This window comes from Paenibacillus sp. LHD-38 (assembly GCF_031157315.1).
Taxonomy (GTDB): Bacteria; Bacillota; Bacilli; order Paenibacillales; family Paenibacillaceae; genus Pristimantibacillus.
The window spans coordinates 1-57671 of record NZ_JAVIFU010000039.1; the positions used below are offsets into that span (position 1 = coordinate 1).

The following is a 57671-nucleotide window of genomic DNA, read 5'->3' on the forward strand; positions in this document are numbered from 1 at the left end:
GCAACAACCGCAAACAAAAAACTTTCAAAATTGATTAAAAGTCAACTCCAACAATGGATCGCCGGCTTACCTAGCTACCTCAAGGCTTACCTGTCGATTCCTAGCTGCGAAGTTTGAGTTAGTAAAACTAGTAAAAAAGAAGCAAATTCTGCTCAGGGGGACAACGAGTGAACGTGTACAATCGGCTAAAACGATTCGAATGGTTTCGCAACCGATTAATCCGCAACAAGATTACGCTTGTCTACGTTCCGCTTATTATCATTCCGTTATTCGTGCTCGGCTTTGCCTCTAACCGCATTTATACCAATGCTATCGTAGAGAAAACGGTAAAAAACGTATCGGATAACTCCTCCCTCATCATCACGCAAATCAACGGCATATTGACGAATGCGACAAGCACGGCCAATATGCTTACGCTTAATTTGAATAAGGTGCTGGTTGAGGATCAAGCCGGAGCAAGGGGAAGGATGTCGGAGCTTCAGCTCTACACTAAAATCACGAATCAGCTCAGCTTTGCGTTGGTCGTATTCCCTGATGTGGAATCCGCTGCATTCATTGATCAAGGTAATCGTATTTACGGCTCCAACTCGAGCATGGAAAGCCAACAGGAGCTTGCGGCTGGGAGCGAGCTGCTTAGCCGTCTGCAGCAATCAAACGGAGCGAATATTTGGTTTTCGATGCAGAAACGGAATTTTCTCGTGAATAACGAAGAAGAGCCGATCCTTACGCTTGGCAAGCGCATCGTGAACATTAATACGGGCGTGCCGCTCGGCTATCTAATTCTCAATATTAGGGAAAGCGCCTTATCGGCCGTGTATGAAAATATTGGCTCTATCAAGGAAGGCTCTTATTTTATAGCCGATGCCGCAGGACGCATTGTTTCGTCGCAAACCGCGGCCGAGGTGCTGCAGCCGATCAAAGAACCGGCTTTGCTGGAATGGATGCAGGGTAGTAAGGCGAGTGCAAGGGTCCGAACGTCCGAGAACGGCGAGATGCTGCTCGTCAGCAGCGAGCTTCCGAGCCTCGGCTGGAAGCTGATATCCCAGGTGCCTTATGATCTGCTGACGGAAGACACGAGAAAAATCACAAAGCTTATCCTGCTGATTGGTCTCGTTTGCTTTGTAATGGCCTTGTTTGTCGCACGGCTGCTGTCGAATGTCATCTCCAAGCCGATTGTCCATTTATCCCGTCACATGAAGAGGGTAAAGGAAGGGAACCTTGATCAGCAAATCGAGGTAACCTCGGGTGATGAAATCGGCTTACTGGCCTCCGGCTTCAACACGATGATGGGGAGGGTCAAGGAGCTCTTGGCGAACATTAGCGCGGAGCAGCGCAAGAAGCGGGAATATGAGCTGGCGCTTATGCAGGCGCAGATTAAACCGCATTTTCTGTATAACACGCTCGACGTCATTTATACGCTGTCCGAGATGGGACGTGCTAGAGATGTGCAGCGAACGACTAAGGCTTTAGCCGATTTCTACCGGGTGGCGCTCAGCCAAGGCAAGGATCAGATCAGGCTGGAGGAGGAAATGAGGAGCGTGATGGATTACTTGTCCATTCAGCGAATCCGTTACTCCGATGTGTTTGACTTCGAAATGGATATTGATCCTGGCATTTTGCATTGCATGATACCGAAGCTGACCGTGCAGCCGCTGGTGGAAAATGCGATTTACCACGGGCTGAAAAATAAATCGACGTTTGGCCGGCTGACGATTACGGCGAGGCGCGAGGAGCAAAGGATCTTCTTGACCGTCAAGGATGACGGCGCGGGCATAACGGAGGAACGGCTTCAAGCCATAAACGGGGGAATGAGGGATTCACAACAGCGGGTGGGCTACGGCCTGAACAGCGTGCACGAGCGAATCAAGCTCTACTTCGGCGAGGCATACGGCGTGCAAATCGAGAGCGTGAACGGACTGGGCACAACGGTGATCGCCCAGATTCCCTATCAAGCGGAATAGGAGCGGAAGAAGCGATGCAAAAAATAATGATCGTGGATGATGAAGTTATTTTTCGCGAATATTTGAAAACGGTGCTGGACTGGGAGACACTCGGCTTCACCATAAACCAGGAAGCGAAAAACGGATTAGAAGCGCTTGAACTGGCTGCAATTGATCGGCCGGATATTGCGCTTGTTGATATTACGATGCCGTTTATGGATGGGCTGCAGCTTGCAGAGAAACTGAAAGAGCATTATCCCGAGGTAAGCATCGTTCTGATTACGGGACATAATGAGTTCGAGTATGCGCGAAAGGCGCTCAAGCTCGGCGTTGAGGATTATATTCTGAAGCCCTTCTCCAAGGACGAGCTGCTCCTTACGCTGGTGAAGCTGCGGCAGCAGCATCAGAAGGCACAGGAGGAGAAGGTTACCCTGCGCGAAAATACGGAGCTGATGAAGGAAAGCTTTCTCGGTCAGCTGATTAGTCGTGAATACGCGCTATCGGATGAAGAAACGGTCAAGCGGCTGCAGCAGTTTGGCATACAGGCGGAAAGCGGCCATTATGTCGCTGCCTGTATCGAGATCGATCACATGGATCGGAAATGGAGCAAAGCGAGCGACCGGCTGCTGATGAAATACGCGGTAACGAATGTGCTGAACGAGGCGCTGGAGGAGAGCGGCGATTATTTGATCTTTAACGGGCCGGAGGGACGGACTGTAGGCCTTGCCCGGCATAACGGGGAAAGGGACGAGCTGCCCTCGCTGGAGGGGTATAAGAAGCTATGTTTCCTCATCAAAAAATATTTGAAATTCACCGTCACGGTCGGCGTCGGGCGAAGCAAAGATGGCTTCAAAGGGATTGCCGCCTCCTATGGCGAAGCGCTGGAGGCGCTGCAAAACAAGTATGTGCTGGGGCATGACCGGGTCATTGCCTACGGGGAGCAATTGCCAAGCAGCGGCAACCAGCCCTTCTACCCGCTGGAGGTAAATGAGGAGCTTCTCGTGCTGCTGAGGCTAAATAGCTGGGAGCCCATTGAGCGAAAGCTGGATGAAGTCTTCCAAACGATTCGCGAGCGGCGGCTGGCGATCGATTATATTTATGTCATCTGTATGGGACTTGTTTCGGTTAACCTCTCCTATTTTGAGGAATCCGGCCATCCCGTGGAGGATTGCTTCGGGGATCATTTTTTTCCATATAACGAAATTCGGAAGCTGGAATCGGCAGAGCTGACCTTCGACTGGCTCAAGGAGCTGTTCCGCAAAGCGGTGAGCTACAACAGCAAGCACCGCAATACCCGTTCCTCTAAAATCGCAAAGGCAGCCAAGACGTATATGGAGCAAAATTATGCGGATCCAGGGCTGCAGCTGGAACAGATTGCTTCGCATGTATATATTAACGCGAGCTATCTGCGCGCGGTATTCAAGAAGGAGATCGGAATTACGGTCAGCGATTATTTAACGCAATTTCGGATGCAGCAGGCGAAGGAAATGCTCGGTCGCAATCAGGCGCGGCTAACCGACATTGCAGAGAAGGTCGGCTATAATGATCCGGGTTATTTTAGCAAAAGCTTCAAAAAATTTTACGGGTATTCTCCCAGCGAATATGAAAAGAGCCGCCAATAGCGGCTCTTTATTGCGATATAACAATTTATAAGTTTTCAATGGTAAATCTGCGGATTTTACCAAAAGCACGCAGTTTCTTCATTATCAAGACGGAACGGATTGCTTATACTCAGAAATGTAAAGAGCACGAAGAGAGCGATTTCAATAGAACAAACTTTAGGGGGCCAAACAATGAGAAAGCTGGCAATTGCAGTGATGAGTCTTTGCTTGATATTCGTGGCAGCCTGCGGCTCCGCGGGCAATAATGAGGCTGCGAACAACAATGCGGCGAGTGAAGGCAACAAAGAGACGGCGACTAATGCCGTGCAGGAGGAGACGAAGACGGAAGAAGTGAAGCCGGTTAAGCTTCGGATCTACGCGCAGTATGCCGATGACGATACCAAGCTTCCTTATGATTATGCGATTGCGGAATTGAAGAAGGAAATGCCGAACGTCGAGCTGGAGCTGGAAGTACAGGCGCAGGATGACGGCCAAAAGCTGAAAACCTATGCGGCAACGGGCAACCTGCCGGATATTTTCCAAGCGGGGCTGGATATCATTACAACGTTCAAAAAATCCGGCAACATTCTCGAGCTGGATTCTTACGTTAGCGAGCTTGGCTTTAAAGACAAAATGTTTCCGAGCACGATGAACACGCTGGTAGCCGACGATGGACATACTTACGCGTTCCCGTATTCAGGCAATGAATTTGTACTCCTCTATTACAACAAAGAGCTGTTCGAGAAAAATGGCGTGAAAGTGCCGACCACCTACGATGAGCTGATGACGGCGGTTAAAGCATTTAATGCGGCTGGCATTACTCCGCTGTCGCTGTTTGCCAAAGAGAAATGGCCGACGGTTGCTTTGTTCGATATGTTCGTTACCCGCAATGAGCCGCAAGGCATTCTGAAGCTGGATAAAGGCCAAGCGAGCGCAAGTGATCCTGCTTACAAGGAAGCGGCTGAAAAAATTATCGAGCTTGTAAAAGCAGGCATGCTGCCTAAGGGCGCAACGAACCTGAATTACGATCAAGCTGCAGCTTTGTTCCATCAGGGCAAAGCAGCCATGTTCCTGAATGGGAATTGGGAAATTGCGGAATCGACGAAGCAGCTGGGAGACAAAGCAGGCTGGACGTACTTCCCAGGCAAAGACGCAGCAAACTACGAAGCAAGCAAATACGCGTTCAGCGGCGGCGGCGGTCCAGGCGGCTACGCTGTAAATCCGGATACGAAGGATAAAGATTTGGCAGCTAAGCTAGCCGCTTTCCTATCGCTTAAATTTGCAGAGTACAAATATACGGAGCGCGGCAATCCGATTGTAGCTACAAAGGTAGATAAAGCGATCATTACCGAATATCCTCCGATGATGAAGCAGCTCTCCGATGACATCGCCAAAATCACAAGCACGACTTCATTCGCATGGGGGCTGTCGGATGCTAAGTTTAAAGCAGCGTTAGAAGATGCGTCGCAAAGCTTGATGACCGGCGCATACAGCGCGGAGCAATTTATCGAGGACGTGAACAAAGCCGTTCCAGCCGCGAAGTAGCAGCTGCGGAGGCAAGCAATAGATAAAGGGTAAACGAGGCGGAACTCACTCCCATAGGCATGAACGGGGTGGGTTCTAGCTCTCTTTAGCCGAAACGCGGAAACGGTTGGATAGTCAGACTCGCAGAGGAAGTGATGAAATGAACAAATTTCTGGGGAACAAGACAGCGATACTTTTGTTTATATTGCCAGCTCTCCTTTTATATACCGTGATGGTATTTTACCCGATCGTCCAAACGTTTTTTCGCAGTATGTATGAGTGGGACGGCCTATCGGATGGCACTTTTATTTGGTTCGATAACTATACGAGACTGTTTCAAGACAGCTTGTTCTTTACCTCCCTTAAAAATGGACTTATCTTCGCGGTTATCATTACGGTAACCCAGATCGGGATCGGCTCCATTCTAGCCTTTGCGGTTGCCGACGCCAAGTTTAAGGGCCGCAAAATTTTGCGCATCAGCTTTTTTATACCGGTGGTTCTTTCGATTACGGTCGTTTGCCAGTTATGGCTGTCGATCTATAACGGCGAATACGGACTCATTAATAAAGTATTTGAATTACTTGGGCTTGAATACAAGCAGGATTGGCTTACGAGCAGCAAATCGGCGATTATCGCGATTGCATTCGTGAATGCCTGGCAGTACATGGGTTATCACTTCGCCCTGCTGCTCGCGGGAGTAAAGTCCGTTCCTGAACAATATATGGAGGCCGCCCGCATCGATGGCGCAACGAAGCTGCAAGCGATTCTGAAAATCAATATTCCGATGATGGCGGAAACGTATAAATTTTGCTTGGTATTCGCCATTACGGGTGGGCTGAACGCCTTTGCCAATATGTACATTATGACTAGCGGCGGCCCGGGAACCTCGACTTACACGCTTACCTATCTCATGTACCGTTCTGCATTCCGAGTAGGAGAGTTTGGTTACGGCAGTGCGGCAGCGGCCATTCTCGTCATTGAATGTCTCATTGCAACGCTGATTATCAACCGACTGATTGCTAGAGAACGCATATCATACTAGAGGAGGCGGGCGAAGATGGCCTGGATGATGAAGCTTAGAAAAAACAACCCGAGCATGCCGATCTTTTTGTGGCTGTATGCGCTCTTATCGGTATATCCGCTCGTATGGATGATCTTTTATTCTTTGAAAAGCAACGATGAAATTTTCGTAACGAACCCATTCGGTCCGCCTGTACATTTACGGTTTGAGAACTATGTAGAGGCATGGTCGAAATATAACGTTCCGGTTTATTTTATGAACAGCTTGCTGGTTGCGGCGGCTACGGTAGCGGGGGCTATTCTGCTCGCGGTCATGTTCTCGTATGCGGCGGCAAGGCTGCGCTGGCGTTTTAGCAAAATCGCTCATACGTATATCCTTGTGGGCATGTTCATCCCGATCCAAGTCATTATGATTCCGCTTGCGATTCTTGTGAGGGATCTGAATTTGGCTAATACTTACGGGGCATTGATCATTCCTTATATTGCTTTTAATATTTCATTTGCTTCCATGGTGTTCTATGGCTTCTTCCGCAGCATTCCTATTGAGATGGAAGAGTCGGCTTGCATTGACGGTGCGAGCATTTACCGGACATTCTTCAGTATTATGCTGCCGATCATTAAGCCTGCGCTCGCTACGATGGTTATTTTTATTTTTCTGAATTCATGGAATGAATTTACGATGGCCGTCATTCTGATTACCAAAGAAAGCTTGAAGACGCTGCCGCTTGGCTTGCTGTTTTTCCAAGGGCAATTTACGACGGATTGGGGCGCGATGGGAGCGGCGATGACGATTGCCAGCCTGCCGACGGTGCTGATCTACATCCTGTTCAGCGAACAGGTTGAGAACGCGCTTACCGTCGGCTCGGCTGTAAAAGGTTAAGCTTTATTCGTTCTTTTTATAGACGCGATCCTCGGAGTTGCTGCTCACGAGTTCGCATTGGCCCGCTGCGGCAAGCTTGTCCATGTAAGCGGCAACGGCGATATAAATGCCGGGCTTGCCCGTAGACATCCGCGTATCCTGTACGAGCTTTTGCTCGATGAGGAAGTTGGAAATGGCAAGGGTGCTGATGCGGCCGTATTTGATAGCATCATCAACAACGCGCTGAGCTGAGGGAGACAGGTAGAAGGGGCTTGAACGCTTCGCATCCGAGCTGCTTACCTCGCTGTCTCTTCGCGCAGCGGCGCCGAGCTTCCTGCCGGCCTCCTCGTATGCGGACGCATCTTGATTTGGATTCGCCGGAGGCTCATCAAACCGAAACGCGCCTTGGCTTTCTGCCTCCTCATCGAAGACGAAAGCGCCTTGGCTGTTGTCTGATTGATCGAACACGAAGGCCGCTTGGCCGTTATCCGTTTCTTCAAAGCTGAATGCCCCTTGGACAGCATCGTATTCCCCAAAATTAAAGGAGCCTTGATCAGCGCTCGGCATATCGCTGTCATGGGCAGGTTCACTGCTATCCTCGCTGCCGTAGCCGCTCGGAGTATTCTCCGCCCCCGAACCGATAGGCTCCTCGTCTTCGGATGCGGATGGATCGAAGTAAGTTAAAGCGGCTGCCAGCCGCTTTTTTCTGCTTGCGACATCAAGCTCATGCAGCCTTCTGCGGATACGGGCAAGCTGCCGATCGAGCAGCGGAAGCTTGACATCGATTTGAGCCTGGATATCAGGCGGTACGTCAAGCTCAGCCGGCAGCGGCAGAAAAAGATGCTGACCCAGCTGCCAGCCATCCCGGAACTTGCTAAGCACTTCGTGCATTTCACCGTCCAGCACATCGAAACCCTTCATGATATCGGCGACGGCTTTCGCATCGATACCCGTATGCAGCTGCAGGTGCTCGATGCCAAAATAGCGAATTGTGTTCGTCGGCAAATGAAGCACCTGATGCTGATAGCGCAGCGAACGCCCACACTCGCATTTCGTATGAGGTGAGACCTCGCCGCTGTCGGTAAATCCGATATAGTCCCATTCCTCGATAAATGATTCAATATCCTCAAACTGCGCATCCTCGGGGATGAACTGGCATTTTTTTCGCGCAAGCTGCCTTGCAAACAACGTTCTTCTGCCTCTGACAAGCTCATGATGCATGAAATGACGTTGCTCTTCGGACAGCTGCCCCATGATGTGATCGCGCTGCTCCAGCGTCATCTCATATTTCATAGCGCACCTCCATCGGTATAACTTAATCCTCTTATACGAGCTTGCAGCATCGCAGAGGTTAGCTTTTCTTTTGCGGCATTAATTTCTTCATTATAGATGGGGCTGGACAATAAGTCATTAGAGACCTGCTTTGAAGCAAAATAGGAAGCGAAGAAATGCTGTCGAATGAGCCGTCTTAATCGTATATAATGAAGGTTAGGTTCAGCGGCTTGCAAAGGAGCTGCCGCAGGGGGAGGTTGTTGCTGATGACCAGCAAGGAAAAAAAGCTTGATGCGCCCAAAATTCCGGATGCGCTCACGCCATTGACGGTGCCGGACTACGAGTGGGCGGATGAGTATGAGATTAGCGACAGGATCATTGAGGATTGCGGCATTCATAATCAATCAGCTTATAAGATTTGCATCGATAAAGCGGTGTTCCAAAATGTCGTGTTCCGGGCCGTGAGCTTACGGAAAGCAGAATTTACGGATGTTCGGTTCGTCAATTGCGACTTATCGAATATCGATTTGAGCGAAGTGATTTTGCACCGCGTATCCTTTCATAATTGTAAACTGCTCGGCATGGATATTACGGGCTCGACGCTGCGCAACGTTTGGTTCGAGCAATGTTACGCGGATTATGCCGTACTTCGATTCACCAACGCCAAGGGAGTCAAATTCGAGAAAACCTCGCTTGCCAAAGCGGATATGTCCAATATGACATTATCCAACTTTTACTTAAGGGAATCCAATATCGATCAAGCACAGTTTTCGCAGACGAAGCTCGGCGGCATCGATATCAGCAGCTGCGAGTTCAACAGCCTGGGTGCAGCGATTGAGGATTTGCGGCGCTGCATCATATCGCCCGCGCAGGCGATTACGTTTGCCACGATTTTTGGGCTGGTCGTGGATGACGGCTTGTAATTGCTAAAGCAATAGCCATTCTAGAAAATGAGTGAGAACGACACCAGCGTGCGAGCAGGTGTCGTCTTTTTTTGAAGTAAAATGGCTTGGACTTTATGGATTGGGATAATTAAGGCGGGTGAAAAAAACGAACCTTAGTGAACTTATCAGTGGTTAGATTAGTGAAATAAGACAGCCTGACTGGAGTTCATTGCTGTTTATATTGTTCAGTTGAACAGGGGGGGTATCTTCGATATCATTTGTGTTGACGTTCTGCCATCCTAGTTGTAAGCGCATTCAGAATGAGCGATCAACAAGCTTGAAGGAGGAATACGATTGTTTAAAAAGAAGAAATGGTTGTCTTTGGCACTGTGCTGCACGATGCTGGCGTCCTTTCTAACCTCATTGGCGCCAGCATATGCAGCGGGCGAAGGACAGGGGACAGCGGCAGCCGTATCAGACGAATTTACGGAGCAGGAGCTGAAGGATAACGACTACATTCTTTATTTCGTAAATGCAGGAGACGCAACGCCGGCTACCGCGGAGGGCTCGGATAAGCTTGGTCTCTATAGCTCTGTAACGGAGCAGGTGTATGGCGTTGATCCGGTAACGTCAAAAACATGGGGCTTGGTCACGACCACAAGTGCGACAAGTGTACGCGATGCCTCGACAAAATCAGGCTCGTTAAGATATTACAACGGAACCCAAGTGAGAGATAAAGCTCTTGCTTACAACTTTGAGCTTCCGGCCGGCGAATATGACGTAACGTTCGGCTTCAACAATCCGTGGAGCGGAAGAAGCGTCAATCTGCTGCTGGAAGGGAACAACGTATCGGGCGGTGATTTCGCGATCGGCGGTGACGGGGCCGAGAAGATCGTCACCTACCGAAAGGTCAGCGTAACCGACGGGCAGCTGAATGTGCGCATTCAAGGGCCGGCAGCCGCTGCGCTCACCAACCATAATGATCCGCTGTTGAATTATCTGATCATTAGGCAGAACATAACCGTTCCGCTAGCTGATTTAGACAATCAAATCGCCTCTGCGGAAGCAGAAGCGGCTAACACGGATTATACGCCTTACAGCCTTGCTGAGCTGAATCGTGTCATTCAGGAGAGCAAAGCGCTTAAACAGACGCTTGCGAGCGGCAGCGCTGAGATAACGGAGCCTGCGGTGCAGGAGCAAATTATCACGGCTATCGCTGCTTTAAAGAAGGCGATATCGGAGCTTGCGATTAACGAGCCGTACAGTTCGTTTACGCCCGGCGCGGTATGGCGGGATACGAACGGCGCAGTCATTCAGGCACATGGTGCAGGCATGATGTACGATGAGGAAACGCAGTCCTATTACTGGTACGGCGAGGATAAGACTAACGGTTATTTACCGGCCAGGGGTGTGCGGGTATATGTCTCGAAGGATTTGTACAATTGGGAGGACAAGGGGCTTGCGTTGACCGCGATTGAATCCGCGGACGATTTCGAGAACGATCCGCTCATTTCCGAGCTGTATGAAGGCAGAACGGATCAAGCGGATATTTTGAACGATATCGGCACGGACCGGATTATTGAGCGTCCGAAGGTCATTTATAACGATAAGACAAAAAAATACGTGATGTGGATGCATACGGACGGACCAAGCGCGACGTCTACAGCCAATTATGCGAAGGCTGAAGCGGGTTATGCGCTCAGCGATTCACCGCTCGGGCCATTCGTCTATCAGGAGAGCCATCGCATGGACCGCGCTCCAGCGGGCGCAACCGATGACGGTCAGCCCAATCAGCCGGGCATGGCCCGCGATATGACCTTGTTCAAGGATGATGACGGAACGGCATACTTGGTATATTCGAGCGAGGAAAACCTGACGATCTATATTTCCAAGCTCAATGATTCCTACACCGATGTCGTGGGCTGGCACAAAGACGGCAACGAAGAGCGCGATACGGAATACAAGGCGGTTCACGGCGTGGATTATGTTCGCGTATTTCCGCTTGCCCAGCGCGAAGCACCCGCTTTGTTCAAATATCAAGGCAAATACTACATGATTACATCCGGCGCGACCGGCTGGGCTCCGAACGTGGGCAAATATACGGTTGCGGACAATATTATGGGACCGTGGAAGGCGATGCGCGATGTTGCGCCGGGCAGCTCCACGACCTTTGGCTCGCAGAGCACGCAGGTTATTCCGGTCGATGCGGCTGCAGGAAAATTCATTTATATGGGCGATCGCTGGAACCAGAATGATTTGGCGAATTCCCGTTACATTTGGCTGCCGATCGAGTTTGGCCAAAATGACGAGATTGCGCTCCGCTGGCAGGATGAATGGTCGCTTGATGTATTAGACGGCATGGGGAAGGTAACGGTGAATACAACACTGCCTGCCAGCACGACCATCGGTACGGCGCCTGCGTTCCCAAGCACCGTGAATGTGACGTTGTCGGACGGAACGAGCAAGGATACACCGATTGCATGGAGCGTAAGCGAAGCCGCCTTCCAGAAGCCAGGCTCGGTGCGTGTCAGCGGCACGCTGACAGAGCTTTCGAACAAAAAAGTGGAGCATCAGATGTACGTTATTCCGGAAGGCAGCGCCTATTTCGTCCATGCCGGCGGTGCGGAGACAGCCGATTATAAGGACATCATTGCCTTGATGGGTGAGAAAAACGTACTTAATGGAGAAACAATCGATCAGAAATACGATCCTGCGAACAACCAAAGCTGGGGTTATGTCGGGGATAATACGCTGACATCGGGAACGAGCAGCGGCGATATTTTCACATCCCTGCGTTATTTGAAGAGCAATTCCGGCGATGATTTATCGTATCGCTTTGATATTGGAAACGGAAATTACGATGTGTATGTCGGTTTATATGATCCATGGTCCCAGTATTCCAACGGGCAGCGAATCGCCGATATTATTGTAAACGGTACGGTTAAGACAAATGGTTATGTCTTCACGGCAGCAAGTGACGTGATGAGCTATGGCAATGTAGCCGTTGATAAAGGGAAGCTGGAGCTGACGGTACATCGTTCGGCAAATGCGGGCGCATCCAGCTCCGATCCGCAAATTAGCTGGATTATGATTACAGAAAGCACAGGAGGCGTTGTAGAACCGCCGCCATCCTCCGAGTCGGAGTTAATCGTGCATTATGATATGAGCGATTTGGACGGCACGACGGTAAGGGACAAGGCAGGTCAGCATGACGGCAAGTGGATGAATCCGGATAACGCGGAGTGGCTTAAGACCGATACAGCGGGAGCGATCAGCTTCGCCGGAGGCAGCACAAGCTCCTACATCGAAATGCCGCAGGGCATTTTGGATGGCTTGACGGATGTAACCGTATCAGCGCTCGTTGATTGGAACGGCAAGAACGGAGCGGAATGGCTGTTTGCGCTTGGACAAAATGATACCCATTATTTGTACATGACGCCTAAATATAATGCCGACAGCACAGCGCGCTTCGGGATCGCTACCAATGGCTGGCGCAATGAAGTATCGACCAAAGCGCCGACGCTGCAGTCCGGCAATTGGAAGCTCATAACGGCGGTCATGTCCGGAACGGACGGCAAGCTGACGCTTTATATCGACGGTACCGTGGTATCATCCAGCACGGCAGGCGGGTTTACGCTCGATCAAATTAAACAAGCATCCGGCGCAAGCGGATTTATCGGAAAATCCTTTTATGCGGGCGATCCTTACTTTGGCGGAATGCTTGCGGATTTCCAAATCTATGACGGAGCATTGCTTGCTTCCGAAGTGAGCGAGCTGAAGGCAGAGGCGGATCTAAATGCTGCAAGCCTGGAAGGACTGCTCGTGCAGCATGCGGCCGACCAATTGGATGCGGTAAATTTCCTTGGCGGGAATGCAAGCAAAGACACCGTTCAGACTGACCTGATATTGCCGTTGAAGGGTGAGAGCGGTACGACGATTTCGTGGCAATCAGCGAACGAGACGGTGATCAACTCTGAAGGCAAGGTTACAAGACCTGCATCGGACGCGCAAAATGAAGCCGTTGTGCTGACAGCCGTCCTGACGGACGGGAAGTCAACAGCGACAAGAACCTTTTCCTTCACGGTGCTGAAGCGGCTGAATGATGGCGAAGCTGTTGCGAAGGATGCTGCTGCCTTAATGATTTATAACATTAATGATGTACGTGGCAATCTAACGCTGCCTGCAGCAGGCGAGAATGGTACGGCTATTTCATGGTTCTCGGAGAAGCCTTCTGTCGTCACTTCAACTGGCGAGGTGAAACGGCCGGCTCATGGCAGCGGAGACACAACGGTGAAGCTGACGGCTTCCGTTGTGAAAAACGGCGTTTCGCTAACGAAGGTTTTTGCGGCAAACGTAAAGGAGCTTCCGAAGGATGAGGCTTATGCAGGGTATATGTTCAGTTACTTTACGGGTGAAGGCACCGCGAATGGCGAACAGGTCTATTTCGCATTAAGCGAGGGCAATGATCCGCTCCACTGGCAGGAAATGAACGAAGGCAAGCCGGTCCTGAGCTCAGGCTTAGGCGACAAAGGCGTCCGCGATCCGTTCATCATTCGCTCCCCCGAGGGAGATAAGTTCTACTTAATCGCAACGGATTTGAAAATGAACGGAAGCAGCGACTGGAACGCGGCGCAGACCACCGGCAGCCGTTCGATCATGGTATGGGAGTCGCATGACCTTGTGAATTGGTCTGAGCAGCGCATGGCGGAGGTATCTCCTAAGGAGGCCGGCAATACATGGGCACCGGAAATCATCTATGATGATTCGACCGGAGAATATGTCGTATTCTGGGCTTCAAGGCTGTATGAGGATGAGAACCATACCGGCAGCAGCTATCAGCGCATCATGTATGCGAAGACAAGGGATTTTCACACCTTTACGGAGCCTGAAGTGTATATGGATTACGGTTATTCCATCATCGATACCACAATGCTTCAGCATGCGGGCAAGGTTTACCGCTTCACGAAGGATGAACGGAATAATACGGCGGAGACGCCAAACGGTAAATTTATATTGCAGGAGTCGGGCAGCTCTATTTTTGATCCGGCGTTTAACGTGATTAAAGAAGGCGTAGGCAAAGGCGCAATCAGCCGCGGCGAAGGACCAACCGTGTTCAAATCGAATACGGAAGAGAAATGGTTCATGTTCATCGATGAGTTCGGAGGCAGAGGTTATGTGCCGTTCGAGACGACGGATTTGGACTCGGGTGAATGGACGCTGTCCGCAAGCTACGAGCTGCCGGCAAGCCCGCGGCACGGTACTGTCATTCCTGTTACGCAGTCTGAATACGAGCAGCTGCTGGCTAACGTTCCTGCAGTGGAACAACCGAATACCGATATCCGCGTAACGGGCGTATCCCTGGATAAGCAAGCAATTACGCTGAAACAGGAGGAGCAAGCACAGCTAACGGCAGCCGTCGCTCCGCTTGATGCGGCCAACAAGGCGGTCCTTTGGTCGAGCACGCGGGAGGGGGTAGCTGCCGTGAACGAAGCTGGCGTCATAACAGGTGTCGCGGAAGGTACGGCTGTCATCACCGCAACGACGGCGGACGGCGGATTTATAGCTGTTGCTGCTGTGACCGTGGAGAAAAAGGCAGGCACTGGTGGAGAGACGACGCCAACACCAGCACCAACGCCAAGCCCGACACCAAGCCCAGGCACGGAGCCGCAGCCGAGTTTCTCGGATACTGCCGGGCACTGGGCAGCCGCCTCCATCAACAAGCTTGCGGAGCAAAGCATCTTGGGAGGCTTCCCGGATGGCAGCTTCAAGCCTGACAAACAGATGAGCAGAGCGGAATTCATGGCGGTCATGTACAGATTGCTCGATTTGGAAACCGAGGACGGAGATAGCGGCTTTAAGGATATCTCATCTGCGGCTTGGTATAGCAAATATGTGAAGGGCTTATATGAAGCGGGAATCGTAACGGGCTTCCAAGACGGAAGCTTCAAGCCGAGTCAAGAGATGACGAGAGAGGAAGCTTTCGTTATTTTGTACAGAGCGCTTAAGGAACAACTGGTAACGCCGGCTGACGCCAACAAGGCGGTCTTTACAGATGAAACGGGCGTATCGGGCTGGGCGAAGGAAGCTATTTCAGCTTTGGCGGAGTCTGGTATCATTAAAGGCTACGAGGACGGCACCTTGAGGCCAAAAGAAAAGATTACGCGCGCCGAGATTGCGGCGATTGTGGCCAGCTTTATGAAATAAGGTTGATTATGAAAGGCATCCTTAGGTTTAGGATGCCTTTCGTTTATTTTTAGGGAATAAAAATGATATACTGTTGTGAAAAGAATCGATTATTATGGAAAACGATGATATGATTTAAATAACGAAATAAGACGATAATTGCACGTATGTAGGAGGCTATTTACAAATGGAGTACATCAGTACAAGAGGAAATGTTGGCAAAATAGGATTTATCGATGCGTTTATGATGGGCCTTGGCAATGATGGAGGCCTGCTTGTTCCGAATGAAATTCCGGTTATTTCAGCAGAAACTTTAGAGGAGTGGCAGGAGCTTAGCTATCAAGAGCTTGTGCTTGCCATTTTCTCGTATTATACGAACGGTGAAATTCCAGAGCAAGATCTTAAAGATATGGTGTACGCGAGCTATTCTACCTTCCGTGATCCGGAAGTAACGCCGGTGCGCAAATTGAAGGATGATCTCTACTTGTTGGAGCTGTTCCACGGTCCTACCTTTGCGTTTAAAGACATCGCCCTGCAGTTTATGGGTCAATTGTATACGTACGTGGCGGCTAAGCAAAACAAAAAAATCCACATTCTCGGAGCAACCTCCGGCGATACGGGCGCTTCAGCAATCGAAGGCGTTAAAGGCAAGGACGGCATTAAAATTTGCATCCTGCACCCGCATGGAAAAGTAAGTAAAGTGCAGGAGCTTCAAATGACGACGGTTCAGGAAGATAATGTGCTGAATTTATCAGTAGACGGCAACTTTGACGATTGCCAGCGCATGATCAAGGATCTGTTCGCAGATCTCGACTTCAAAGCGAGCAACCATTTGGCCGCGATTAATTCAATCAATTTCGTGCGGATTTTGGCACAGACAGTATATTATTTCTACGCTTACTTCCAAATCGCGAAGCAAACGGATGCGAAGCAAGTAAACTTTAGCGTACCAACCGGCAACTTCGGCGATATTTTCGCGGGCTACTTGGCGAAGCGTATGGGCCTTCCTGTCGGCAAGCTAATTCTGGCTACCAATGAAAACAATATTTTGGAGCGCTTTATCTTGGAGGGGGTGTACAAGCCGGGGGATTTCCGCAGCACGTACAGCCCGTCGATGGATATTCAGGTAGCAAGCAACTTCGAACGTTACTTGTATTATGTGCTTGGCGAGGATGCAGCGCAAATTCGCACGCTGATGGATCAGTTCAAGGCGGAGGGACAAATCGTCATTTCCGGGGATGCGCTGAGCAAGGTGCAAGCGGAATTCGGTGCGCATGGCGTGCAAGGCCAAGAGTGCTTAAGCACTATTGAAAAATACGAAGCGGAAAACGGCTATCTGCTCGATCCGCATTCAGCTTGCGGCGTAGCTGCGGCTGACAAATACAGCGATGACAAGGAAATCACGGTATCGCTTGCAACGGCTCATCCGGCTAAGTTCAATGAAGCAATTGAGCTTTGCGGCATCGAACAGCAATTCCCTGAACAAATTGCTTCGTTATTTAATAAAGAGCAGCGCCAGACTCGCGTAGACGGTTCGCTTGCTGCGGTAGTCAATGAACTAGAAGCGTTTTATAACGCTAAATAAATAAGTGACAGCAGTAAAGCTGCAGCCAAAGGAGCATTCCTAACGGCTGCGGCTTTTTTGTTTGTAAAGCTGGGAATATAGGTCTTCCAATTCGCATGTATATAACTTTACAGAAATATAACTAGATGGTAATATAACGGTATGAAAAACGATAAACTATTTGAAGCGCTGTCCGAACCTCATAGGAGAACGATTCTTGATCACTTGCGTGAGCAGGAGCGCTCTGTTGGGGAGCTTGTAACGATATCGTCGCTGAGTCAGCCCGGCGTTTCGAAGCATCTGCGCATATTGCGCGAGGCAGGACTCGTAACCGTGCGAAAAGACGCGCAGAAGCATATGTACCGGCTTAATGCGAAACCCTTAGAGGATATACAGGATTGGCTGACGCCGTATCAACAGTTTTGGTCGAACAAGCTGGATGATTTGGAGAGACTTCTTGATGAGGAGGAATAATATGCTAGCAGTTATACAGACGGTTGAAAATGGATATGAGGTTCGTTTCGAGCGTCATTTGAAGCATTCCGTTGAGAAGGTATGGTCATGGCTTACGGATAACGCTAAGCTCGCGAAATGGTTTTCTGAGCTTAGCGTCGATGACCTGCGTGAAGGCGGAGTCATTAAGTTTGATATGCAGGACGGAACCTTTGAAGAAATGGAGATTTTGGAGCTTAAGCTGCATGAGGTGCTTGAATTTACATGGGGCGAGGATCGTGTTCGATTTGAATTATATCCCGAGCCGAGCGGCTGCCGCTTGGTATTAAAGGAGAAGCTTACGAAAGTTACGGCCCACACGCCAAGGGATATCGCAGGCTGGGATGTATGCTTGGATGTCATTGAGGCGCTTCTGGACGGCAGGGTTATCGAATCCCGTAAAGACATATGGCAGGTCAAATACGAACAGTATGTACAAGCATTCGAAAATATTACGAAGGATTATCCCCGTTAATAAAATAAGCTGCCGTTAGGCGGCTTGTTCATCACCGATTGCGAAAATGCGGAATAAAATGCAAGAAAAATCAATCGCTGTATTTTAGAAAAATAATGATTTGCAGTGAGTGAAAGTATTTGTTAACCTATATGCAATATAAAAAAGGCGATGACGAGAAGAGTAGATAATCGGATTCCTTAGCAGAGAGCCCCGGCAGCTGAAAAGGGGCAAGGAAAAGCTTATTGAAACAAGTCTCTGAGCATCACATCGGAACCTGGATAAGGGGATGCTGTGACAGGAGCTCCTGTTATAGAGCTAGAGTATAAGCATCCATAGGTGCCGTACTTGAAGAGGTTAATATGGCGACATATTAATGAATCTGGGGTGGTACCGCGAAAAATTTCGTCCCCAAGACGCGAAGTCTTGGGGGTGGGATTTTTTTTTATTTTCGCAGGTGATCAGCTTCAAGGACGAATATTAGCCTAACTATGGAGGTTTGACTATGAGTAATGATAGAGAACCAATCGTTGAACATTTTTTAGACAAAATCATTAATGAGGATATTCAAGCAGGCGTCTTTACTCGGGAAATGTGCACGCGTTTTCCGCCTGAGCCGAACGGATACCTTCACATCGGCAGCGCCTATGCGATTCACACGAACTATACCGTCGCGCAAAAGTATAAAGGGAGCTTCCATTTGCGTTTTGACGATACGAATCCTTTAAAAGAGGACATTGAATACGTGAACGCGATTATTGACGATATCGAGTGGCTAGGCTACAGCCCGGGGCGCCATATTTATTATGGCTCTGACTATTCGGATGCCATCTATAACGCCGCCGTTACGTTAATTAAGAGAGGCAAAGCTTATGTTTGCGACCTATCGCCAGCTGAAGTGACTGAGTACAGGGGGACGCTTACTGAACCTGGCAAAGACAGTCCATTTCGAAGCCGATCCATTGAAGAAAATCTGCGGTGGTTTGAAAATATGAAGAACGGTGAATATGGAACCGGCTCAAGGGTGCTTAGGGCGAAAATTAATATGAGCGCTCCGAATATGAACCTAAGGGATCCTGTCATCTATCGCATTATCCATTCGGAGCATTATCGCACGGGAAATAAATGGTGCATTTATCCGATGTATGATTTTGCCCATCCGATTCAGGACGCCATCGAGGGCATTACGTATTCGTTATGTTCCATTGAGTTTAAGGACCATCGACCTTTGTACGAGTGGGTGCTGCATGAGCTCGAGTTTACGGAGCCGCCTAAGCAAAGAGAGTTTGGAAGGCTGAATATAACCGGTGTGGTAACGAGTAAACGTTATTTAAGGCAGCTGGTAGAGGAAGGGTTCGTAGACGGCTGGGACGATCCGAGACTGCCGACGATCCGCGGACTTAGAAGAAGAGGATTTACGCCGGAGAGCATTCGGAGCTTTATTAGCGAAATCGGGATGATCAGGGCTCAGAATTCGGTTGATATTGCGATGCTGGAGCATGCGGCGAGACAGGATCTGAAGGCGAAGGTCAAGGGCGCCATGGCGGTTCTGCATCCGCTAAAGGTGGTCATTACCAATTATCCGGAAGGCAAAACGGAGCTGCTGACGATGGATAACAACAGCGAGAATGAGGCGCTCGGCAAACGGGAAGTTCCTTTTACCCGAACGCTTTACATCGAACGGGATGATTTTATGGAGCAGCCCTCCAAAGGGTTCCATCGATTATCGCCGGATGCTGAGGTTCGGCTGATCGGCGCTTATTTCATCAAATGCGAGGAAGTCATTAAGGATAAGGAAACGGGGAACATCGTTGAGCTGCGCTGCACATACGACCCGCAAACCAAAAGCGGAACGGGATTTACCGGCCGTAAGGTCAAGGGGACCATTCATTGGGTGTCAGCGGATCACGCGATACTGGCGGATGTTCACTTGTACGATCGTTTGCTGCTTGATCATGTCTCGCCAACGGATGAAGGCTTTGCCTGGGAAAGCGCCATTAATCCTGCATCATTCATCGCGTTAAAGAATTGTATGATTGAACCGAATATGAGAAATCAAAAGCCCGAGGATAAATACCAATTCTTGCGCCATGGTTATTTTTGTGTAGATAAAAAGCACACAACGGAGAAGAAGCTAGTGTTTAACCGCATTGTGCCGCTGAAGGATACGTGGAGAAAACATTAACAGCTTGCATACTCGATTGCTCCAGGCTCACGCCTGATCAGCAAACAAGCTAACTTAAAAAGAACGGACCCGCGTCGATAAACGATCTGGCAGGGCCGTTCTTTTTATTTGCTTACAGCTCCAAGCCTGTTCCTTGTTTGAATCGTTTGATAACCATATGGGTGTTGACACTGACATTACCATCGAGTGCATAGATTTTTTTGAACAAAAAATGCTCAAGCACTTTGGAGAGTCCTGCACGGAATAAAAGCGGCCGCCAGACCCACCTTTCTATTGCAATTGTTCGATGATATAATCCGCCGTGCGAATGGAGAGGGCGGCAGTAGTAAGGAACGGATTTGCAGCCCCGCTGGTTGGAATCATGCTGCTGCCGGCGACGTAGAGGCCGGATATGCCATGAATCTGCCCGTACGGATTGGCTGCCGAAGTGGAGGGATCGGTACCGATACGGCAAGTGCCCATATCATGCATGACTAGCCCAAGGGGCAGCATACAAATTGGGTCCAACGTAACTTTCATGGCTTCAGCAGCCTGCTTCATGCCTTGTTCCATTTGCCGCATGACTTCGAGATCCGTATCGCTGAACGAGAATAAAGCCACGGACTCCGGTACCCCGTACTCATCAACCTTGAGGGAATTCAAGACGACTCTATTTTCATACCGCGATTCCACAACTCCCAAGGAGAGGATATCAAACTCATGACCGTGCGGAGGGAAACCGCGCATTTGCATCTGATACAGCCGGTCGATCGTACGCGGAACATAAACCGCGTAAAGTCCCGGAATTTGCGGGTAATCGCCGGGCGCAACTTTTGCTGTCGTATATGCAAAGGAATGGCTCGTTAAGTAATGACCGATGGCTTCCCCGCGAATGCCCGAGTTAAGCAAAATCCGCGGAGTCTCAAATGTGCTCGCGGCCAAAACAACGGCCTTCGTTTTCAGGAAATAGGCTTTCTTGTCCCTGTCCATAACTTTAAGGCCAACCGCTTTTCCTCTTTCGGTGTAAACTTGAACGGCGCGGGTCTTGATCGCGATGTCAAACGGCCGTCGGCTCGCGGCGTCCGCGAGCATTGAAATTGTACTAAACCGGGGAGGAGTTGACCGGTATTCTCCAAGAGTTGTTGGCCGGATATTGATTGCTACCGGCTTATTGCCCGCCTCGGGAAATCCATTTTGGCGAAGCCGGTTCAGAAGAAAGTCGGCTGTTCTATAATAAGATGTGTTGACATTCATGATTTCCTCAGCAATGTTATAGTACATGTTCATTTCTTTATGGGAGACGGGCCAGCCCGCAAGATCGACAGGAGTCATACGGGGACTTACCATGCCCCACTCGATGGATCTTCCGCCTAAAGCGAGTAATTGTTCAAAGGATGTAAGGAGAGGGGATGGAGGAGTCGAACGGTCGGATGGGTAAATCGGAATCGACTCCCAATACAACGGATTGGGAGGTTGGACATTGGCCCAAAGAGGCAGCCAATTAGGCAGATCGAACTTATTTGCCGGCAGAATATAATCGCCGGCTTCAATGACACCGATACGTTTTCCGTTTTCCCCCCACTGTTCTGCCAATCTCCAGAGGACCGATCCTCCCCCCGCCCCTGTTCCAACAATAATCACATCGTAGTCGGTTTTCTCCATCTCTTCAATTGGCGTCCAAGGGTAGATAATCTCAGACGAAGGGGATGGACAAATGTTGAAGTTCATTGCCTGACCAGTTGGAACGGATGCTTGAGGAGAATAGAAGGGTCTGTCCTTAATGTACAATGATTCCACTCCTATCGACAAATAATCATACCCTATATTTGTATGATAAGATGTTTAAATCATGACTTATGCAGTTCATGTAATCAACACCATTTATTCTCACCTCTATTATCTTACGCCTGCCGAGTTTTGGGAGGGGGAGCCGCAGGTAGAGCTGGAAATACGGCTTCAAGCGGAAGGCGGCAAGCTATATTCAAATCTTCCGATGGAGCAGGCCAGCCCGAAAGTGTTTAAAGCCACTTTTAACGATTTACCTGGCGAGGACTGGTATTTTTCATATCTTTACCCGAAAAGGCTGCTGTTTCCGACAAACATCGAGAAGGATCATAACCTCCTGATATTGGGAACAGCCGCTGCGCTAGCAATTATTGCGGCAGGTTTTGCGCTTATATTTAAAAAAAGCATGGTATTTACGATAAGCATGCTTGGGATTTTGGGTTTTACGGTGTATTATATTTCGAGGATGGGTGGTTATCCGTTTAATGCAATCTTTGTGACGTTTACCGATATTGCGGTAGGCGCGGCACTGCTTTTATGCGACACGCTTATTCGCAAAAGGTTCGTAAACGCGGAGACATGAATAAAACCGTTTAGCCGCCGGCATATCTCTTTTAAAATAGAGCGATTCGACGTAAACTGTAGGAAACCATAGAGGAGAGAGTTATATTATGACAAACGAAGCATTATTGATCAATCATGATGATTTATTGGCGGATTTGGAATACCGGGGACTCGTGCAGCAATTTACCAACCGCGGGGAATTACATAAGAAGCTTACGAACGAGCGTGTCGTGCTGTACTGCGGTTTTGACCCGACTGCGGACAGTCTACATATCGGAAGCTTGCTTCCCATTTTATGCTTGCGCCGGTTCCAACAGGCCGGACATATACCGCTTGCCCTCGTTGGAGGAGGAACAGGCTTAATCGGTGATCCGAGCGGCCGCTCATCGGAGAGATCGCTGAATACGGCAGATACGGTAGCGCAGTGGACAGAAAGCTTGAAGCGCCAGCTGTCGCGCTTTCTTGATTTTGAAATTGCGGAAAATCCGGCAAAGCTTGTGAGTAACTATGATTGGATTGAACCGCTTGATGTGATCACCTTCTTACGCGATGTCGGCAAAAACTTTACGGTTAACTATATGCTCGCGAAGGATTCCGTAGATTCCAGACTGTCGTCCGGCATTTCCTTCACGGAGTTCAGCTATATGATTTTGCAAGCATACGACTTCCATAAGCTTCATCAGGAGCATGGCTGTTCCCTGCAAATCGGCGGCAGCGACCAATGGGGCAACATTACGGCTGGTCTAGACCTGATCGGCAAAATGGGCGGCGGTGACGCATACGGCATGACGATGCCGCTAGTTACGAAAAGTGACGGGAAAAAATTCGGTAAATCCGAATCAGGCGCTATCTGGCTTGATCGCTCGAAAACGTCGGCGTATCAATTTTATCAATTCTGGATCAATACGGAAGATAACGATACCATTAAATTTTTGAAATATTTCACCTTCCTCTCCCGTTCGGAAATCGAGGCTTTGGAGAGCGAGCTTCAAGCGCATCCGGAGAAACGCGTGGCGCAGCGTGAGCTTGCCCGTGAGATCACCCGTCTTGTTCATGGGCAAGAAGCGCTGGACAGCGCGGAGAAAATTACGCAGGCTTTCTTCTCGGGCGATGTAAACCAGCTGAGTGAAGCCGAGCTTATCGAAGCCCTGCAGGACATGCCTACAACGGTTATCTCGAATAGGGACGAGATTGCGCTTATGGATCTCCTTATCGAATCCGGAGCAGCGCCGTCCCGCCGCCAAGCCAAACAAGATATTACGAGCGGCTCGATCTCGATTAACGGAACAAAGCAAACGGATGTTGAGGCAATTGTGAGCGCGGAGCAAAGGCTGCACAGCAAATTTGTCGTGCTGCGCCGCGGGAAGAAAAACTACTTCTTGATTCGCTTCGAATAGAAGCTGTTCGAGAAATGAAAGAGGGTGTCCCAAAAGCCATAGGCTTAGGGCACCCTCTTCAATGTTTAAAATCTGTAAAAAACAAAGAAACCAACCTTTGGTAAAATGGAGGTACCACCCAACCATCTTCGAAAGGAAGGTTTCTATGTACATTCAATATACCATGGACCAACTTACCCTGCCAATGGATTTGGCGGAAGATATCCCCGAATTTCTACAACATTGACTTATCGTGTGACTTTTATAAAACTTGAACTTTGTATATGAGCTGCTATACCGAAGATCTTATGAGATGTACGAAGAAAATAAAGTCTTAGACTGGAGTTGTTGAACTTGTGCGGCTATTTGAATTGTAGAACCGGCAACTTTTGAAAATTAAGCATTAGACTTACTTGTTAAGAACACAACCGGCAGCCTTGGACTGAGAAAAATAAAGTCATAGACTGCCGCTATTTATTTAACTTTCATATCTCGTTACTTCTCTGGTCTTGATCCACAAGCATGGACATTGCGCTCTAAGTGCCAGTTTTCTTTACTCCCTGACCCAGCCGTCCTCTATCTTCAGTTCGCGAATGACTTTTGCAGGGCTTCCGCCAGCCAATACATTGTTAGGAATATTTTTATTCACGGTACTCTTGGCCGCGATAACGGAATTATCACCGATTGTGACGCCCGGTAGAATAGTGCAATCCGCTCCAATCCATACGTTATTCCCGATGGTTATGCTTTTGCGGAGTTCACCTTTATCGCTAGAATCCAAGCGGTGGTAATTACTGTCGAAAATACTCGTTCTTGGACCAATCTTGACGTTATCTCCAATGAGAATTTCTTTATTAGCTGCAATCCCCACGCCTGCATTAACGTATACATTGTCTCCGAATGTCAGGTTCGCACCCTTGGTGCTTGTAATTTGGACGGCCCATGGATGTCCTACGATGGAAAGATTCTTTCCAACCTGGATGGCTCCCATTTTATTTACGAACACTTTTCCGCGCAGCCTTGGAGCCGGCTTCCCGAATTTGTAGAGTCCTTTCAGTTTGTACAGTACAGTGCTAAACGCCATATAATAGCCTCCGATTCCTAATAGTACGCTTTTCGCATATTATATCAGAAAATTAAGGGGTTTATCGATTAAAGTTATTCAAAATGAATAATATTTAACAAAAAAATTTATTGAAAATGGCAAATGTAACCTGGTTTTTATTAGGGCGTGTCAATAATGTGGATGTAATCAAAAAAGTGAGGTGCAGTACATTGCCAATAGAGAAAGTTAAAATGGTAACTTCAAAAGGGATGCTGCAATATAACATTAGCGGATACGGCAAACCAATATAGTATTGATTAACGGCGGTTCGGGACCGATCGAAGGCTGGATGAAAATACTGCTGGAAATTTCGGAATCGTCATCTGTATTTTCGTATAACCGTTTTGGTGTTACGGGTAGTGAACATCCGAAAGAAGCTCAAGATGGAATAACAATTGTAGAAACTTTGCGGGAAGCTTTAACCATAGCAGGGTTTGAGCCTCCATTCTTGCTGGTCGGACATTCATTAGGGGGATTATATGCAAATTTATATGCGAGGCTTTACCCAAACGAAGCAGCAGGCATTGTCTTCTTGGAATCAAGCCATCCGAAAGATATAAACCTTAATCAACATCAAGGCAAGATTGTAAAAACGCTTAACAAGATGTTATCCATGTTTGATTCCTTGTCTCCCCATAAACAATTTAATGAAGTTAATTTTGTAAAAAGAACCGTGGACCAAATTCATCAAATAGACCGTTTTCCGGAAATCCCATTATATGTGGTTACAGGCGGGAAAGAGAATCGTATGATGCCAGAGGAAGTTCGTAAGAAACGATTGGAGAATCAATTGGACTTGCTATCATTATCAATAGGCAGCAAACATATTATCGCTGAAAAAAGCGGACACTTTCCTCAATTTCTTAGTTCGCGAGAAGGTTGTTTTTAGCATCAATAATAGCACTGGACGCAAGCAAAGCCATGCGGAAATAAACGTTCAGTATGAGCTTTACAATAACTCCGATATGGATAAGGAAGTTACTGTTTTGTTTTTAACCCCCTCAAAAGAGGTATTAACCGTATGGGATGGGGGCAAGCAGATCGAAACAAGTATTGCTCCCGAAGGCAGGCCTGTGAATTGGCATGCTCCGGTAAAGAGCACAGTGACAGAACCGTTAAGCGGCAAAGAGCTTCGAATCGCAAGTTACGGGGCAGACCAAGCCATCGGAACGCGAATCCCGCTGAGCTTCGGACCGGGCGAGAAGAAAAATGTGGACGTGCGGTACGAAGAGGACGGCGGGATGTATGAAAAAGGCGTCATCAATACTATCTATTCTCACCCCTATTATCTTACACCTGCCGAGTTTTGGGAGGGGGAGCCGCAGGTAGAGCTGGAAATATGGCTTAACGCGGAGGGCGGCAAGCTATATTCAAATCTTCCGATGGAGCTGGCCAGCCCGAAAGTGTTTAAAGCCGCTTTTAAAGAGTTGCCGAGCGAAGACTGGTATTTTTCATATCTTTACCCGAAAAGGCTGCTGTTTCCGACGAACATCGAGAAGGATCATAACCTCCTGATATTGGGAACAGCCGCTGCGCTAGCAATTATTGCGGCAGGTTTGGCGCTTGTATTTAAAAAAAGTATAGTATTTACGATGAGCATGCTTGGGATTTTGGGGTTTACGGTGTATTATATTTCGATGATGGGTGGTTATCCGTTTAATGCAATCTTTGTGACGTTTACCGATATTGCGGTAGGCGCGGCACTGCTTTTATGCGACACGCTTATTCGAAAAAGGATTCGTAAACGCGGAGACATGAATAAAACCATTTAGCCGCCGGCATATAGGCTCCCATCGATGGGAGCCTGCTTTTTTTGCTTATACTTCAAAGCGAAACGAGCTTTTGCTGCTAAGGACGGCGTCAGCCGTTTGCGCTTGGATTGCAGTATTTTAATTATTGCGCAGCTTAAGCACTCGTTTTGGCGAGGCTGTTCTCCACGGCCTTGCGGCGGGAGCGGATGTGCGAGACTCCAAAAAACGTGGCGGCTGTTGCTGCGGCAAGGATAACTCCAGTAGCGCCGATCCAGCTTATGGAATTGAGGGAGGCTTGCTCTACGATAACGCCGCCAAGGCCTGCGCCGGCTGCCATGCCTAGCTGGAGGATTGAGCTGTTCAAGCTAAGCATAATACCGGATGCCTCCGGTGCAAGAGACATGAGATGATACTGCTGAGTCGGACCGGATGACCATGCCGTGAAAGCCCAAAGCATGAGCAGCGGGAAGACGATAATCGGAGATTGCCCGGCAATTGAAAGTAATACGAGGGCAATCGTATGAAACAGCATGCCGCTGACTAACGTACGCGGAGCACCCCATTTGTCGGTGCTGAAGCCTCCGAATTTGGAGCCGAAGAGACTTGCTATACCGAAAGCGAATAGTCCAATGCTGACACCTTGCTCGCTGAGCTTAGTGACAGTAAGCAGAAACGGAGAAATATACGTATAAACGATCGAGTAACCGCCGATCCATAAGAACGTTACCGTTAAGGCGATTGCGATTTTTGGTTGTTTCAATAATGCGAGCTGATTGCGAAGAGGGACGGGCGCCTCGCCATCTGTTTGAGGAATGGCGGTCACGATGATAAGCATCGCCAAGAGTCCCAATAAACCGATAACCCCGAAGATTAGCTTCCAATCGTAGAACGAAGCCGCTAATCTTCCAAGAGGAACCCCGATGATTAACGCTGTGCTGAAGCCCATAACGAGCGTAGCGATCGCGCTGCCTTGTTTACCCGGAGGGGCCAGCTTCGCTGCGACGGTTAATGCGGTAACGACGAATACCCCGGTACTGAGCGCAAGGATGACTCTGGATACGATTAAAAATTCAAATCCGGGCAAGATAAGGGCAATCAAGTTGCCGACCGCGAATACGCCTAATGAGTAGAGAAGCAGACGGCGGCGCTCCATGCGTGCGCTGACAGCCATGAGAATAGGAGTGCCAAACGCGTAAGCGAGTGAGAAAACGGTAATTAATTGGCCGGCTGCAGACACGGAAACGCCAATGTCTGCCGCAACCTTATCCAATATGCCTGCAATAATAAATTCAGAAGTACCAACCAGAAAGCTGATTATGGCAAGCAGATAAATCTTCCATGCGTTAGACATAAAATAGTGCTCCTCTCTCCACTCCAATAATTTTATATTTCTAAACATATAGAAATAGTAAACAAAAAAAATTACTCCAACAAGTACGGCGCGTATTTTTGCGCCATTTTGCGGTTCACACTGTAGTAGATATACGTTCCGTCCTTGCGTAGATCCAGCAATCCGCTTTCTGTTAATTGCTTCAAGTGATGAGACAGCGTGGAACCTGCAACGGATTCAAGCTTTGAACCAATATCAGAGCAGCACAAATTTTTCTCCTCGGTGAGCAGCAGAGCTATTTTGAGCCGTGTAGGCTCGCCTAGCGCTTTATATACTTTGACAGCTTCTCGTACGTCCGCATGATCTTCAGTCATTGTGGCTTCACCTTTTCTACAGTTGTTATTTCTATATGCGTAGAAATAAGATAGCATACCTTTTTTGGAATGTAAACAGGGGGGTCGTAAATAAAGGGCATGCAGGAGCAAGAGGCTCAGAGGTGCATAGGCTGCTCTTGCTCAAGCGATGCTATAGCTTATGTGCATCAACCCAATTGGTTAAAAACTTCAGCTTGCCGTCAAAATAACCGTCATCCTGCCAAGCTCCCCAAACATCGCTTCTTCCGGTATGCAGACCAATCAGCCATAGCTGCCTGACAGCCACGAATAACGGAATCATAGCAAGATCCTCCTCACTCAAGGGACGCTCCTTCAAGTAAGCATGGAGGAATATATCCCAGTACTCGTCCTCAAAGCTGCTGTTGTCTTGCTTGCCATGCACACGATCCCATAGAAAGACAGACAGGTCATACGAGCGCCAGCCCATGCCGCAGCAGTCGAAATCGAAGTGGGTTAAGGATCCGTCATCGGAATGATAGACATTCCAACCATGCAGATCGCCATGGCATATCCCCCAGTCGTAAGCACCGCTTGAGGCTGTAATGAGCTGCTCTTTCAGTCTTTCTGCGATTTCTATGACATGCTTGCTGTCCTCGGGACGATGCTTTAGAAAAGGGAGCAACTGCTCCAGCGGTTCATCAATTAGATGATGGGTGTCCAGTTCAAAGCGGCTATGCTTAGGTACATATTGATCCATGGCATGATGAAGATGCGCAACGGCATGACCGTAGGATTTGCTCGTTTCCGCGTCGACTTTACCCACACCCTCGGCGAACGTGAACAACGCGGCATAACGAATGCCTTCCGGTGCGTTCAACTCGGTCAACAGCTCACTGTCCCGCCTCGGAATAGGATGCGAGACGGGCAGATCCCAGCTGGATAAATAAGCGAGCAGCTCAAGCTCGAACCGGATATCGGATTCCGTTCTCCACTTATGCTTATAGATACGCAAGATAAATTTTCCGCGATCTGTCTTGACCTCGTACGTGTCATTTAAGCCGTTCGAGATAAATCGGCTCCCTTGCGGTGTCCCGATATCATACTGCTCGGCCATAGCTTCAAAAAGCTCATCCTTATGGAACACCGTATGCACGGCAGTAATGTTCAGCATACCTGCATCATCCTTTTGATCGTTTTATTTGTATAGCCTTATCCTATCCGAATCGACAGTGGAAAGAGATAGAAATATTGGCTATAGCTGTTTTTTACCTGAATGGCTGCATGACGGACGCTTGGAAAAAGGGATTTACAATAAATGGGCGAATACCATTATCCATCCTATTCGAACAAAGGAGCAGAAGAACATGACTGAAAAATTCAGTTCACTTACCGTGTTAATGGTATCTGATTTAGCAAGGTCCCAAACTTTTTACCGCGAGGTGTTAGGATTTAACGTTAATGATTGGTGGACAGAGCGAGGCGGACTGCATGGTGTAGCGCTTAAGCTGTTCCAAGCTGCCGATCCGGCAGATGTAAAGCCTAATAAATCTCCCGCTGGCGGAGGATATGCGGTTGATGTGCAGGTTTATACGAATACTTGGGCACAGCTGGATGCTCTGTATGAAGAGTTTACAAGCAAAGGCGCGGTCATTTCTGTGGAGCCGGTTATTTATGCAGACGGAGGACCGTGGAAGGAATTTGTGATCGAGGATCCGGACGGCTACCATTTCGCGTTCGGCGGAACGGACGGCAAGTAAGGCGAAGCGTAGAGGAAGTCTATGCGAAAAAAAAGGGAATGCCCAAGCAGCTAGGCTGCTTATGGGCATTCCCTTTTTTAAAAATTATATTAGAATTTACGATTTGTTACTTTACCGCGAAATTACGGTTACAGCCGTTTATGCTTCTTATACGTTAACAGGAGTGGCTTCGACCATCCAGCCAAGCGGGTCTTCCAGCTTGCCCATTTGAATGCCGGTCAGCGTATCATAAAGCTTCTTGGACAGCTCGCCTGTCTGGCCTTGGTTAATGACGAGCACGTCATCCTGCCAGTTCAGTTCGCCGATTGGTGAAATAACGGCTGCGGTCCCCGTGCCAAAAGCCTCCTCGAGCTCGCCATTGCGGCTAGCCTCGTACAGCTCTTCAATTGTAATCGGACGTTCTACGACGTCAACGTTCCAATACTGAAGCAGCTGAATGATAGAATTTCGGGTAACGCCGTCCAAAATACTGCCATTTAACGCAGGCGTATGAACGACTCCGTTAATTTTGAAAAAGACGTTCATGCTGCCGACTTCCTCGATATATTTGCGATGTACGCCATCGAGCCAAAGGACCTGGGAATACCCTTTCTCCTTAGCAAGCTCCTGGGCTTTCAGGCCTGCCGCATAATTTCCGGCAGTTTTCGCTTCACCGACGCCGCCCTTAACGGAACGAACGTATTCCGATTCGACGAAGATTTTAACCGGATTAACGCCTTCCGTATAATAAGCGCCTACCGGCGACATGATGATGATAAATTGGTAATGGGTGGATGGCGCTACGCCAAGCTGCGGTTGAGTGGCGATAATGAAGGGACGGATGTACAGCGACGTGCTGGGTGCTGTTGGGATCCAATCCTTATCGACGGCAATTAGCTGCTTCAAGGCTTCAATAACGGTATCGATATCAAGCTCGGGAACACTAAGGCGTTCGTTAGAGCGGTTCATTCTCTGTATATTTTTTTGAGGTCTGAACAGCAATATGCGGCCATCATCGGCTTTATACGCTTTCAATCCTTCGAATATCGTTTGCCCGTAGTGGAAAACCTTTGCTGCGGGGTCTAGTACGATCGGTTGGTAAGGTTGGATACGAGGCTTATGCCAGCCTTTGTCCGTCGAATACTCCATAATAAACATATGATCCGTAAAATGATTACCGAATCCGAGCTGATCTGCTGCTGGCTGTTGTTTCTTGTTTTTGGTTAACTCGATTTCCAATGATTGAAGCAATTGGCCCATCTCCCTTTAATGATCGATAATTGAATGCTAACACTTCATACGATATATTTAAAATATCTATTTTATTGAATGTCCATACCTTTTGGGTATAGGTGAACGGAGTGAACGATTTGGACATGCGTCAGTTGAAATACTTCTTAACTATAGCACAAGAAGGACAGGTTACGCGCGCTGCCAAGCTGCTAAACATGGAGCAGCCTCCCCTAAGCCGTCAGCTCAAACAGATGGAGGAGGAGCTGAAGGTCAAGCTGTTTGAGCGAAACGGGAAAGGACTTATGCTTACCGATGCGGGAGAGCTGCTCAAGCAAAAAGCGGAAGCCTTGCTCTTACAGTTCGATGAATCCCTCCGTGAAGTAAAGGGAATGGAGGAGGGGATTCACGGCGTTTTATCCATCGGATCGGTGGTTTCCTGCATTTCCTTGCTTCCAAAGCGAATTGAGCTATTTAGGGAAAAGTATCCCCAGGTCACGTTCAAAATATCGGAGGGCGATCATTTTTACTTAGGCGAGCAGCTTGAGAAGCGGGCGATTGATCTTGTGGTCGCGAGGCTGCCGTTTGAGGCGCAGAAGCATCCGCAACAATATTCGATTTTACCGCTGCCATCTGATCCGTTCGTAGCCGTTATTCCAAGCTCATGGTCAAAATATTCAGGCAAAGGAGCTTTGTGCATGAAAGAGCTTGCCCAGTTTCCGTTTCTCACGCTCAAGACGGACAAAACGACGCGCATGCACGAACAGGTCGTGAATGAATGCAAACGGCATGGCTTCGAGCCCAATATTATATGCGAATGCTCGAGCGTTGCGATTATCATGTCGCTTATCGCAGGCGGGATCGGCGCGACCGTTTTTCCGAAATCGGTCATGTCATCTTTCCCAAGCACCGTCGTCAAAATGCTTGATATCGAGGATGCGGACTTTCAATCCGATGTCGGCATCCTTTGGCTAAAAGATCACTACCTGCCTAAGCGGGCGCAGCAGTTTATTGAAAGCTTTCGTACTATGATGTAAAGGAGGGGAAGGGTGTTGGAGCCTAAAATAAAACAAGTGGAAGCAACGCTGCTTGCCTATAAGCAGGAGCATGTTCTCAAGGTTTTGAGGCAATTGCCTCAAGCCGCAAAGGAAAAGTTGGCTGCACAAGTTGAGCAAATCGATTTCGAGACTTTATTTAAATCCATTGATAAATACACTCGGCTTCCGGTATCCATAAAAGAACCGATTAAACCGATTTCCTTTGAAGACTGGGAGGATTATGAGGAGCGGGAACAGGCAGCGTATACCGAACGAGGCTGGGAGCTTCTGCGTGCCGGACGAATCGGGGCAATCGTCGTTGCCGGAGGCCAAGGCAGCAGGTTAGGCCATGACGGTCCCAAAGGTACGCTGGATATCGGTCTTCCATCCCGAAAGTCGTTATTCCAGCTTCAAGCGGAACGGCTGCTTTATTTATCGGGGAAAGCCGGTAAAGCTATTCCCTGGTATATCATGACGAGCCCTGATAACCACGAGGCAACGGCAGCCTTTTTTCGTTCGGCAGCCTATTTTGGTTATTCGGCAAAGGATTGTTTCTTCTTTCAGCAAAATACGATGCCTGCGCTCGGTCTTAATGGTAAACTGCTGCTTTCGGCAGAAGGAACGGTCCAGCTCGCCCCAAGCGGCAACGGAGAGTGTTTCGCAGCCCTGAAGCGTTCTGGCGCAATTGCCGACATGAAGGAAAGAGGGCTTGAATGGCTGTTTTATTACAATGTGGATAATGCGCTTATCAAGGTCGCCGATCCTGCTTTTATCGGAGTGGCCGCTTTACATAATAATCCGATTGCCACGAAGGTCATCGAGAAAACGGATGCGGAAGAGAAAATCGGTATTTTTTGTTTGAAGAACGGTCGTCCGGCAGTATTGGAGTACACCGAAATTCCGGATGACATCAAGGCGGAAAGAACGAAGGACGGACGTTTATTTTATAACCTGGGACATATTTCGATTCATTTATTTAAGCTGGATTTCATAGAAGAGCATGCCGACGCCGCGCTGCCATATCATGTTGCCACGAAAAAAATGAATGTCTGGGATGAGGGAGGAAGGCTAATCAAGCCTGCTGAGCCTAATGCATACAAGCTTGAGCGTTTTATTTTTGACTTTTTCCCATTAGCAAGCCAGCTAACCGTCCTTAAGGCAAGGCGGCAGGAGGAGTTTGCGCCGATAAAAAACAAAACGGGAGAGGACAGCCCGCAAAGCGCGCGCAAGCTGGTCATGGAGCTTCACCGGCGCTGGCTGCAAGCTGCGGGTATTCCAAGGGATGAGCTGAATGGAGATTTTGAAATTTCGCCGTTGCTCTCATACGGCGGCGAAGGGCTGCGGGAAGAAGAATGGACTGGGAGCCTTAAGTTTGGAACTTCTGAATAAATAGGAATGACACAGGAGAAAAGGAACAGCGAAAGCTGCTCCTTTTTTTTGGCTCAACGGGCAGGTAATAGTTTACAATACGAACATATGTTTGCTATAATGGAATTAGAAAATGGATTGATTAAGGATAAAGATAAAGATAAAGATATGGAATCAATTTGGAATGGAGATGATCAGATGTATGCAGCAAGCTTGATGTCCAATGAGCTATTGAGCCAGCGGTTAGATGAACATTGCAGTTCTCTTGCGCAATCCGGTTATCTTAACGGCTGCGTGCTCGTTGCTTTAGAGGGACGAATCCTGCTCAGCAAGGGCTATGGTATGGCAAACTTTGAGCATGATGTTCCGAATACTCCGCAAACGAAATTCCGGATCGGTTCCATTACAAAGCAATTTACGGCTATGGCTATCGTAATCATGCATGAGCTAAAGCTGCTGAACGTGAACGATTCTGTCTCTAAGTACATTCCTAGCTACCCATACGGCGATAAAATAACGATTCATCATCTGCTTACGCATACCGCAGGAATACCGAATTTTACCGCTTTTGACGATTACGTAGCCAGGATGGGGATACCTTCATCAACGGCGGACACGGTTGCCAGATTTTCAGGTCTGCCTTTGTTGTTTGAGCCGGGTACGCAATTTGATTACAGCAATTCGGGTTATGTGCTTCTGAGTTATTTGATCGAACAAATATCAGGCCGATCCTATTCGGATTATATCCATCATGCCTTATTGAAACCGCTCGGCATGATTAATTCGGGATACGATGACGCCGCGAAAATATTGAAAAACCGTGCTGCGGGCTATGAGGTATGGGGCGGCCTAGTTCATGCGGGATTTACGGATATGTCGATTCCGTCCGGCGCCGGCGGTATGTATTCAACTATTGAGGATCTATACATATGGGGGCTTTCCCTGCATTCGCAGCGACAAATCAATGAGCAGGCGTATGAACGAATGACGACGCCTTTCAACGGTAAATACGGCTATGGCTTATTCGTATATGAAGAAGAGATTCACGGAAGCAATAGGAAAGTAATCGGCCATAGCGGCGGTATTAATGGATTTATTTCCGAAATGAAGCATTACAAGGATGAGGATTTAACCTTTATTGTATTGTCCAACCTGGTTACAACGCAGGCTGGGCCTATTAGTAAGCAGTTAGCGCAAATTGCATTTGGCGACGAGCTCCAGCCGCGGCCAGCCTATATTCCTGTCGTGTTAGCGGCCAGCCGCCAAGAAGAGCTCCTTGGCAGTTATGCTGTCGAGGATGAGCCCAATCTATCGTTGAAGTTAACGCTTGAGCAGGGAAAGCTCTATATTTCGCAGGACAAATGGTTTAAATTTGAGCTGTGTCCGTATCGCGTTCAAGAGCATAAGATCAATTTTTTCTTGAATGGGATGGAAGGAACGGTTGCTTATTCTTCTTCCGATGGGGGAGGCGAGCTGCTTGTTCAGCTGTATGGCGGGGAAAAGAAAGCGGTAAAAAGATTTGAGGAATAAATGTGGTGATTTGCGTTTATAAGAAATAATGATAGATAACTTCTATTATCCTTATTGGTAGTTTGAATTTAAATTCGGTATTATGTATTATTATACAATTGTTTTTAAGAGAACGGTTTGACTATGTTTATCTTAGATGAAGCAAGGAGACCATGTGGTGAGAATTTCGTTAGAGCTGGTACCAAGAGATTCTGAAGGCTTGAAAGCCGAGCTTCAATTGGTGAAAACTGAGTTTCCATCCATTAATACGATCAACATTCCAGATTTGACGAGGTTTGAGCTTAGAAGCTGGGAAGCCTCAAGCCTGTCTAAATCCTACTATAAAGACTGCATTCCTCATATTCGTTCCATGGATTTTGACGCCGGGAAGCCTTTTTCCTTAATGGACTACTTAGACCAGCATCACATTTCGGAGGTGCTCGTCGTTACCGGTGATGAACCGAAAAATAGCAGCAAGCCGATTTATCCAACGAGCTGCATTGATTTAATTGCTAAGCTGAAGCGGGAGCATCCTCATATTAAGGTCTATTCGGCTATAGATCCCTACCGAAGCAGCATTCGGACGGAATACGAATATGTGCAGCAGAAGCTTGATGCGGGGGTCGATGGCTTTTTTACGCAGCCTTTCTTTGACCTGCGGTTTATGGAGCTGTATTCGGAAATGCTGGAGGGCACGGATATTTTTTGGGGAGTTTCTCCCGTCGTATCGGAAACTTCCAAGCGTTATTGGGAAACGAGAAACCATGTTGTTTTTCCGAAGGATTTCAAGCCTACTCTGGAATGGAACATTGCCTTCTCTCAGCAGGCGTTGGCTTATACGAAGGAAACGAATGGCAATATCTATTTTATGCCGATAAAAGTTGATTTACAGGCTTATTTTGATGGTGTTTTTAGTAAGGTGCTCGTATAATTTATTACCAATTTACGTAGTAAAGATGATCAGGCAACCGTTATGTGACGGTTGTCTTTTTTTATTTTTTTGATGAAAATTATAATATATAGAATGAATCGATAAATGGAAGATAGAAGCGCAGCGAGAAGATCGTTCTGGAGAAACGGAGTGTACGCCATGCAGTCGGATTCTTATCCTATAAGGGCTAAGAAAATAAAGGAATAGGGCTGCAACCGCGATCGGAAGAATGATCTGCTCGCATAGCGAGGTTCACGTTGAATATTTCCAGTTCATTAAATATTGTATATTTATCCGGTGATTCCTCTTTGTTTCTTAGAGCTCGGCTATTTGGTATGATGTGTACAGAGAAGCTTTGAAAAACGCATCAAGAAAAGCGTGGGAAAGTGGAGCTGAAGATTTAGACTGAACGGTCTCGTATAGTAGAGGGCATATAAAAAAGATGCTTGCTCACGGTTTGGAGCCTGTCATAACATTCGTTAAATGGCAGCTGAATAAATCTTATTAACAGGAAATACTCCCGTTAATTCGGTTAAAATAGGCAGTTCGGCTTGTTTAGCAGGAAAACTTCCTGTTAATTTCAATGAGACAGCAGTATGCAAAGAAAATCGGTCGATTTAACAGGAGAAAATCCTGTTAATCAAAGCAAGTATAGCTAAGTCCTTCAATTTGCAGGAGTTTTTCCTGTTATTTTATACTAAAGTCAAAACGCGCAATCGGAAAGTGGCAGGCATGCCGAATATTTTTTAGTTTAAAGAATGTGAGGAGTCCCAATGATTTACGAGCTGCACCCAGCGGAGGGCTACCGCCTAATAAAGCATCTGCTAGAGGGCTGTGAGAATGCGGTTGTCATTTACGGCGTGTTGGAGGGCAACAATCTCGGGAAGGTTTACGTAGATGATCCCAAAGAGCCGAAAGCTGCTTTTATCTGGGCGCAAAATGAAATGTACTATCTCATTGGCGGACCGAGCGAAGCCTTCTATACGAAGCTGGAGCGTTTCATTATAGAACACGTAAAACCGGAAGCGATTGGAATCGGCGAGGATTATTTTAATCTAGAGCTGATAACCGATGAACCGTCAGATGCGCTAGTGGAGCGTATATTTGGCAATCGACTGTCGAGAGGAGAACGGGTGCCCTTTTCTTATCAAAAGGAAGATTTTTTGGCGCTGGAGGCTTTGCCTGTTCTTCCGGACGGATACGAGCTGCTCTCGATCGACCGCAACGCGATGGAGCGGGATGCCGAGAAAAAGATTGAACAGGAAATTTTGAAGTTTTGGGGCACGCTGGAGGCGTTTCTCGCGAAAGGCATAGGCTTCTGTATGTTTAAGGAAAATGAAGTGATCGGCACCTGCCTCTCGGTATATGTGAGTGGCAGCGAATATGAGATTGGTATTAATACCTATGAGGCATCGCATCGGGGCAAAGGACTGGCTACTGCAATGGCAGCGGCCTTTATTCATCAATGCATACGGACAGGTGGTACGCCTCACTGGACAACGGAAAGCTTCCGCAAGGATTCGATTGCGATTGCGAGGAAGCTTGGTTTTAAGCAGCGGCCTAATTATCCTGTGTATTTTTTGGCTTTTGAGAATTTTAAGCAATAAGCGGCAGCACTTATTCGGTTTATAATAAAGGTGGTATTTTTCGGGATGGCTAAAGTGAAATATTATGTCGTATGGGTAGGCAAAAAAACGGGAGTATTCACAACTTGGGCAGAATGCCAAGCGCAGGTCAGCGGGGTGAAGGATTCAAAGTTTAAATCCTTTGAAACGAAGCAGCTGGCAGAATCGGCTTTTAAGGACGGCTGGCAGAGGCACTGGGGGAGCGGTAAGGAAGCTGCGCCGGCGCAGCCGCGCGGGCAGGCAGGAAGCAGCGTCAAGCAGACGGTTATGCTTGAGGCAGAGGCGGCATCTATAGACTACGACAGCATATCGGTGGACGTAGGCACGAGAGGAAATCCGGGTCCCGTCGAGTACAAGGGCGTGGATACGCAGACGGGCGATATTTTATTTTATGTCGGGCCGATTCAGAACGGGACAAATAATTTAGGCGAATTCATTGCCATCGTGCATGCGCTCAGGTATTTGAAGGAGAAAGGCAGCAAGCAGACGGTTTATACGGATTCCAGAACGGCGCTTAGCTGGCTGCGCAATAAGAAGGTAGCATCCACCTTGAAGCGTGACGCATCCACCGCGAAGATCTGGGAGTTGACGGATGAGGCGGTAAAATGGATTCAGACGAATACCTATGCGAATAAGGTCGTGAAATGGAACACGGAGGAGTGGGGCGAAATCAAGGCGGATTTCGGGCGGAAATAGCCATGTCCTCTACATAGACCCTTAATGAAGCTGCTGGTAAAAAATTAGTTTCCCCGGAGCGATGACGGGGAAACTTTTTTATGTTTTTTGAACGTGCGGCTGAAGTAATAAATATCGTTGAAGCCGGTCGCTGCCGCTACCTCCGATACGGTTAAAGGACTGTGACGCAGCAAATAATCAGCTTTTCCAAGGCGGGTCGTCGTAATGTATTCCGTGACGGTATGGCCGCTCAGCTCCTTGAACAAGCGGCTGAAATGGTAGCGGCTTAAATTAGCCATGCCCGCTAATCGATCGACGGACAGCTCCTCTTTGTAATGCTGTTCGATATGCTGAAAGACAGGAGCAAAACGCTCGATGTTTTTCATGCGCTCGACATATTCGTCTTGGGTGAGAACGGTAGCGACATGGCCGCGCAGCAAAAGGGTGAGCAAACGGTACAGCTCCGACTTGATGGCCAGTTCATAGCCAAACTCGCGCTGCTCCAGCTCATTAACAATTGCGAGCATACAGGAGGATACCTTGCTGTCGTCGCCTATATAATTTTGGAGCAGCAGCCGATTCTGCGTTATCGGTGTAATAAACTTGGTCTCTGCGGCGTCCACGGATTGGCTATGGAGCAATGAAATGTCAGCGATGAGCGCATAGTAATACAAATCCGGAGATAGGCTAGTGCCGTAATGAAGCTCATTGCTGTTCACGACGATTAAATCTCCTGCGGATGCTGTAATCGTGGTAGAACCGCACTCTATAGAGGCTTTCCCGGTAACGATATACAGAAACTCAAGATGCTCATGGAAATGATGCGGAAAAATGACCACGCCCTGCTCATCAAAGGCGTTGTGATGCACTTTGATCGGAAAATGCGGATCGGGCATGTCCATGGGCTCGCGCAGCTCCTCGAATTTCTCCATTTGCTTGACCTCCTCCTTGTTAATAGCACAATTGTACAAACAAACCGCACAGCTTTGCATGGCGTTGTACGATGAAACCATTATAATACGAAAGTATAGACACGCAAAACCTACGATACGATACTAAAGGAGAGATTAGCAATGAAACCGATACAAATCGCGGTTATTGGAACAGGCTCTATCTCATCATCTCATCTAGATTCTTATAAGAACAATCCGAATGCCAGCCTATACGCAGTATGCGATTTGAATGAGGAGCGGGCTCAAGCCGCAGCTGAAAAATACGGCGCAGAGAAGGTATATACGGATTACCGCGAGCTGCTTGCAGATCCCGTCATCGATGCGGTCAGCATCTGTACATGGAACAATACGCATGCTGAGATCAGCATTGCCGCTCTAGAGGCGGGCAAGCATGTGCTGGTGGAGAAGCCGCTGTGCCGAACTTTCGAGGATGCGCTAAAAGTGCAAGAGGCGGTAGAGAAATCGGGCAAGCTGCTGCAGGTCGGCTTCGTCCGCCGTTATGACACGAATGCGCAGCTGCTGCGTGCAATGGCTGATCGCGGGGAATTCGGCGAGATTTATTTTGCCAAAGCTTCGACGCTTAGACGGCTGGGCAATCCCGGCGGTTGGTTTTCCGATATTGAACGCTCGGGCGGCGGGCCGCTCATCGATATCGGCGTTCATGTCATCGATCTTTGCTGGTACATGATGGGTCGTCCAAAGCCGGTTTCCGTTAGCGCCAACACGTACCACAAGCTGGGCAACCGTTCGAATGTGAAAAACTTGAGCTTCTACCAAGCGGCGGATTACGATGCGGCGAAAAATACGGTTGAAGATATGGCTAACGCATTAATCCGTTTCGAGAACGGCGCTTCGCTGCTTGTAGATGTCAGCTTCACGCTGCATGCGAAATCGAATGAAACGGCTGTGAAGCTTTACGGAGAAAAAGGCGGCTTTGAAATCGATCCGGAAACCGTCATTGTAACGGAGCAGAATGATACGATTTTAAACATATATCCGCAGACGGACAACAAAGGTTTTGATTTTATCGGAGCCTTCCAAAATGAAATCAATCATTTCATTGACTGTGTTTCGAATGGCAAGCAGCCGATCAGTCCAGTTGAGGACGGCGTTGAAATCATGAAGATATTGGTCGGCATTTACGAGTCGGCAGCGAAAGGGGCGGAAGTGCGTCTATGAAATTAGGAATTAGCACATATAGTTTATACGGCGCTCTTGGGCGCGGAGAAATGACGATTCAGGATGTTATCGTGTTTATCGCTTCGATTGGTGCGGAACATGCTGAAATTGTGCCTTTAGGCTTTAACCTGACGGAAAACCCGGAGCTGATCGAAGAAATTAAGAAGCAGGCGCAGGAAAGCGGCATCGAGCTGTCTAACTATGCAGTAGGCGCAAACTTTTCCGGCCTGGATGATGAGCAATTTGAGCAAGAAATTGAACGTTTGAAGCGTGAAGTCGATATCGCGGCGGCGCTTGGCGTGAAGAAGATGCGCCATGACGTAGGATCGTCGAAAAACTTATCGATATCCAACTTCCTCATGGAGCTTCCTAGGCTGGCAAAAGCATGCCAAATCATTGCGGACTACGCAGCTCCGCACGGCATTACGACAAGCGTAGAAAATCACGGCTATTATATTCAGGACAGCGACCGCGTACAGGCTCTGCTTGAAGTCGTCGACCGTCCGAATTTTAAAACGACGCTTGATATAGGGAACTTCCTATGCGTTGACGAAAATCCCTATGCTGCGGTTTTAAATAATATCGGCCTGGCTTCCATGGTCCATATCAAAGACTTCTATTACCGTCCGGCTACGGATAATCCCGGTGAAGGCTGGTTTAAGTCGAAGAGCGGCAACTGGCTGCGCGGCGCAATCGTCGGACACGGCGATATCGCGATCCCTCAGGTGCTCGGCCTCGTGAAGGACAGCGGCTACGATGATTTTATTTCTATTGAGTTTGAAGGCTTAGAGGATTGCCGTCTTGGAACAAGACTTGGCTTTGAATTCGTAAAGCGAGTATGGAACGAACTATAATCAGAGGAGCGATGCGGATATGACTATGCCTATCATTACGAATAAAATTGGCGTCATCGTGGATAGCTTTCAGGTTGGCGTGAAGGAAGGCTTGCTAAAAGCAAAGCAGGTCGGCGCGGATGGCGTACAAATGTATGCGGTGCATGGCGAGCTTGATCCTGCGAATCTATCGGCAGCGGCAAGAAAAGAATGGAAATCCTATATCAACGGGCTCGGCCTCGATATTTCTGCCTTAGTAGGTGACTTGGGCGGACACGGCTTTCAGGATCCCGCCCAAAACCGTGAAAAAATCGACAAATCCAAGCGGATCATGGAGCTCGGTATGGAGCTTGGAACAAACATTATTACGACGCATATCGGAATAGTGCCAAGCGATAAAAACGGCCGTGTATACGAGACGATGCATGCAGCATGCGAGGAGCTGGCACGGTTCGCGAATGACATGAATGGTTATTTTGCCATTGAGACAGGTCCAGAGACCTCGGCGCATTTAAAATCATTCCTTGACGGACTTGGCACCAAAGGGGTCGCCGTTAACTTCGACCCGGCTAATATGGTCATGGTGACAGGCGATGATCCCGTACAGGGCGTTTATACATTGAAGGATTATATCGTTCATACGCATGCAAAGGATGGCGTGAAGCTTGGACCTGTCGATCCGCGCGACGTTTACGGAGACTATGGGTACGAGGTTACGCTGGACCATGAGCAAATTGCCGTAATGGCCGAATCAGGCTCGACATTCCGCGAAGTCCCGCTTGGCGAGGGCGGCGTAGACTGGCCAGCCTACCTAAGGGCGCTGCAAGAAATCGGATACACCGGCTATTTGACGATTGAACGCGAGGTCGGCACGAATCCGGAGGGCGATATTAGCAAGGCCGTTCAGTTTTTGAAGGGTTTTAGGGCGTAAGGGAAGAGTTCATCGGATAAGAAGCTTGACGCTTTGCCTTTCTGGGACTTCTGGACTTTTATCTAATTGCTGCACTTCAAGCAATGATGGGGATTTAAAGCACAAATTCAACAAAAGAAGGTGTCTCAACAAGGCCATGTGCCTGATGAGTCATCTTCTTTTGTTTTATCGCCATCTTCGCTTATTCATGCTCCCGCCCGTCTTGCTGCGGAACATGAAACACATTTGATTTTGCAGCTACGCTATTAAATTACACTGCAGAAAGTGCAACAGGAACCTTACATGGAACCTCACTAAATTAGCTACGTTGCAGAAAGTACATCAGAAGCAGCCTATAACCCGGAAAACTACGCGGAACCGACGATTCTGTTGTACTAACTACACTGTAGGCTGGATAGTGACGCTGAGGTAGGATTTCTGTTGTACAAACTACACTGTAGCGTAGAATACGGATGCTGATGTTTAATTTTCGCGGCATGGATGTGCCGCGTTCTCGGCATTCATAACTGTAAGCTGTATAGTGACGCTGCGGTACGATTTCTGTTGTACAAACTACACTTTAGCGTAGAATACGGATGCTGCTGGGTAATTTCCGTGACATAGATGTGCCGCGGATTCCGATATGGGGTTTCTATTGAGAAACTACAATGAAGTGCGAAATGTGGACTTGCGAAAGAAAATACGCTGTATAAACTGCACTGTAGTATCTTGAGGGGAAGCAGCATGCAGCGTTCAAAGCTGAGACGGAGACGCGATGTTTGAGTGGGAGGCTAAGCGTTGACGAAAATGTACGGTGCGCTAATGCGAAGGCTGACCAATATTGATTTCATAGAAATGATCGAGCCATAAAATAAACGCTCCTATCCGTTATATTGTTTTAACAGAGCATAATTTACTAGTTTTACAAACTAGCAGTAGAACAAATACAGTCGAATCTTGTAAAATAGTGTCAAAGTCAGTTTTTCATTCGGGAAGGGGAATTTTAGTTGAATCGCTTGTTAACGAGAATGGTATTATTTTTCTCCACTTTAATTTTGCTTGCAGGAGTCATACTCGGTATGACTATTTATCGATCGTCGACGGGGTTGGTTGAAACGTCATTGGGTGCACAGGCGCAGCTTGTCGCCGAGAATGCGGCGAAACTGGTGGATTTGAAGGCTTATTCCGAGCTCAGCACAGCTGCTGTTGAGACCGAATATTACACGAAGCTGCGAGGACAGCTTAATGAACTGCGAGAAATGAACGGATTGAAATATTTATATACGCTGGCTAAGACGGAGAAGGACGGCAAGCCCGTTTATTATTATGTCGTTGACGGTGCTTCAGAGGACGTAGATCCAGAGGATTTCTCGGCGCTTGGCGATCCCGAGGAAAATGAATATCCAGGCATGGTCAAAGCCTTTGCTGAAGGCAAGCCGCAAATTGGAGAATTAACGAATGATGCCGAATACGGGGCAACGATTACGGCGTATGTGCCCTTAAAGAACGAGGTCGGCGAGCTGCTTGGCGTGGTGGGCGCTGATTTTGACGCAACCAAGGTCTATGCGCTAATGGATGAGAACAGCAAGGCGGCCCTATATGTGACAAGCGCCATTATTGCAGCAGGCATCGTACTCGTCTTTTTGCTGGCAAGCTATTTGACGAGACCGCTGCTTCAGCTAACCTCGCAGGTTGCCAGGGTTAGAGAGGGCGACATGACCGTTGCCATAAAGACAAGCCGAAAGGATGAAATCGGACATCTGGCCAAAACCTTCGAGCAGCTTGTATCGAATACACGGACTGTCATTAGAAGCATGAGAGACAATTCGGAGCGTCTGCTCCAAGCCTCGGAGGGTGTCTCAAGCCATGCGCGGAGCACAACAGAAGCGAGCCGATTGATAGCCTCGAGCATTCAGGATGCTTCGGGCGGTGCGAACATACAAGTCATTAGAGCGGCTGATATGACCAAAGCGGTAGAAGGTATGACGCACAGCATGCTGCGGATTACGGAATCGGCTGCGATTGTGTCGGATGTCGCGCAGGAGACGATGGAACAAACCGAGCGCGGCAATGAGTTAATCGTTCATGCGATGGCGGAAATGGAGTCTATCCACTACACGGCTGCGCAAATGCTGGCAGCAACGAAGCGCTTGGAAAGCCGTTCAGGTGAGATCGGGGAAATTACGAATGTGATGGCGGGCATTGCGAAGCAAACGAACTTGCTTGCCTTAAACGCGGCTATCGAAGCCTCGCATGCGGGAGAGAACGGCAAAGGATTTGCTGTCGTAGCGGAGGAGGTGCGCAAGCTGGCTGCCCAATCCCAAGTTTCGGCAACTCAGATTGGCGAGCTGATCTCGGCGATTTTGGAGCAAACCACGCAGCTGTCTTCCGATATGGAGACGAATACGCAGAAGGTGGAGTCAGGGCTTCATCTTGTGAAGGATGCGGGAGCGGCTTTCCAGTCGATCGTGACGGGGCTGGAGCAAGTGAACATGCAGCTGCAGGAGGTGTCTGCGGCCTCGGAAGAGGTATCCGCCGAATCAGAGGAAGTGGCGGCATCGGTCGAGGAGATGGAGCGGATTTCGCGGCAGGCAGCTCAGCATTTCGAAGGAATCGCGATTAACTCCGGTGCGCAGATCGTTTCTATGGATGAGGTTAGCTCTTCGGCTGAGCTGATCCGTTCAATGTCTGACGAGCTGACATCGCTGAATAAGCGTTTTATAGTCTAGCGGATCATTATTCACAAATTTTATAATTTAATCCGGTGTAAAGGTATAGGAATAAGGAACACTTAAAGTTATAATGGTTTTTAGTATATAATCAATAAAAGGATACGGGCTGCTAACGACTGTTAGGCTCATCCGACAAATAACCTTTAAGGAGTACTCGAAATGACTAAAACGCTTATTTTCGGGCACAAAAACCCGGATACCGACACAATTACATCAGCTATTGCTTACGCTGAGCTGAAAACAAAGCTAGGTGCTGACGTTGAGGCGATTCGCCTTGGAGACGTAAACGGCGAAACCCAATACGCACTTGATTACTTCGGAATCGCGGCACCTCGTTTGATTGAGAACGTTGCTGACGAGACGGATACTGTTATTTTGGTTGATCATAATGAGCGCCAACAAAGCGCGAACGATATCGATAGAGTACAAGTGCTAGAGGTTATCGACCACCACCGCATTGCTAATTTCGAGACAAGCGCGCCGCTTTACTTCCGCGCTGAGCCTGTAGGCTGCACAGCGACAATTTTGAATAAATTGTACAAAGAAAACGGCGTAGAAATCCGTAAAGAAATTGCCGGCCTTATGCTGTCTGCAATCATTTCCGATTCCTTGCTCTTCAAATCGCCGACTTGCACGGATCAAGACGTTGCAGCTGCTCGCGAGCTTGCTGAAATTGCTGGCGTTAACGCAGAAACTTACGGACTGGACATGCTTAAAGCAGGCGCAGACCTAAGCGACAAAACGATTGCACAGCTGATCTCCCTTGATGCGAAAGAATTCTCGATGGGCAGCTACAAAGTTGAAATCGCACAAGTAAACGCGGTAGATACAAACGATGTTATTTCCCGTCAAGCAGAGCTGGAAGCAGCTCTTAACGATATTATCGAAACAAAAGGTCTTGACTTGTTCCTGCTTGTCGTTACGGATATTCTTAACAATGATTCCGTAGCGCTTGCACTCGGCGCGCAAGCATCGGCTGTAGAGAAAGCTTACAACGTAACTTTGTCCGATAACAAAGCGTTATTGAAGGGCGTTGTATCCCGTAAATCGCAAATCGTACCTGTTCTTACAGAAACGTTAAGCAGCCTGTAAGAAACGGAGCGGCTGGTGCCGTTCGTCAACAAAAAAACAGCAGTCTGAAGCTTGTTTTTCAAGTTTCAGGCTGCTTTTGTTTTGTTATACTAGATCAAGAAGGAGCGGATCAAATGTTTAATATAACCGAGTACAGCGCTGAATTAATGAAGGATCCTTTTGGCATTTTGAGCGGAACGAGGTATGAATTCATACTCGATCTGGCTGTGGAAGAGGATGATGAGCTTTATCAGGAAGAGGGCGTCACGCTCCGCGTCATTTATGTCATAGACGGGGATACGGCCAAGATCGCCAAATATGAGTTTTTGACGACTTCCACGAATAAATACATTGATTTTGAACTGGAAGAGGAAGAAGAGAAAATGGTGCTTTCGTTCTGCAAGGAGCATTTTGAGAAGCCCCAAGAATAAAGGAACTCGCAGATGCATGGACCATACATAACGATGAACAAAGCTTCGCGAATAGAGCCCCTGGTCGGCTCTATTCGCATAGCTTGCTGTTGCAGCAATAAAATCGATAACGGGAGATGAATAACCATGGAAAGTGCGATAAAAAGGAAGCTCACGGATCAGGAAATGACAGCGATTACAATTAAAAATTTAGGTAAAGCTGCAGCAGCTGTAAAGGAGCTGACGGATGGCTGGGCTAACGCGGCATATCTAGTTACGCTGGAGGATGGGAAATCGGTCATCGTGAAAGCGGCTCCGTCTTCGAATACGAAGATGATGAGCTACGAGCAAGGGCTTATGCAAGCGGAGGTGGGCGTTCTGCGTCTTGTGAAGGAAGCCGGAGTATTGCCCGTTCCTGCTGTTTATGCCCATGATGCTACCGAATCGCTTGTCGATTGCGAGTATTTCATTATGGAGATGCTGGAGGGCGAGCCTTACAATAAGGTGAAGGATGATCTTACCGAAGATCAGCGAAATAAAATTGATTATCAGCTTGGCGTGTATAACCGCCAATTAAACGAGATACGCGGGGAACGGTTCGGTTTATATGCGGCGGCCTTGAAGGAGATCTCCTCCTGGAGAGAAACGTTCCATACATTACTGCTCGGCGTTCTCGCTGACGGTGAAAGCGAAGGGGTTTGCTTGCCCGCGGACTACGATACGATTCGTAACGAGACTGCGCTTAGAATAGGCGTGCTGGATGAGGTCACGGAACCGAGGCTGGTGCACTGGGATTTATGGGACGGCAACGTATTTATAAAGGACGGGACCATTTCTGGCATTATTGATTTTGAGCGGGCGCTTTGGGGCGATCCGCTGATGGAGAACTATTTTAGCCATTTCAATCAGTCTGCGTCCTTTCTTGAGGGCTACGGCATAGGGAAACTTTCACCGGAGCAGCAAAGCCGCAGAGCACTCTATGATCTTTATTTGGATCTTATTCTTTGCATAGAGTGTCCGTTCAGGCAGTATGAGGATCAGAATCACTTACGGTGGGTGCAGGATAATATGGAGCAGGGCTGGAAGCGTTTTTTGGAATCTAAATGTTTATAAGTTTTTAATCAGCCGTTACAGCTTGGAAAAAAACCATTGCTTAGCTAAAATTGGCATAGAGCATAAAACCGCCAATAGCCAGCACCCAAATCAGCGGAATCATTGCGATAGTTACCGCTGTTTTCATTTTATTGTAGCGGTACAGCACCCAACTGACGATGATGGACAAAATAAGCGCCACGGGATAAAGCCAGTTGACAATAAAGAGCAACACAGGCCAAAATACATTTTCGGTGCCGGGATTATCGAACATCATCACGGACATTAACGCAACAAATAACCAAACCAACGTAAAGAGCCCGAAAAAAATCTGGCTAATCAGCATCGTAAAAAAAACTTTTTTATTTTTCATGTTGTGAAATCCCCCCGCTTTATATTAAAGCAAGCATTTGTTTTTGCACAAGAGAAATGTTACTTTCTGGCACTCCCTTTCTCCCCTTTGTTATTTGTCACCCCTTAACCGCATAAAATTCAAAAAAGGCTATTTTTTGCAAGGCTTGCAGAAAGGAGCAGGTGATGAACAGGGCACAGAAGGATATTGAACTGGCAGAGCAATACGGCGCCCATAATTATCATCCCCTGCCGATTGTCATTAGCAGCGCAGAGGGCGTTTGGGTGCAGGATCCGGAAGGCGCGCGCTACATGGATATGCTGAGCGCTTATTCGGCTTTGAATCAAGGGCATCGTCATCCCCGCATCATCGAAGCGTTAAAGGAGCAAGCGGATAAGGTTACCCTTACGTCACGAGCCTTTCATAATGAAGCTTTAGGCGTTTTCTGCGAGAAGCTTGCCGCTTATACCGGAAAGGAACGTATTCTTCCCATGAATACAGGGGCTGAGGCGGTCGAGACGGCGATAAAAGCGGTAAGGCGCTGGGCTTACAGCGTCAAGCATATACCCGAAAATCAAGCGGAGATCATTGTTTTTGAAGGCAATTTTCACGGAAGGACGCTGACGGTTACCTCATTCTCCTCAAGCGAGGCTTACCGGCAGGGGTTCGGACCCTTCACGCCAGGATTTCGGATCGTGCCCTACGGAGATATCGAAGCGCTAAAAACGGCAATTCAGCCGAATACGGCTGCGGTGCTGATTGAGCCGATTCAAGGCGAGGCAGGCATACGGATTCCGCCGAATGGATTTCTTGCAGCTGCAGCTAAGCTGTGCGAGGAGCATCAGCTGCTGCTGGTGGCAGATGAGATTCAAACGGGCTTTGGGCGCACAGGACGCAAATTCGCTTGCGATTGGGAGGAAATTGTTCCCGATATTTACATTATGGGCAAGGCCCTTGGCGGAGGAGTCATGCCCGTATCGGCGATTGCGGCGAATGCGGGCATCATGGACGTGTTTGATCCAGGCTCGCACGGCTCGACGTTTGGAGGCAATCCGCTGAGCTGCGCCGTTGCCATTGCTTCGCTCCAAGTTATCGAGGAGGAAGAGCTGGCGGACCGGTCGCTTACGCTTGGGAGCTATTTCATAATTAAGCTTGCAACGCTGCGGCATCCGGACATCATTAAAATTAGAGGCCGCGGCCTATTCATTGCCATCGAGCTGTCCGTACCAGCTAGGGCCTATTGCGAGAAGCTGATGCTGGCAGGTCTGCTCTGCAAGGAAACGCATGAATTCGTCATCCGGCTGGCGCCTCCGCTCACCATAACGACGGATGAGATCGATTGGGCATTTGAGCGGATTCAGGAGGTCTTCCATAACAACGCTTTGGCAGGGGAGTGACGGCTATGACCATTCAAGAGGTTGCAATCGTTGCGGTTCCTTTTGGAAAAGGGGCCGGTACCCCCGGAGCGGAGCTTGGTCCGGCACATATTTTGCATGCAGCAGCGCTGGAGGGTAAGCTGACGGAGCTGAATATTGCTTACCGATTAGCCGGGGAAATCAGCCTGGTCTCGCCTTTGCCGCCGCTGAAGTCGGCGAATGCCAAACATTTGTCTGAAGTGCATGACATAAGCAGCAGGCTGTCGGACCGCGTATCGGACATCGTAGACGAGGGCGCATTCCCGCTCGTTCTTGGCGGTGATCACAGCATCTCGATCGGGACGGTCGCGGGACTGGCGGAGCATTATGCGAACCTTGGTGTCATTTGGTTTGATGCCCATTCGGATCTGAACACGGAGGACACAAGCCCCTCCGGCAATATCCATGGCATGTCGCTTGGCATCAGCCTTGGGCGAGGGATCCCGCTGTTGACGAGCTTGAGGGGGATTTTGCCCAAAATAAAGCCGGAGCATGTCGCGATTGTTGGCGCCAGGTCGCTCGACGCTGGGGAAAAGGCATATATTCGCTCGTTAGGCATCGCATGTTATACGATGCATGACATCGACCGGCTGGGCATTGCGCGGGTGATGGAGAAAGTCATTGGACAGATGAAGCAAACGACGGACGGCGTGCATGTCAGCTTCGATATCGACAGCCTTGATCCCATTGAGGCACCCGGTACAGGGACGCCTGTACGGGGAGGCCTCAGCTATCGGGAGGCGCATCTTGCGCTGGAGCTCCTGTTCCAGTCGGATATCGTAACATCGGCGGAGTTCGTAGAAGTCAACCCAAGCCTCGACCATAATGATCAGACGGCTAAGCTAGCTGTGGAGCTGATCGGCTCGCTGCTTGGCGAGCAGATTTTGTAAAGGATGAATCGATTCGAATGGATAGGAGGGATACGCCTATGCGGGAGCCATTTCAGAACGAACCTTTTACCGATTTTAATGTAACCGACCATATCAACGATTTTCAGGAGGCGCTGCGCAAGGTGGAGCTGGAGCTCGGCCGGGAATATATGCTAAAGATTGGGCCTGATCGTATCGAAACGATACAAAAGCGGAAATCGATTAACCCTTCGAATGTGAAGCAGATTGTGGGCATTGTATCTCAAGCAGACACGAATTTTGCGCATAAGGCCGTTCTCGCGGCTGCTGCTGCGTTTGAGGATTGGAAGAAAGTGACGCCTCCCGCCAGAGCAAGAGTGCTTTACAAGGCGGCAGCCTTGCTGAGACGGCGCAAGCATGAATTTTCTGCATGGCTCGTGTACGAAGCGGGCAAAAGCTGGGCCGAGGCCGATGGAGATACGGCCGAAGCGATTGATTTTCTGGAATTTTACGGTCGAGAAATGGAGAGACTGGCCGAGCGCCAGCCGCTGGTGCCTTTAACAGGCGAGGATAACGAGCTTGTCTACATTCCGCTTGGCGTGGGCATCATTATCCCGCCCTGGAACTTTCCGCTTGCCATACTTGCGGGCATGACGATGGCGGCAGTCGTTGCCGGTAATACCGTGGTTCTGAAGCCAGCCAGCGCTACCGCCGTCATTGCCGCCAAGTTTGTCGAGCTTCTGGACGCTGCGGGACTGCCGGACGGCGTGGTGAACTTCCTGCCGGGAGCGGGCAGCGAGGTGGGCGATTTTCTGGTGGAGCATCCATTAACCCGCTTTATCTGCTTTACGGGCTCCAGGGAGATCGGTTTGCGTATCAACGAGAAGGCGTCTATTAACCAGCAGGATCAAAGATGGATCAAACGGATCGTGGCGGAGATGGGCGGCAAGGATACGATTATCGTGGATGAGGATGCGGATCTTGATCTTGCCGCGGATGCGATTACCGCCTCCGCCTTTGGTTATGCCGGTCAGAAATGCTCCGCCTGCTCGCGGGCGGTCGTGCATGAGCTGGTCTATGAAGAGGTTATTGAGAAGGTTGTGGAAAGAACGAAGCAGCTTAAGCTTGGGAAGGCCAGCGAGCAGAGCACCGATGTGGGACCTGTCATTGATGAACGAGCTTATATGAGTATTTTAAAATATATCGAGGTTGGGCGCAGCGAAGGCGTTATCGTGCACGGAGGGACAATCGGAGACAGCAGCGGTTATTTCATTGAGCCGACGATTGTCAGGGATGTGGCCCCTTACGCGCGCATTTCCCAGGAGGAAATATTCGGGCCCGTCTTAGCCTTTATCAAAGCCGATAACTTCGATGCGGCGCTTGATATTGCGAACAATACCGAATATGGATTGACGGGCGCGGTCATCTCGCGGAACCGCAGCCGCTTGGAGCAGGCCCGCGAGCAGTTCCATGTAGGTAATCTTTATTTGAATCGGAAGTGCACGGGTGCTTTAGTCGGCGTCCATCCCTTTGGCGGCTTTAATATGTCGGGTACGGATTCGAAAGCAGGCGGACGCGATTACTTGTTGCTCTTCATGCAGGCGAAGGTTGTATCAGAGAGGTTCTAACGGTTACTTTCGAGCGGATTGGGCCAACAAGTCGCCAATCCGTTCGATTCCTCTCGTTATGTTCTCTTCGTTCACGTTCGTCACGTTTAGCTTCAATAGATTAGTTCGCTGAAAATAAGACAAGTAGTCACGATCCACAGTGTCAACGAGAATCGATTCCTTGCGTAAATGTCTGATAAGCTGCGGGACTGAAATCGTTCGATCCAGCACAATATGAGTATGGATAATCGGCTGGTTGGAGCGTTCGTATGAGAAAGCGCCGCTGCGTTGAGATGCTGCCTGCATAAGAGCCGAATCGAGAAGCTTGGCCCTTACCGCGTAGCGATCGCGAATATTGCTGCGGTGACGCTCGAACATGCCGCTTCGCAAATAGATTTCAAGCGCGGCTTGCGAGAGCATGGAGCTGTCGATGTCATTTTGTTTTTTGTACAATCGAAAGGGTTCGGCAAGGCTGTCAGGGATAACCGCGACACCGATGCGCAGGCCCGGAAATATAATTTTCGAGTAGCTTTTTAGGTAAATAACATGGGACGAGCCGTCGTAGGCAAATACCGGATCGGCCTTGCTGTCCTGCTCAAAGTCAGCCAAGTAGTCATCTTCAATAATATACACATCGTATTTGGCGGCCAGTTTGGCGAGCAGCTTCTTGTCCTCTCGCGAATAAGAGCAGCCAAGCGGATTATGAAAGCGCGGCATCGTATAAAAAAACTTAATATCCTCCGTACGAAAGAGCTCCTCCAGCCTGTCAAAATCAATCCCGTCCGCATGACGTTCAATGCCGATAACCGGCACGCGGCGCGTCTCCAAATATTCAATAAATAGATGGTAGCCGGGCTGCTCAATCAGCACTTTGTTTTTTTCATTTGGAAAAGGCATAACCGCAAGCAGCGACAGCGCCTGCTGGATTCCGGATACGATAAACACGTTCCTCTCCGGCGTGAAAACCTGATAGCTTGCTAATTGCTTGCACACGATGTCCACAAGGGAATCCATTCCTTTGGCCGTGCCGTACATGAATAAATCCTTCTGATAGGTATCGATCGCTTTATTAATGCAGTGCTGAAAGTCCAAATAAGGAAACAGTGCGGGATCGGGAGCTGCAGCGGCAAAATTCAAAACGCCGTTCGCTTCGCTTGGCGCGGTCTGGTTCCCTTTCACCACATAATAGCCGCTCTTCGGCATTGCATAGACCAGATGCCTTTTCTCAAGCTCCTCTAATGCTTTGACAATCGTGCTTATGCTGCAGCCAAAATGCTTGGCGAGCGTGCGAATGGAAGGCAGCTTTTGCCCGTCTCGATAAGGCTGCTTCGAGAGCAGCTCCTCCAGCTGGCTCATGAGCTTTAAATAGATGTACATGTGCAAGCTCCTCTCTATCCGTACCGTTTTAGTGCATTTCGAATAGTGTAGCATGCGAGGCGGAGGAGATGTGCTAAACCTGCTCTTTTCTTGAATGAAGTACATCAAATTGGACAGTGACAGTCGTTTTCGGTTTCGCTCGTTAGCAGGGGGAGACACTACGGCCGTATGTTGTTGAAGTAGAGGGAATTTCTCCTGTTATATCTATTCTGATGATGCAGCAGGATTGTTATAGATGGAAAAGCTCCAGTTAAATGGGCGGTTTTTTGGGTATTGGCGGGAAATTGTGACGATTAGCAGGAGAAGTTCCATCTAAAAGCTCATGAGTGCCACTTACGAAGGATTTAACTGGAACTTTTCCCGTTAATTGAACTAACGGATAAAAAAGCATAGCGCCGAAAGAGTCAGCTTGGAAAGTTTGGCTATACTTATTCATTACGGTGACAGGACTCCCCATGTTGGTTAGGATGAGAGAAGAATGGGAAGAGAACGAGGCAGGATGGGGGATGAACAAGTGAAAATAAATAAGCGAAAATGGATCATTGAAGCGGACATTTTTGGGATGCAAGCCGCAATGGAAGAGGGCTGGCTGAGCTCGGAAGAGCTGGTCACGCTGTACCTGGAGCGGATCGGGACACATGATCCGCTGCTTCGGTCCCTACTGGAAATCAACCCGGATGCGATTGACATCGCAAAGGCTTTGGATAAGGAACGGGGCGAGACCGGAAGCCGGGGGAGCTTGCATGGTATTCCGATTTTGCTGAAGGATAATATCGATACGCGGGATAGGCTGCACACGAGCGCAGGTTCAGTGGCGCTGGCAAACTCTTACGCCGCGGAGGATTCTGCCGTAGCTGCCAGACTGCGTGCCGCGGGTGCTGTAATACTGGGAAAAACAAATATGACCGAGTGGGCAAACTTTATGTCAGGGTCGATGTGGGCAGGCTACAGCTCCAGAGGCGGGCAGACACTTAATCCTTATGGTCCGGGGGAGCTGTTCATCGGCGGTTCGAGCTCCGGGTCAGCTGCCGCGGTTGCCGCCAATCTGGGAGCGGCTGCAATCGGAACGGAAACCTCCGGCTCGATTATCAGCCCGGCATGCCAGACAGCATTGGTCGGCATTAAGCCTACGATTGGATTAGTCAGCCGAGCAGGCATCATTCCGATTACGAACAGCCAAGATACAGCTGGACCCATGGCGAGAACGGTAACCGACGCGGCTATTCTCCTCGGAGTGATAGCAGGGGCGGATGAGCGAGACGAGGCAACCGCGGCGGGAGCGAGGCACGCGCAGCAAGACTACACATCCTTCTTGGATGCAAGCTATTTGAAGCAAGCCCGGATCGGGATTCCGCGCTTTTATTATAAAGATTTAGACGAGGACAGGTTAGCGGTCATAGAGCGAGCCATCGAGGCTTTAAAGGAATCAGGCGCCGCCATCATTGATCCCGTGGAGCTGCCTTGCGAGCAGGTTGATTGGGACTGGCATGTACTGCGGTACGAGTTCAAAAGATACCTGAATGATTATTTGGCAAAGCTGGATGAATCGGTACCCGTCCATTCGCTGCAGGAGCTGATTGCCTACAATGAAAGGTTTGCCGAAATCGCATTGAAATACGGTCAAGGCACTTTGATTTGGTCAGAGGAGACGAGCGGAACGCTGACGGAGCCGGAGTATATGGAAAGCCTGCGAAGAAATAAAGAGCTGGCCGGGAAGCAAGGCATTGACGCTGCTTTGGAGAAATATCGGTTGGATGCGCTTCTGTTCCTCGGCAACGAGGGCGGCGACGATCTTGCCGCAAGGGCGGGTTATCCTGTCATAACGGTACCCGGTGGCGATGCCGAGCAAGGAATCATAGCGCCGGGCGGCTATGTGACCAAGGGGCCGCAGGGCATTTCCTTTATCGGTACCGCCTTCAGTGAGCCGACGCTCATTAAGCTTGCATACGGATACGAGCAGGCGACGAAGCACCGGTATCCACCTTCCGCATTTAACTAATGCCTTTTAGGCCAATAAAATAGGCGCAAGCAGAGATCCTGAGGTCACATGCTTGCGCCTATTTGCTGTTTGGTCTGTTATCAGCGCCTACAGCCGGAGTTTAAACGATTTTTTTGTTAACGGATAAAGCCATTTCACGCCGCTTGGCGTAAGGGTATCCGCTACGAGATGGGATAAATAACCGAGCATCGCAACGATTGCGATCCCTTCGAGCTCAAGCTGGTTTTCCAGTCCCCAGCCGATAGCTCCCCAAATCGGGACAGCCCATACCGTATGCGTCATGCCGCGATGCTTCAGCCAGGGCACCCAAGCGGCAAACAGCCCAAAGCCGATAAGCCAGTTCATCTGATAGTAATAACCGGCATACATGACGATAATGCCGACGGCGCTGGCAAGCACATTTCGAATGACGCCTTGTTTAGCGACCAGGCCAAGCAGGAAGACAGCGCCGGCAACCCCGATGTACAAGGGGGACGGCGTGCGGTCAGTGAAGAAATAATAGCAGATGATGCCTGCAAGCAGGAAGCCTGACCACAGTGTAAACTCGCGAATAAGCTTGGATATTTTGCTGAGCTTGGTGCTTAGCATGCTGGGGCCGTCAAGATCGGCGCTTAAAGCAGAGAATCCCGCTACCGCAATGTAAATAGCGGCATTCTCCAAGGTAAAGGGAAAATAAACGGAAGCGGCGGCGCCAACAGCGGCTCCAATGGCCAAATGGGTCTTTCCTGTCATAAATCCTCCTGTGACTGACGATGTGTAGTTACGAAATTGCAGTCTATTATAGTTGTTCGCGGTTAACCTGTTCATTGCGTACCATTTGCTCCAGCTTTTCTACGAGCCGGTCATGTGACGGGTCTTTTTTGCCGAATCCGAATATCCGCTTCCGGTTTTGCTCCTTGAGCAATTGAAGCAGATAAAGCTTTTCTTTCAGCGTAAACATGTTGGCCTAGAACCTCCTATCTAATCAGCTTGCCGGTAATCGTTGTTTCCTTGCGGTAAACGCTTGGCGTCATGCCCGTGCATCTTTTGAATAACGCGTTAAAAGAATGAATGTCCCTGTAGCCGACCATCTCGGCGATGGCGCTGATTTTGAGCATAGAGCCGCGAAGCAGCTCTTGGCTTTTTTGGATGCGTAAATTTTGCAGGTAGCGGTAGAAGCTCTGCTTCGTATGCTGCATAAAAAGCCGCTGCAGATGCCGCTCGCTCCAGCCGCTTGCCTCCGCAAGCTTAGCAAGCGTCAGCTCCTGATTGTAATGCTGATCCAGCTCATTCAACAGCATATGAAAAGACGTTTGCTGCGCAGCCTGTGCCAGGTTGTCATGCTCCATCGAGCGCTGCAGCGTAACGAGCAGCTGCAGCAGCAGGGAATGCAAGTAATCCGATGAGCCGGTCCGAGGAAGCTCATATTCACGGTGCATCGATCGAAACAGCTTCTCGAATTCGTCATTATTATCCATGCAGGAATAATACGGACAATGCCCGTTCTCCATATCATTCAAAAGCTGCGCGAGGCGGTAATCCGAAGCGAATGCACTAAGCTTATGCAGCAGCAGCGGAGAAAAGACGCAGTTGAATACGCCTAAAGGGCTGCTCTTTTTGTTTGTGGAAAGCGGTCGAAACACATGCGAAATACCGATGGGAATGAAAAATACCTGTCCTTTGCTCACCTTATGTACTTGATCCCCGATGTGATGGTAGCCCGTTCCTTCAGCAATATATACGCATTCAAGAAAATCATGATCATGATAAGGGCTCATAATGCTTTCGACGGCGCGATTGACGTAGAGCAGCAGGTTCTTCTGAAAAAAGTGCTCGCCACGGTACGTTTCTACGGGATGGTTCATGCAGCGCTCTCCCCAAAGAAAAATTTTTAGCCTCATGCGGAAATGTCCGGATTACCCCATACTTTTGTCCTTTTCACCTGTAAATAATTTAAACGGCTTTCATATAATTATAGAGGAAAGCAACGTGGCAAGGAAGGCGAACACTCGATAAATGACGCGGGCACGGATAGGAAACTAGCAAAGTGCAGCAGTATAAACGAACTTTAGGAGGAATATAGCATGTTCGAGACGAGAGGACTGCGCTGTGAGTATCAGGAAAATCCGATTGGAATCGGTGTGGCAAGGCCTCGGCTGAGCTGGAAGCTGCAATCGGATGAGCGCGGGGTAAGCCAGATTGCCTATGAAATCGAGATAGCCGGCGATGCGGAATTTGCTTCTGTCATTTGGAAGTCGGGGCGGGTGGATTCTGATCAATCGGTGCTTGTGGAGCTGCAAGCCTTTCAAGCGGAATCATGCAAGCGCTATTACTACCGCGTTCGGGCATGGAATCAATTGGGGGAGCATTCACCGTGGTCAGAGACGGCCTTCTGGGAGATGGGGTTGCTCAGCCCGGAAGAATGGTCAGCGGAATGGATTGCCGCGCCGCTTGCGCTGCTGCCTGTCGAAGCCGAGCCCTCACCGCTGCTAAGAAAGAGTTTCAAGCTTGCAGGAACGGTGAAAGAAGCGCGGCTGTATGCGACTGCACTGGGGCTTTATGAGCTGGAGCTTAATGGACGGCGGGTGGGCGACTGTTAT

General features: G+C 48.8%; 47 protein-coding genes and 1 other annotated feature (1 of these 48 running past the window's edge). Of the genes, 34 read left to right on the top strand and 13 right to left on the bottom strand.

Translation table 11 applies throughout. The annotated features are described in order from the left end of the window. Positions 1-167 precede the first annotated feature (167 nt). From RCO25_RS25575 to RCO25_RS25595, 5 genes are all read left to right on the top strand, one after another. Complete coding sequence (locus tag RCO25_RS25575; RefSeq protein ID WP_308998907.1) at positions 168-1961, top strand: sensor histidine kinase; 1794 nt, start codon at positions 168-170, stop codon at positions 1959-1961. Positions 1962-1975: 14 nt separating this feature from the next. Beyond that, entirely contained in the window at positions 1976-3562 is a 1587-nt protein-coding gene (locus RCO25_RS25580; RefSeq protein WP_308998908.1) for a response regulator, read from the top strand. 171 nt (positions 3563-3733) lie between these two features. Next, positions 3734-5086 (top strand): ABC transporter substrate-binding protein, encoded by a 1353-nt coding sequence (locus RCO25_RS25585; RefSeq protein ID WP_308998909.1) that lies wholly within the window; start codon positions 3734-3736, stop codon positions 5084-5086. A 139-nt stretch (positions 5087-5225) separates the two neighbouring features. Further along, entirely contained in the window at positions 5226-6107 is an 882-nt protein-coding gene (locus RCO25_RS25590; protein ID WP_308998910.1) for a carbohydrate ABC transporter permease, read from the top strand. Between the two features lie 15 nt (positions 6108-6122). After that, positions 6123-6965 (top strand): carbohydrate ABC transporter permease, encoded by an 843-nt coding sequence (locus tag RCO25_RS25595; RefSeq protein ID WP_308998911.1) that lies wholly within the window; start codon positions 6123-6125, stop codon positions 6963-6965. A 3-nt stretch (positions 6966-6968) separates the two neighbouring features. On the opposite strand, the gene RCO25_RS25600 is transcribed toward RCO25_RS25595, so the two are convergent. Continuing rightward, positions 6969-8237, bottom strand: a complete 1269-nt coding sequence (locus RCO25_RS25600; protein ID WP_308998912.1) for a DUF3895 domain-containing protein — start codon at positions 8235-8237, stop codon at positions 6969-6971. Positions 8238-8482: 245 nt separating this feature from the next. Here RCO25_RS25600 and RCO25_RS25605 point away from each other — a divergent pair, with 245 nt between their 5' ends. The 6 genes from RCO25_RS25605 (at position 8483) to RCO25_RS25630 (ending at position 19978) form a co-directional block, all read left to right on the top strand. Next, on the top strand, positions 8483-9139 hold the full coding sequence (locus tag RCO25_RS25605; RefSeq protein WP_308998913.1) for a pentapeptide repeat-containing protein: 657 nt from the start codon (positions 8483-8485) through the stop codon (positions 9137-9139). Between the two features lie 315 nt (positions 9140-9454). After that, positions 9455-15304 carry an immunoglobulin-like domain-containing protein gene (locus RCO25_RS25610; protein ID WP_308998914.1) on the top strand — a complete coding sequence of 1950 codons (5850 nt, stop codon included), beginning with the start codon at positions 9455-9457 and terminating at the stop codon, positions 15302-15304. Positions 15305-15470: 166 nt separating this feature from the next. After that, positions 15471-16868, top strand: coding sequence for a threonine synthase (thrC, locus tag RCO25_RS25615; RefSeq protein ID WP_308998915.1), 1398 nt, complete (start codon positions 15471-15473; stop codon positions 16866-16868). Positions 16869-17009: 141 nt separating this feature from the next. Then, a complete protein-coding gene (locus RCO25_RS25620) occupies positions 17010-17321 on the top strand; it encodes an ArsR/SmtB family transcription factor (RefSeq protein WP_308998916.1) in 312 nt (103 codons plus the stop codon). 1 nt (position 17322) lies between these two features. Continuing rightward, positions 17323-17814: an SRPBCC family protein gene (locus RCO25_RS25625; protein WP_308998917.1), complete on the top strand. Its 492-nt coding sequence runs from the start codon at positions 17323-17325 to the stop codon at positions 17812-17814. Between the two features lie 141 nt (positions 17815-17955). After that, positions 17956-18209 (top strand) — a binding site (T-box leader). Between the two features lie 89 nt (positions 18210-18298). Further along, a complete protein-coding gene (locus tag RCO25_RS25630) occupies positions 18299-19978 on the top strand; it encodes a glutamine--tRNA ligase/YqeY domain fusion protein (protein WP_308998918.1) in 1680 nt (559 codons plus the stop codon). A gap of 270 nt (positions 19979-20248) precedes the next feature. On the opposite strand, the gene RCO25_RS25635 is transcribed toward RCO25_RS25630, so the two are convergent. Next, on the bottom strand, positions 20249-21745 hold the full coding sequence (locus RCO25_RS25635) for a GMC family oxidoreductase (RefSeq protein ID WP_308998919.1): 1497 nt from the start codon (positions 21743-21745) through the stop codon (positions 20249-20251). Positions 21746-21806: 61 nt separating this feature from the next. Between RCO25_RS25635 and RCO25_RS25640 the strand changes: the two genes are divergently transcribed. Both RCO25_RS25640 and tyrS read left to right on the top strand, forming a co-directional pair. After that, positions 21807-22325: a hypothetical protein gene (locus RCO25_RS25640; protein WP_308998920.1), complete on the top strand. Its 519-nt coding sequence runs from the start codon at positions 21807-21809 to the stop codon at positions 22323-22325. 88 nt (positions 22326-22413) lie between these two features. Beyond that, a complete protein-coding gene (tyrS, locus tag RCO25_RS25645; protein ID WP_308998921.1) occupies positions 22414-23703 on the top strand; it encodes a tyrosine--tRNA ligase in 1290 nt (429 codons plus the stop codon). A 532-nt stretch (positions 23704-24235) separates the two neighbouring features. On the opposite strand, the gene RCO25_RS25650 is transcribed toward tyrS, so the two are convergent. Next, positions 24236-24766 carry an acyltransferase gene (locus tag RCO25_RS25650; protein ID WP_308998922.1) on the bottom strand — a complete coding sequence of 177 codons (531 nt, stop codon included), beginning with the start codon at positions 24764-24766 and terminating at the stop codon, positions 24236-24238. A gap of 310 nt (positions 24767-25076) precedes the next feature. Between RCO25_RS25650 and RCO25_RS25655 the strand changes: the two genes are divergently transcribed. Next, a complete protein-coding gene (locus tag RCO25_RS25655; protein ID WP_308998923.1) occupies positions 25077-25676 on the top strand; it encodes an alpha/beta fold hydrolase in 600 nt (199 codons plus the stop codon). Between the two features lie 97 nt (positions 25677-25773). Continuing rightward, on the top strand, positions 25774-26559 hold the full coding sequence (locus RCO25_RS25660; RefSeq protein ID WP_308998924.1) for a hypothetical protein: 786 nt from the start codon (positions 25774-25776) through the stop codon (positions 26557-26559). Between the two features lie 133 nt (positions 26560-26692). Here RCO25_RS25660 and RCO25_RS25665 read toward each other — a convergent pair whose 3' ends face one another. From RCO25_RS25665 to RCO25_RS25675, 3 genes are all read right to left on the bottom strand, one after another. Continuing rightward, positions 26693-27889: an MFS transporter gene (locus RCO25_RS25665; RefSeq protein ID WP_308998925.1), complete on the bottom strand. Its 1197-nt coding sequence runs from the start codon at positions 27887-27889 to the stop codon at positions 26693-26695. A 71-nt stretch (positions 27890-27960) separates the two neighbouring features. Continuing rightward, a complete protein-coding gene (locus RCO25_RS25670) occupies positions 27961-28242 on the bottom strand; it encodes an ArsR/SmtB family transcription factor (protein ID WP_308998926.1) in 282 nt (93 codons plus the stop codon). 151 nt (positions 28243-28393) lie between these two features. After that, complete coding sequence (locus tag RCO25_RS25675) at positions 28394-29374, bottom strand: phosphotransferase (protein WP_308998927.1); 981 nt, start codon at positions 29372-29374, stop codon at positions 28394-28396. 193 nt (positions 29375-29567) lie between these two features. On the opposite strand from RCO25_RS25675, the gene RCO25_RS25680 reads away from it, so the two are divergent. After that, positions 29568-29960 carry a VOC family protein gene (locus tag RCO25_RS25680; RefSeq protein ID WP_308998928.1) on the top strand — a complete coding sequence of 131 codons (393 nt, stop codon included), beginning with the start codon at positions 29568-29570 and terminating at the stop codon, positions 29958-29960. 147 nt (positions 29961-30107) lie between these two features. On the opposite strand, the gene RCO25_RS25685 is transcribed toward RCO25_RS25680, so the two are convergent. Continuing rightward, positions 30108-31190 (bottom strand): branched-chain amino acid aminotransferase, encoded by a 1083-nt coding sequence (locus RCO25_RS25685; RefSeq protein WP_308998929.1) that lies wholly within the window; start codon positions 31188-31190, stop codon positions 30108-30110. A 119-nt stretch (positions 31191-31309) separates the two neighbouring features. Here RCO25_RS25685 and RCO25_RS25690 point away from each other — a divergent pair, with 119 nt between their 5' ends. The 6 genes from RCO25_RS25690 to rnhA all read left to right on the top strand — a co-directional run bounded on the left by RCO25_RS25690 (position 31310) and on the right by rnhA (position 38335). Further along, positions 31310-32206 carry a LysR family transcriptional regulator gene (locus RCO25_RS25690; protein WP_308998957.1) on the top strand — a complete coding sequence of 299 codons (897 nt, stop codon included), beginning with the start codon at positions 31310-31312 and terminating at the stop codon, positions 32204-32206. A 15-nt stretch (positions 32207-32221) separates the two neighbouring features. After that, entirely contained in the window at positions 32222-33595 is a 1374-nt protein-coding gene (locus RCO25_RS25695) for a UTP--glucose-1-phosphate uridylyltransferase (protein ID WP_308998930.1), read from the top strand. Between the two features lie 177 nt (positions 33596-33772). Continuing rightward, positions 33773-35104, top strand: a complete 1332-nt coding sequence (locus tag RCO25_RS25700; RefSeq protein ID WP_308998931.1) for a serine hydrolase domain-containing protein — start codon at positions 33773-33775, stop codon at positions 35102-35104. Positions 35105-35261: 157 nt separating this feature from the next. After that, positions 35262-36014 carry a methylenetetrahydrofolate reductase gene (locus tag RCO25_RS25705; protein ID WP_308998932.1) on the top strand — a complete coding sequence of 251 codons (753 nt, stop codon included), beginning with the start codon at positions 35262-35264 and terminating at the stop codon, positions 36012-36014. Between the two features lie 773 nt (positions 36015-36787). After that, positions 36788-37621 carry a GNAT family N-acetyltransferase gene (locus tag RCO25_RS25710; protein WP_308998933.1) on the top strand — a complete coding sequence of 278 codons (834 nt, stop codon included), beginning with the start codon at positions 36788-36790 and terminating at the stop codon, positions 37619-37621. A 45-nt stretch (positions 37622-37666) separates the two neighbouring features. Continuing rightward, positions 37667-38335 carry a ribonuclease H gene (gene rnhA / locus RCO25_RS25715; protein ID WP_308998934.1) on the top strand — a complete coding sequence of 223 codons (669 nt, stop codon included), beginning with the start codon at positions 37667-37669 and terminating at the stop codon, positions 38333-38335. A 44-nt stretch (positions 38336-38379) separates the two neighbouring features. Here the strand turns inward: rnhA and RCO25_RS25720 are convergent, their stop codons facing one another. Further along, positions 38380-39246: a helix-turn-helix domain-containing protein gene (locus tag RCO25_RS25720; RefSeq protein ID WP_308998935.1), complete on the bottom strand. Its 867-nt coding sequence runs from the start codon at positions 39244-39246 to the stop codon at positions 38380-38382. Between the two features lie 141 nt (positions 39247-39387). Between RCO25_RS25720 and RCO25_RS25725 the strand changes: the two genes are divergently transcribed. The 7 genes from RCO25_RS25725 to RCO25_RS25755 all read left to right on the top strand — a co-directional run bounded on the left by RCO25_RS25725 (position 39388) and on the right by RCO25_RS25755 (position 47515). Beyond that, a complete protein-coding gene (locus RCO25_RS25725; RefSeq protein ID WP_308998936.1) occupies positions 39388-40446 on the top strand; it encodes a Gfo/Idh/MocA family protein in 1059 nt (352 codons plus the stop codon). Then, positions 40443-41300, top strand: a complete 858-nt coding sequence (locus tag RCO25_RS25730; RefSeq protein ID WP_308998937.1) for a sugar phosphate isomerase/epimerase family protein — start codon at positions 40443-40445, stop codon at positions 41298-41300. The genes RCO25_RS25725 and RCO25_RS25730 overlap by 4 nt, the downstream gene beginning before the upstream one ends. A 19-nt stretch (positions 41301-41319) precedes the next feature. Continuing rightward, positions 41320-42210 carry a sugar phosphate isomerase/epimerase family protein gene (locus tag RCO25_RS25735; RefSeq protein WP_308998938.1) on the top strand — a complete coding sequence of 297 codons (891 nt, stop codon included), beginning with the start codon at positions 41320-41322 and terminating at the stop codon, positions 42208-42210. A 1058-nt stretch (positions 42211-43268) separates the two neighbouring features. Next, entirely contained in the window at positions 43269-44918 is a 1650-nt protein-coding gene (locus tag RCO25_RS25740; RefSeq protein ID WP_308998939.1) for a methyl-accepting chemotaxis protein, read from the top strand. 162 nt (positions 44919-45080) lie between these two features. Then, complete coding sequence (locus tag RCO25_RS25745) at positions 45081-46013, top strand: manganese-dependent inorganic pyrophosphatase (RefSeq protein ID WP_308998940.1); 933 nt, start codon at positions 45081-45083, stop codon at positions 46011-46013. A gap of 113 nt (positions 46014-46126) precedes the next feature. Beyond that, the gene (locus tag RCO25_RS25750) at positions 46127-46423 is read left to right on the top strand and encodes a DUF6509 family protein (RefSeq protein ID WP_308998941.1); all 297 of its coding nucleotides are present in this window, start codon (positions 46127-46129) and stop codon (positions 46421-46423) included. Positions 46424-46549: 126 nt separating this feature from the next. Beyond that, complete coding sequence (locus RCO25_RS25755) at positions 46550-47515, top strand: phosphotransferase family protein (protein ID WP_308998942.1); 966 nt, start codon at positions 46550-46552, stop codon at positions 47513-47515. Positions 47516-47555: 40 nt separating this feature from the next. Here the strand turns inward: RCO25_RS25755 and RCO25_RS25760 are convergent, their stop codons facing one another. Beyond that, the gene (locus tag RCO25_RS25760) at positions 47556-47867 is read right to left on the bottom strand and encodes a hypothetical protein (RefSeq protein WP_308998943.1); all 312 of its coding nucleotides are present in this window, start codon (positions 47865-47867) and stop codon (positions 47556-47558) included. Between the two features lie 164 nt (positions 47868-48031). On the opposite strand from RCO25_RS25760, the gene RCO25_RS25765 reads away from it, so the two are divergent. The 3 genes from RCO25_RS25765 to pruA are packed head-to-tail and all read left to right on the top strand — an operon-like array spanning position 48032 to position 51737. Then, positions 48032-49243 carry an ornithine--oxo-acid transaminase gene (locus tag RCO25_RS25765; RefSeq protein WP_308998944.1) on the top strand — a complete coding sequence of 404 codons (1212 nt, stop codon included), beginning with the start codon at positions 48032-48034 and terminating at the stop codon, positions 49241-49243. Positions 49244-49248: 5 nt separating this feature from the next. Then, positions 49249-50151: an arginase gene (rocF, locus tag RCO25_RS25770; RefSeq protein ID WP_308998945.1), complete on the top strand. Its 903-nt coding sequence runs from the start codon at positions 49249-49251 to the stop codon at positions 50149-50151. Between the two features lie 38 nt (positions 50152-50189). Further along, a complete protein-coding gene (pruA, locus tag RCO25_RS25775) occupies positions 50190-51737 on the top strand; it encodes an L-glutamate gamma-semialdehyde dehydrogenase (RefSeq protein ID WP_308998946.1) in 1548 nt (515 codons plus the stop codon). Positions 51738-51740: 3 nt separating this feature from the next. Here the strand turns inward: pruA and RCO25_RS25780 are convergent, their stop codons facing one another. Continuing rightward, positions 51741-53093 (bottom strand): aminotransferase-like domain-containing protein, encoded by a 1353-nt coding sequence (locus RCO25_RS25780; RefSeq protein WP_308998947.1) that lies wholly within the window; start codon positions 53091-53093, stop codon positions 51741-51743. Between the two features lie 478 nt (positions 53094-53571). Between RCO25_RS25780 and RCO25_RS25785 the strand changes: the two genes are divergently transcribed. Beyond that, positions 53572-55092 (top strand): amidase family protein, encoded by a 1521-nt coding sequence (locus RCO25_RS25785; protein ID WP_308998948.1) that lies wholly within the window; start codon positions 53572-53574, stop codon positions 55090-55092. 87 nt (positions 55093-55179) lie between these two features. On the opposite strand, the gene RCO25_RS25790 is transcribed toward RCO25_RS25785, so the two are convergent. From RCO25_RS25790 to RCO25_RS25800, 3 genes are read right to left on the bottom strand one after another with little or no spacing between them, the layout of a single operon-like run. Beyond that, positions 55180-55824 carry a metal-dependent hydrolase gene (locus RCO25_RS25790; protein WP_308998949.1) on the bottom strand — a complete coding sequence of 215 codons (645 nt, stop codon included), beginning with the start codon at positions 55822-55824 and terminating at the stop codon, positions 55180-55182. A 46-nt stretch (positions 55825-55870) separates the two neighbouring features. Beyond that, the gene (locus RCO25_RS25795; protein WP_308998950.1) at positions 55871-56032 is read right to left on the bottom strand and encodes a hypothetical protein; all 162 of its coding nucleotides are present in this window, start codon (positions 56030-56032) and stop codon (positions 55871-55873) included. A gap of 16 nt (positions 56033-56048) precedes the next feature. Then, positions 56049-56936 carry a helix-turn-helix domain-containing protein gene (locus RCO25_RS25800; RefSeq protein WP_308998951.1) on the bottom strand — a complete coding sequence of 296 codons (888 nt, stop codon included), beginning with the start codon at positions 56934-56936 and terminating at the stop codon, positions 56049-56051. Between the two features lie 219 nt (positions 56937-57155). Here RCO25_RS25800 and RCO25_RS25805 point away from each other — a divergent pair, with 219 nt between their 5' ends. Continuing rightward, on the top strand, positions 57156-57671 hold the 5' end (the start) of the coding sequence (locus RCO25_RS25805) for a family 78 glycoside hydrolase catalytic domain (RefSeq protein WP_308998952.1). Its footprint extends 2145 nt past the window's final position; only the first 516 of its 2661 coding nucleotides appear in the window; its start codon is at positions 57156-57158; the stop codon falls past the right edge of the window.

Bases quoted from the DNA above. Each gene is read 5' to 3' on its own strand.
- RCO25_RS25665 (WP_308998925.1), bottom strand. From the start codon at position 27,889: ATGTCTAACGCATGGAAGATTTATCTGCTTGCCATAATCAGCTTTCTG.
- RCO25_RS25735 (WP_308998938.1), top strand. From the start codon at position 41,320: ATGACTATGCCTATCATTACGAATAAAATTGGCGTCATCGTGGATAGC.
- RCO25_RS25605 (WP_308998913.1), top strand. From the start codon at position 8,483: ATGACCAGCAAGGAAAAAAAGCTTGATGCGCCCAAAATTCCGGATGCG.
- RCO25_RS25675 (WP_308998927.1), bottom strand. From the start codon at position 29,374: ATGCTGAACATTACTGCCGTGCATACGGTGTTCCATAAGGATGAGCTT.
- RCO25_RS25650 (WP_308998922.1), bottom strand. From the start codon at position 24,766: ATGGCGTTTAGCACTGTACTGTACAAACTGAAAGGACTCTACAAATTC.
- RCO25_RS25595 (WP_308998911.1), top strand. From the start codon at position 6,123: ATGGCCTGGATGATGAAGCTTAGAAAAAACAACCCGAGCATGCCGATC.
- RCO25_RS25655 (WP_308998923.1), top strand. From the start codon at position 25,077: ATGAAAATACTGCTGGAAATTTCGGAATCGTCATCTGTATTTTCGTAT.
- RCO25_RS25785 (WP_308998948.1), top strand. From the start codon at position 53,572: ATGGGAAGAGAACGAGGCAGGATGGGGGATGAACAAGTGAAAATAAAT.
- RCO25_RS25755 (WP_308998942.1), top strand. From the start codon at position 46,550: ATGGAAAGTGCGATAAAAAGGAAGCTCACGGATCAGGAAATGACAGCG.
- RCO25_RS25630 (WP_308998918.1), top strand. From the start codon at position 18,299: ATGAGTAATGATAGAGAACCAATCGTTGAACATTTTTTAGACAAAATC.
- RCO25_RS25780 (WP_308998947.1), bottom strand. From the start codon at position 53,093: ATGTACATCTATTTAAAGCTCATGAGCCAGCTGGAGGAGCTGCTCTCG.
- RCO25_RS25800 (WP_308998951.1), bottom strand. From the start codon at position 56,936: ATGAACCATCCCGTAGAAACGTACCGTGGCGAGCACTTTTTTCAGAAG.
- thrC (WP_308998915.1), top strand. From the start codon at position 15,471: ATGGAGTACATCAGTACAAGAGGAAATGTTGGCAAAATAGGATTTATC.
- RCO25_RS25745 (WP_308998940.1), top strand. From the start codon at position 45,081: ATGACTAAAACGCTTATTTTCGGGCACAAAAACCCGGATACCGACACA.
- RCO25_RS25790 (WP_308998949.1), bottom strand. From the start codon at position 55,824: ATGACAGGAAAGACCCATTTGGCCATTGGAGCCGCTGTTGGCGCCGCC.
- RCO25_RS25600 (WP_308998912.1), bottom strand. From the start codon at position 8,237: ATGAAATATGAGATGACGCTGGAGCAGCGCGATCACATCATGGGGCAG.
- RCO25_RS25710 (WP_308998933.1), top strand. From the start codon at position 36,788: ATGATTTACGAGCTGCACCCAGCGGAGGGCTACCGCCTAATAAAGCAT.
- RCO25_RS25765 (WP_308998944.1), top strand. From the start codon at position 48,032: ATGAACAGGGCACAGAAGGATATTGAACTGGCAGAGCAATACGGCGCC.
- RCO25_RS25760 (WP_308998943.1), bottom strand. From the start codon at position 47,867: ATGAAAAATAAAAAAGTTTTTTTTACGATGCTGATTAGCCAGATTTTT.
- RCO25_RS25590 (WP_308998910.1), top strand. From the start codon at position 5,226: ATGAACAAATTTCTGGGGAACAAGACAGCGATACTTTTGTTTATATTG.
- RCO25_RS25580 (WP_308998908.1), top strand. From the start codon at position 1,976: ATGCAAAAAATAATGATCGTGGATGATGAAGTTATTTTTCGCGAATAT.
- RCO25_RS25625 (WP_308998917.1), top strand. From the start codon at position 17,323: ATGCTAGCAGTTATACAGACGGTTGAAAATGGATATGAGGTTCGTTTC.
- RCO25_RS25730 (WP_308998937.1), top strand. From the start codon at position 40,443: ATGAAATTAGGAATTAGCACATATAGTTTATACGGCGCTCTTGGGCGC.
- RCO25_RS25720 (WP_308998935.1), bottom strand. From the start codon at position 39,246: ATGGAGAAATTCGAGGAGCTGCGCGAGCCCATGGACATGCCCGATCCG.
- RCO25_RS25620 (WP_308998916.1), top strand. From the start codon at position 17,010: ATGAAAAACGATAAACTATTTGAAGCGCTGTCCGAACCTCATAGGAGA.
- RCO25_RS25795 (WP_308998950.1), bottom strand. From the start codon at position 56,032: ATGTTTACGCTGAAAGAAAAGCTTTATCTGCTTCAATTGCTCAAGGAG.
- rocF (WP_308998945.1), top strand. From the start codon at position 49,249: ATGACCATTCAAGAGGTTGCAATCGTTGCGGTTCCTTTTGGAAAAGGG.
- RCO25_RS25680 (WP_308998928.1), top strand. From the start codon at position 29,568: ATGACTGAAAAATTCAGTTCACTTACCGTGTTAATGGTATCTGATTTA.
- rnhA (WP_308998934.1), top strand. From the start codon at position 37,667: ATGGCTAAAGTGAAATATTATGTCGTATGGGTAGGCAAAAAAACGGGA.
- RCO25_RS25750 (WP_308998941.1), top strand. From the start codon at position 46,127: ATGTTTAATATAACCGAGTACAGCGCTGAATTAATGAAGGATCCTTTT.
- pruA (WP_308998946.1), top strand. From the start codon at position 50,190: ATGCGGGAGCCATTTCAGAACGAACCTTTTACCGATTTTAATGTAACC.
- tyrS (WP_308998921.1), top strand. From the start codon at position 22,414: ATGACAAACGAAGCATTATTGATCAATCATGATGATTTATTGGCGGAT.
- RCO25_RS25585 (WP_308998909.1), top strand. From the start codon at position 3,734: ATGAGAAAGCTGGCAATTGCAGTGATGAGTCTTTGCTTGATATTCGTG.
- RCO25_RS25740 (WP_308998939.1), top strand. From the start codon at position 43,269: ATGACTATTTATCGATCGTCGACGGGGTTGGTTGAAACGTCATTGGGT.
- RCO25_RS25670 (WP_308998926.1), bottom strand. From the start codon at position 28,242: ATGACTGAAGATCATGCGGACGTACGAGAAGCTGTCAAAGTATATAAA.
- RCO25_RS25725 (WP_308998936.1), top strand. From the start codon at position 39,388: ATGAAACCGATACAAATCGCGGTTATTGGAACAGGCTCTATCTCATCA.
- RCO25_RS25700 (WP_308998931.1), top strand. From the start codon at position 33,773: ATGTATGCAGCAAGCTTGATGTCCAATGAGCTATTGAGCCAGCGGTTA.
- RCO25_RS25640 (WP_308998920.1), top strand. From the start codon at position 21,807: ATGACTTATGCAGTTCATGTAATCAACACCATTTATTCTCACCTCTAT.